The sequence below is a fragment of the Flavobacterium sp. UBA6135 genome, assembly GCF_002428305.1.
Classification (GTDB): domain Bacteria; phylum Bacteroidota; class Bacteroidia; order Flavobacteriales; family Flavobacteriaceae; genus Flavobacterium.
This window is the reverse complement of record NZ_DIVJ01000011.1, coordinates 1,027-44,557: the sequence shown is the minus strand read 5'-3', so window position 1 is coordinate 44,557 and position 43,531 is coordinate 1,027. Positions and strand designations below refer to the sequence as shown.

General features: G+C 34.2%; 37 protein-coding genes and 1 pseudogene. 20 read left to right on the top strand and 18 right to left on the bottom strand.

Annotation, left to right across the window (positions count from 1 at the left end; all coding sequences use genetic code 11):
• Nucleotides 1-822: murein hydrolase activator EnvC family protein (locus B3L86_RS03735; protein ID WP_291115167.1), on the top strand; the 822-nt coding region annotated here is incomplete at its 5' end.
• A gap of 74 nt (nt 823-896) precedes the next feature.
• Here B3L86_RS03735 and B3L86_RS03730 read toward each other — a convergent pair.
• Nucleotides 897-1,409, bottom strand: coding sequence for an acyl-CoA thioesterase (locus tag B3L86_RS03730; protein ID WP_291115165.1), 513 nt, complete (start codon nt 1,407-1,409; stop codon nt 897-899).
• Nucleotides 1,410-1,484: 75 nt separating this feature from the next.
• Nucleotides 1,485-2,423: an SPOR domain-containing protein gene (locus B3L86_RS03725; RefSeq protein ID WP_291115164.1), complete on the bottom strand. Its 939-nt coding sequence runs from the start codon at nt 2,421-2,423 to the stop codon at nt 1,485-1,487.
• Between the two features lie 183 nt (nt 2,424-2,606).
• Here B3L86_RS03725 and dprA point away from each other — a divergent pair, with 183 nt between their 5' ends.
• A complete protein-coding gene (gene dprA, locus B3L86_RS03720) occupies nt 2,607-3,710 on the top strand; it encodes a DNA-processing protein DprA (RefSeq protein WP_291115162.1) in 1,104 nt (367 codons plus the stop codon).
• On the opposite strand, the gene B3L86_RS03715 is transcribed toward dprA, so the two are convergent.
• Both B3L86_RS03715 and trpS read right to left on the bottom strand, forming a co-directional pair.
• On the bottom strand, nt 3,711-4,139 hold the full coding sequence (locus tag B3L86_RS03715; protein WP_291115160.1) for a hypothetical protein: 429 nt from the start codon (nt 4,137-4,139) through the stop codon (nt 3,711-3,713).
• Nucleotide 4,140: 1 nt separating this feature from the next.
• Nucleotides 4,141-5,112 carry a tryptophan--tRNA ligase gene (trpS, locus tag B3L86_RS03710; RefSeq protein WP_291115158.1) on the bottom strand — a complete coding sequence of 324 codons (972 nt, stop codon included), beginning with the start codon at nt 5,110-5,112 and terminating at the stop codon, nt 4,141-4,143.
• 89 nt (nt 5,113-5,201) lie between these two features.
• On the opposite strand from trpS, the gene B3L86_RS03705 reads away from it, so the two are divergent.
• Complete coding sequence (locus B3L86_RS03705) at nt 5,202-5,942, top strand: lysophospholipid acyltransferase family protein (RefSeq protein ID WP_291115156.1); 741 nt, start codon at nt 5,202-5,204, stop codon at nt 5,940-5,942.
• 116 nt (nt 5,943-6,058) lie between these two features.
• Here the strand turns inward: B3L86_RS03705 and B3L86_RS03700 are convergent, their stop codons facing one another.
• The 4 genes and pseudogenes from B3L86_RS03700 to recA all read right to left on the bottom strand — a co-directional run bounded on the left by B3L86_RS03700 (nt 6,059) and on the right by recA (nt 9,658).
• Nucleotides 6,059-7,573, bottom strand: a complete 1,515-nt coding sequence (locus B3L86_RS03700; RefSeq protein WP_291115154.1) for an outer membrane beta-barrel protein — start codon at nt 7,571-7,573, stop codon at nt 6,059-6,061.
• A gap of 2 nt (nt 7,574-7,575) precedes the next feature.
• A pseudogene (locus B3L86_RS03695) lies at nt 7,576-8,127 on the bottom strand (RNA polymerase sigma factor).
• A gap of 23 nt (nt 8,128-8,150) precedes the next feature.
• A complete protein-coding gene (locus B3L86_RS03690) occupies nt 8,151-8,564 on the bottom strand; it encodes a hypothetical protein (protein ID WP_291115152.1) in 414 nt (137 codons plus the stop codon).
• 89 nt (nt 8,565-8,653) lie between these two features.
• Nucleotides 8,654-9,658 (bottom strand): recombinase RecA, encoded by a 1,005-nt coding sequence (gene recA, locus B3L86_RS03685; protein WP_291115150.1) that lies wholly within the window; start codon nt 9,656-9,658, stop codon nt 8,654-8,656.
• A gap of 138 nt (nt 9,659-9,796) precedes the next feature.
• Here recA and B3L86_RS03680 point away from each other — a divergent pair, with 138 nt between their 5' ends.
• Genes B3L86_RS03680 through B3L86_RS03670 form a run of 3 tightly spaced genes read left to right on the top strand, consistent with a single transcriptional unit; the run spans nt 9,797 to nt 12,173 of the window.
• Nucleotides 9,797-10,531, top strand: coding sequence for a lysophospholipid acyltransferase family protein (locus B3L86_RS03680; RefSeq protein ID WP_291115148.1), 735 nt, complete (start codon nt 9,797-9,799; stop codon nt 10,529-10,531).
• A 4-nt stretch (nt 10,532-10,535) separates the two neighbouring features.
• On the top strand, nt 10,536-11,525 hold the full coding sequence (locus B3L86_RS03675) for an acyl-ACP desaturase (RefSeq protein WP_291115146.1): 990 nt from the start codon (nt 10,536-10,538) through the stop codon (nt 11,523-11,525).
• 3 nt (nt 11,526-11,528) lie between these two features.
• Nucleotides 11,529-12,173 carry an HD domain-containing protein gene (locus B3L86_RS03670; RefSeq protein WP_291115144.1) on the top strand — a complete coding sequence of 215 codons (645 nt, stop codon included), beginning with the start codon at nt 11,529-11,531 and terminating at the stop codon, nt 12,171-12,173.
• Here B3L86_RS03670 and B3L86_RS03665 read toward each other — a convergent pair whose 3' ends face one another.
• From B3L86_RS03665 to B3L86_RS03640, 6 genes are read right to left on the bottom strand one after another with little or no spacing between them, the layout of a single operon-like run.
• The gene (locus B3L86_RS03665) at nt 12,174-12,956 is read right to left on the bottom strand and encodes an enoyl-CoA hydratase/isomerase family protein (RefSeq protein WP_291115142.1); all 783 of its coding nucleotides are present in this window, start codon (nt 12,954-12,956) and stop codon (nt 12,174-12,176) included. It abuts the gene before it with no gap.
• A 13-nt stretch (nt 12,957-12,969) separates the two neighbouring features.
• On the bottom strand, nt 12,970-14,388 hold the full coding sequence (locus tag B3L86_RS03660; protein WP_291115169.1) for a sensor histidine kinase: 1,419 nt from the start codon (nt 14,386-14,388) through the stop codon (nt 12,970-12,972).
• A gap of 53 nt (nt 14,389-14,441) precedes the next feature.
• Complete coding sequence (locus B3L86_RS03655) at nt 14,442-14,984, bottom strand: CopD family protein (protein ID WP_291115140.1); 543 nt, start codon at nt 14,982-14,984, stop codon at nt 14,442-14,444.
• Nucleotides 14,971-16,326, bottom strand: a complete 1,356-nt coding sequence (locus B3L86_RS03650; RefSeq protein ID WP_291115138.1) for an MATE family efflux transporter — start codon at nt 16,324-16,326, stop codon at nt 14,971-14,973. The genes B3L86_RS03655 and B3L86_RS03650 overlap by 14 nt, the downstream gene beginning before the upstream one ends.
• The gene (hemH, locus tag B3L86_RS03645) at nt 16,326-17,363 is read right to left on the bottom strand and encodes a ferrochelatase (protein WP_291115136.1); all 1,038 of its coding nucleotides are present in this window, start codon (nt 17,361-17,363) and stop codon (nt 16,326-16,328) included. Before hemH ends, B3L86_RS03650 begins: the two co-directional genes overlap by 1 nt.
• Nucleotides 17,364-17,387: 24 nt before the next feature.
• A complete protein-coding gene (locus tag B3L86_RS03640) occupies nt 17,388-18,254 on the bottom strand; it encodes an AraC family transcriptional regulator (RefSeq protein WP_291115134.1) in 867 nt (288 codons plus the stop codon).
• 229 nt (nt 18,255-18,483) lie between these two features.
• Here B3L86_RS03640 and hemA point away from each other — a divergent pair, with 229 nt between their 5' ends.
• The 9 genes from hemA to B3L86_RS03595 all read left to right on the top strand — a co-directional run bounded on the left by hemA (nt 18,484) and on the right by B3L86_RS03595 (nt 27,356).
• Complete coding sequence (gene hemA / locus B3L86_RS03635; RefSeq protein WP_291115132.1) at nt 18,484-19,740, top strand: glutamyl-tRNA reductase; 1,257 nt, start codon at nt 18,484-18,486, stop codon at nt 19,738-19,740.
• Nucleotides 19,737-20,660: a hydroxymethylbilane synthase gene (gene hemC / locus B3L86_RS03630; protein ID WP_291115129.1), complete on the top strand. Its 924-nt coding sequence runs from the start codon at nt 19,737-19,739 to the stop codon at nt 20,658-20,660. The genes hemA and hemC overlap by 4 nt, the downstream gene beginning before the upstream one ends.
• Nucleotides 20,661-20,670: 10 nt before the next feature.
• On the top strand, nt 20,671-22,413 hold the full coding sequence (locus tag B3L86_RS03625) for a TrkH family potassium uptake protein (RefSeq protein ID WP_291115127.1): 1,743 nt from the start codon (nt 20,671-20,673) through the stop codon (nt 22,411-22,413).
• Between the two features lie 11 nt (nt 22,414-22,424).
• Nucleotides 22,425-23,108, top strand: coding sequence for a potassium channel family protein (locus tag B3L86_RS03620; RefSeq protein WP_291115125.1), 684 nt, complete (start codon nt 22,425-22,427; stop codon nt 23,106-23,108).
• Nucleotides 23,098-23,787: a uroporphyrinogen-III synthase gene (locus B3L86_RS03615; RefSeq protein WP_291115123.1), complete on the top strand. Its 690-nt coding sequence runs from the start codon at nt 23,098-23,100 to the stop codon at nt 23,785-23,787. Before B3L86_RS03620 ends, B3L86_RS03615 begins: the two co-directional genes overlap by 11 nt.
• Nucleotides 23,788-23,810: 23 nt before the next feature.
• Nucleotides 23,811-24,836, top strand: coding sequence for a uroporphyrinogen decarboxylase (hemE, locus tag B3L86_RS03610; RefSeq protein ID WP_291115121.1), 1,026 nt, complete (start codon nt 23,811-23,813; stop codon nt 24,834-24,836).
• Nucleotides 24,837-24,913: 77 nt separating this feature from the next.
• Nucleotides 24,914-25,828, top strand: coding sequence for an oxygen-dependent coproporphyrinogen oxidase (hemF, locus tag B3L86_RS03605; RefSeq protein WP_291115119.1), 915 nt, complete (start codon nt 24,914-24,916; stop codon nt 25,826-25,828).
• A 71-nt stretch (nt 25,829-25,899) separates the two neighbouring features.
• Complete coding sequence (gene hemB, locus B3L86_RS03600; protein WP_291115117.1) at nt 25,900-26,889, top strand: porphobilinogen synthase; 990 nt, start codon at nt 25,900-25,902, stop codon at nt 26,887-26,889.
• Nucleotides 26,890-26,954: 65 nt separating this feature from the next.
• Nucleotides 26,955-27,356, top strand: a complete 402-nt coding sequence (locus B3L86_RS03595) for a c-type cytochrome (protein ID WP_291115115.1) — start codon at nt 26,955-26,957, stop codon at nt 27,354-27,356.
• A 1-nt stretch (nt 27,357) separates the two neighbouring features.
• Here the strand turns inward: B3L86_RS03595 and B3L86_RS03590 are convergent, their stop codons facing one another.
• Nucleotides 27,358-28,041, bottom strand: coding sequence for a response regulator transcription factor (locus B3L86_RS03590; protein WP_291115113.1), 684 nt, complete (start codon nt 28,039-28,041; stop codon nt 27,358-27,360).
• Nucleotides 28,038-29,306 carry a sensor histidine kinase gene (locus tag B3L86_RS03585; protein ID WP_291115111.1) on the bottom strand — a complete coding sequence of 423 codons (1,269 nt, stop codon included), beginning with the start codon at nt 29,304-29,306 and terminating at the stop codon, nt 28,038-28,040. Before B3L86_RS03585 ends, B3L86_RS03590 begins: the two co-directional genes overlap by 4 nt.
• 173 nt (nt 29,307-29,479) lie before the next feature.
• Here B3L86_RS03585 and B3L86_RS03580 point away from each other — a divergent pair, with 173 nt between their 5' ends.
• Nucleotides 29,480-29,932: a DUF1573 domain-containing protein gene (locus B3L86_RS03580; RefSeq protein ID WP_291115109.1), complete on the top strand. Its 453-nt coding sequence runs from the start codon at nt 29,480-29,482 to the stop codon at nt 29,930-29,932.
• Between the two features lie 115 nt (nt 29,933-30,047).
• The gene (locus tag B3L86_RS03575; RefSeq protein ID WP_291115107.1) at nt 30,048-30,761 is read left to right on the top strand and encodes a 3'-5' exonuclease; all 714 of its coding nucleotides are present in this window, start codon (nt 30,048-30,050) and stop codon (nt 30,759-30,761) included.
• A gap of 67 nt (nt 30,762-30,828) precedes the next feature.
• Here B3L86_RS03575 and B3L86_RS03570 read toward each other — a convergent pair whose 3' ends face one another.
• Nucleotides 30,829-34,086, bottom strand: coding sequence for a S8 family serine peptidase (locus tag B3L86_RS03570; protein ID WP_291115105.1), 3,258 nt, complete (start codon nt 34,084-34,086; stop codon nt 30,829-30,831).
• 207 nt (nt 34,087-34,293) lie between these two features.
• Here B3L86_RS03570 and B3L86_RS03565 point away from each other — a divergent pair, with 207 nt between their 5' ends.
• Entirely contained in the window at nt 34,294-35,973 is a 1,680-nt protein-coding gene (locus B3L86_RS03565; RefSeq protein WP_291115103.1) for an ABC transporter ATP-binding protein, read from the top strand.
• A gap of 6 nt (nt 35,974-35,979) precedes the next feature.
• Here B3L86_RS03565 and hflX read toward each other — a convergent pair whose 3' ends face one another.
• Entirely contained in the window at nt 35,980-37,197 is a 1,218-nt protein-coding gene (hflX, locus tag B3L86_RS03560; RefSeq protein ID WP_291115101.1) for a GTPase HflX, read from the bottom strand.
• A gap of 170 nt (nt 37,198-37,367) precedes the next feature.
• Here hflX and B3L86_RS03555 point away from each other — a divergent pair, with 170 nt between their 5' ends.
• The gene (locus B3L86_RS03555) at nt 37,368-42,137 is read left to right on the top strand and encodes a gliding motility-associated C-terminal domain-containing protein (protein ID WP_291115099.1); all 4,770 of its coding nucleotides are present in this window, start codon (nt 37,368-37,370) and stop codon (nt 42,135-42,137) included.
• A 71-nt stretch (nt 42,138-42,208) separates the two neighbouring features.
• A complete protein-coding gene (locus tag B3L86_RS03550) occupies nt 42,209-43,129 on the top strand; it encodes a PorP/SprF family type IX secretion system membrane protein (protein ID WP_291115097.1) in 921 nt (306 codons plus the stop codon).
• The last annotated feature ends 402 nt before the right edge of the window (nt 43,130-43,531 follow it).

Genomic DNA, 43,531 nt, shown 5'->3' with positions numbered 1-43,531 from the left:
AAAAGAGCTCAATATATGAAGCAATATGCGGGCTACAGAAAATCGCAAGGCGATGAAATAAAAATAAAATCAGATGAATTAGCCATTCAAAATGAAAAACTTTCTACTCAAAAAACTGAAAAAGAAATTTTAATAAAAGAACAAGAAAAAGAAAAAATTGCTTTACAACAAGAGAAAAAGGAACAAGAAAAGTTGGTTAATTCTATAAAAAAGGACCAGAAGAAAATTGCAGCAGAGATAAAGAAAAAGCAACAGGAAACTGCTGAAATTGACAAAAAAATTCAACAAATTATTCGTGCAGCAATTGCTGAAGCAAATAAGAAAACGGCAAAATTAACCGGAGAAAAAACAGTTTCTACCGGAACGTCGAGCACTAAATTTGTATTAACACCGGAAGGTAAAATCATATCCAACAATTTTAAAGCCAATAAAGGAAACTTACCTTGGCCGGTTAGCAAAGGTTTTGTTTCGGTTAAATTTGGGTCGCAGCCACATCCGGTTGTAAAATCAACATTAATTCAAAGTAGCGGTGTTGAAATCACCACAGAAGAGGGTTCTGACGCAATGGCTGTTTTTGAAGGCGAAGTAGTTTCAATTCAAATAATAACACCAATAAAAAAAGCAGTTTACATCCAACATGGAGATTTCATAACAGTTTATCATAATTTAAGTTCTGTTTCTGTAAATAAAGGTGATAAAGTAAAAGTGAAACAATCTATCGGTAAAATCCACACGGATGCTTCAGGAAGAACCACAATAAGGTTTTCAGTACTTCAGAACGATACTTTTTTGAATCCGCAATTGTGGCTTTCTAATATGTAAAAAATAAAAATGCGAATTAAAGTTTCTTACAACTTTTAATTCGCATTTTTTATAATGTCTAAAAGATAACAAGCTTATTCTACAAACAAAGCTTTTAACTCCGTAGCTTCATGAGGTTTCATTTTACCTGCTAATACTAAACTCAGTTGTTTTCTTCTCAAAGCGGCTTCAAATCGTTGTTTTTCTAATTCTGTTTGTGGTTCAACCGGTGGAACAGCAACGGGCGTTCCGGTTTCATCAACAGCAACAAAAGTATAGATAGCTTCATTTGCTTTGCTTTTAATGCCGGTTTCACGATCTTCAATCCAAACATCAATAAAAATTTCCATAGATGTTTTAAAGGTTCGCGATACTTTTGCTTCAACGGTAACCACACTTCCCAAGGGAATTGCTCTGTTGAAAGCAACATGATTTACAGAAGCGGTTACACAAATTCTTCTGGAGTGTCTTCTCGCGGTGATACTTCCCGCTCGATCCATTCTGGCTAACAATTCGCCACCAAATAAATTATTCAAAGGATTGGTCTCACCCGGTAAAACAATGTCTGTTAATGTTGTTAAAGAGTCTGAAGGATATTTAGGCTGCATAGTTTTTTTTGCAAAGGTAAAAAACAACCCATAGAGTTACATCACATGTGCCAAAAAAAAGACCCAATCGGGTCTTTATTGTAATTCTTGCACTAATATCCAAGCATCTTTGGAATGATTTTGAGTGATGGCTTCACGAGCTTTTTGAGCTTCATCAGGCGTGGCATAACTGCCATATAAAACTTGATGTAATCCGAATTTATTTGGAGCAATTTTTCTGGCTTGAAAACCTTGCTCAACTAATTGTTTTAGCAATTTTTCTGCATTTCGTTCTTCTCTGAAAGCTCCGGCAACGATATGATAATTTTGTTTTTTATCAGCATAAGTCATTGTTACAGATGGTAACGGATTTTGAATAAAAAAAGTAGCTTCTTGAATTTTTTGTTCCACTTTTTGTTGAACCGATTTTTCAACAGCCAATCGGTCTTCTTCAATTTTTGATTCGTACCATTGGTTTCCAAAATAAGCCGCAAACGAAATTCCTAAAGCAAAAACAGCGGCATATTTTAACCAATTATTCTTATCTCGTGTTTCTGGTGTGATACTAATTGGAGCTTTAGTTTCCAAAGCAACAACTTGTTCTTTATAAACTTCACGTTTAACAGGGGGCGAAACAAAAGAAGCCAACCCAAAGGCATCGGTTAAATAATTTAACGCTTCATAAGGTTCAAAAACCATGTTCCCTTCAGAATTTAAGGCTATTTTACCAACGTTTTTAATCACAACTGTACTATTGTTTTGAAGTAAGCTTTTCCATAAAGTCACAAAATCTTCAATCAATTCTAATGCTTGATTATAAGATATTTTTTCAGACAAGGCAATATGCTGTGTTAATAAACCGTCGTTATTTTTTATATTGGAATTAAAAGCAATTACCTTTTTTGGCGGATAAAAAGTATTCGACGATTCATCCAAATGTGCAGACCGGATTTCGGTTAAAAAGGCACCAAATCCGGGAACAGTTACACACTGATATCGGTAAAGTAATTGCGATAAATAATTGTCGATTCTCATAGTAACAAAGAAAATAGAAATAGGGTATCAAACAAAATTTTATCAACAAATTTTATCAACAACAAGCACTTTTCCGACAAACAGCTCATTTCAAGAAAATTAATATTATTAGGATTACAAAAAAGACAATAAATTTTACAATTTCAAAAAAATTTAGTTCCTTTGACTATCTATTTATAAGCCATGAACACCACAGATTTATTTTATACCTTAGCATTATTGCGAGTTGAAGGCGTTGGCGACATTGTTGCCAAAAAACTCATTAACCACTGCGGATCTGCAGAAAATGTATTCCTAGAAAAAAAATCAAAACTTGAGACAATTGAAGGAATAGGGCAGATTTTAATTAAAAATCTAAAAAACAAAACTGTTTTTGAACTTGCAGAAAAAGAACTTCAATTTATCGAGCAGGAACAAATTTCGACTTGTTTTTACCAGGAAGACACCTATCCAAATCGATTGAAACATTGCATTGACGGCCCTGTTTTGTTGTTTTCAACAGGAACAATTAATTATGAAAATAAAAAAATTCTCAGCGTTGTAGGAACACGTCAAATTACAAGTTATGGAACTGATTTCTGCAAACAATTGATTGAAGATTTAGCCCCTTTGGATCCAATAATTGTTAGCGGATTTGCATATGGTGTTGATATTGTGGCTCATCAAGCTGCAATCGATAATAATTTGCAAACTATAGGAGTTTTGGCTCATGGAATGAATCAAATATATCCGCAATCGCATAAAAAGTATGTTTTAAAAATGGAGCAAAACGGAGGTTTTTTGACCGAATTTTGGAGTACATCAAATCCCGATAAAGAAAATTTTGTTAGACGAAATAGAATTGTTGCCGGAATGTCTGAAGCCACCATTGTGATTGAAAGTGCAAACCGAGGCGGGTCTTTAATTACGGCTACTTTGGCCTCAGATTACAATCGGGATGTGTTTGCTCTTCCTGGAAGAAATACAGATAAGTATAGTGTTGGATGCAATAATCTTATTAAAACGCAACGGGCACATTTGTTAACTTCTGCGGCAGATATTCTCTATATTTTAAATTGGAAGACTGACGAGGCAACCGCAAAACCCATTCAGAAGCAATTGTTTGTTGACTTGGATAATGATGAACAAAAAGTATTTAATTTTCTTCAAAAAAGCGGCAAACAACAAATGGATGACATTGCGTTGGAATGTGATTTTCCGGTTTTCAGAATTTCATCAATTCTTTTAAACTTAGAACTAAAAGGAGTTGTGAGACCTTTACCCGGAAAACTGTTTGAAGCGATTTAACTATAGTGTTTTTTCCCAAACCACTTCATATTTGGCATATTGGCCATTTTCATAAGGCTCAATAATATATATTTTAGGAAACAATTGGTTGATGTTTTTTTTGAATTCTGCTTCTTCTTCGCGAGAGAGCAACTCATCTAACGTAATCATTTTATAACTTGAGAGTAGAGAAGCATCAACCGTTTCAAATTTGTTATTTTGAAATTCAAACACAAAGATATTTCTACATAAGATGAAACGGGTCACATTTACTTTTCTATGTCTTTTTTGAGTATAACTGAATTTTATTTTTTTTAGAGGTTCTTTACTAACCGGATAGTGACATGTAGCGGTAGCATTTTGATTGAATAGGATATACACAGGTTCGCTCTCCTGACTAAATCCGAAAAGTGAAAACAATAAAATTATCAGTGTGTAATTTTTTTTCATTTTATAAAAAACCTAATTTATTTCGAACACGTTGCAAAACACCATTGGCAACTTCACTTGCTTTTGCAGCTCCTTCAGCCAAAGCTTTGTCAACCTCAGTAAGGTTGTTCATATAATAAGTATATTTTTCTCTTTCTGTTTTAAAACGTTCCAACAAAAGTTCAAACAAGGCTTGTTTGGCATGTCCGTAACCATAATTACCACCAAGATAATTGGAAGTCATCATTTGTATTTGTTCGGGAGTTGCCAATAATTTATAGATAGCAAAAACCTTGCAAGTTTCAGGATCTTTTGGTTCTTCTAAAGGTTTACTGTCTGTTTCAATAGACATAATTTGTTTTCGTAACGCTTTATCATCCAAAAATATATTGATAATATTTCCTCTGGATTTACTCATTTTATGACCATCTGTTCCGGGAATATACATGGTTTCTTCTTGAATTTTTGCATCCGGCAACACAAAGGTTTCACCCATTTGGTGATTGAATCTGGAGGCAACATCTCGGGTTATTTCAAGATGTTGTAACTGATCTTTTCCAACGGGAACCACTTCGGCGTCATATAATAAAATATCAGCAGCCATAAGCATAGGATAAGAAAATAATCCGGCGTTTACGTCATCTAATCTATCCGCTTTGTCTTTAAATGAATGAGCCAAAGTCAAACGTTGAAATGGGAAAAAACAACTCAAATACCATGACAATTCCGTGGTTTGTGGTACATCGCTTTGACGATAAAAAATCACTTTGTTGATGTCTAATCCACAGGCCAACCAAGTGGCAGCAACACTATAGGTGTTTTCTCTTAAAGTGGCACCTTCTTTTATTTGAGTAATGGAATGTAAATCTGCTATAAATAAAAAGGAGGTGTTTTCTGGTTTGTTTGCCATTTCAATGGCAGGTAAAATGGCTCCCAATAAGTTTCCTAAGTGTGGTGTTCCTGTCGCTTGAATTCCGGTTAAAATTTTTGCCATAGTTGTTTTTTCTAAATATAGATGGTTCCTTTTTTAGCAAAGGTAAATCTTTTATCAAAATTTACCAGCTTATGCTTACATTTGACTTCATGAAGTTATTTAAAATTATTTTTTGGGTGCTGTGGAGAATTTGGTTTTATATCCTTGTAACAGGAATAATTCTAATTCTATTCCCGCTATTAGTGATTTCAATTCTTAAAGAAGAATGGTATCCTTTTTTCTTTAAATTAGCTCGTTTTTGGGCCAGAAGCATTTTATTTGGAATGGGTTTTTATGTAAAACTCGAACAAGAACAAGCTTTAGAACCAGGAAAAAGTTATATGTTAGTGGCCAATCATACTTCAATGACAGACATTATGTTGATGCTTAGTGTGATTAAAAATCCGTTTGTTTTTGTGGGAAAAAAGGAGTTGGTAAAAATTCCTTTGTTTGGTTTTTTTTACAAAAGAACCTGCATTTTAGTGGACAGAAATAATTCAAAAAGCCGATCTGCTGTTTTTGAAAGAGCTCAAAAAAGATTAAACCAAGGATTGAGTATTTGCATCTTTCCTGAAGGTATGGTGCCCGATGATGAAAGTATCTTATTGGAAGAGTTTAAAGACGGTGCTTTCAGACTGGCAATTGATCATCAAATTCCAATTATTCCAATAACTTTTGCAGACAATAAAAAACGATTCTCATATACTTTTTTTAGTGGAAGCCCTGGTCTTATGAGAGCAAAGATTCATTCGTTTATTGATACAAAGGGGTGTACGAACGATGATAAAAAACAACTTAATGAAAAAGCAAGAAACGTGATTTTAAATCAGTTAATAGCGTATATAAAATAAGAAAAGAGCACTGTAGCAGCGTGCTCTTTTCTAAGGTTATTACTGATTTTGGGAGAAAAAGCAATAACGAACTTAACTAAAAACATATTTTAAACTATTAAGCTAAATTGTAAAATTTAAAATCTATAATTTATTCCTGTATATAAACCTATAAAGTAAGGTTTGAAATTACCAGGGTTATTGTTAAAGGTATTTAGTTGGTATTTAAACATTGGTTCAAAGTTGGCTTGAAAATTTTTCAAAAATTTGTATTCTAAACCAACACCAAAATTGGCACTAAAGTGTATAGTGTTGATATTATTTGCTTCGCCTAAATTTCCAGAAAAACCGTCGTTGCTAAAAACCGAAACTTCATTTTCTATAAGAAACAAGCTACTTGCACCGCCTATAAAATTGATTCCAAATTTTCTATCAATTATTTTATAGGATAGTTCTAGTGGCATTTCTATAAATCCCATTCGCTGATTCATATATCCTTGATTTTTTTCTTGAATGGTATTTTCAACAAAAGTTGGGGTGTTGCTGGCATGTACCATAATGGGATTTCCTATATTAGAATAGTTAATAGTTCTAAGCATGTTTGAATTTAATTCAGCAAAAAACACAACATCATTAGTGTTATAGCCCAGATTTACCTTACTTATTCCAGTTCTCAAAGATATTTTAGGGTTAACTGCATATTGCAACCCAATTCCAAAAGCCATATCATTTTGATACTCTTTAGCATTAGAAGCAAATTCAGCATCAATAGGTGAGCCGTTGGAGACAGAATTAAAATAAACAGGGGCAACTAGCGGACCTATTTGCCACCTGTTTACTTTTGGTTCTTTAGAGAAATTCTTTTCTTTTTCTTTTAGCAATTCTTCCAACGTATTAGGTTCTGTTTCTTGCAAAACAAGAGCAGAATCTATTTCTTTAACAAACTCTTTGAGTGAGGATGTTTTTTTTATTTTATTTTCCAACTCTGATTGATGAACTAAATCAGGCGTTGAATTTTCATTTTTCTTAAGGTTGGGTTCAATAAAAGACTTATCTTCCAAAGTGCCGTTCTTTTCTTTTAAATCTGAGGCAGAAACATAACCTTTATGTAACAATTCTTCATCGCTATGTTTTTCAGTTTTAGCAATCTTGTTTTTGTCAGTTTTTGTTTTTAAAATGCTATTGATAGTGCCATTGCCACGGTATTGAACTGTGTTTTGTTTTTGTTGTGCTTCAATTTGTTCTTTTGTCAAGGTGGAAATGGAATTTGAATTGGTGGCAGCGTTACCTTGATTGTCTTTTTGCTTTATATTATTATTTTGTTGTGCTTCAACTTCCATTTTATCTTGTTCAGAGGTAGATGAAGTTCCCAAAACGATTTCTGTATTTTTTGAGTTTTCATCATGTTTTAAAACATCTTGAGTATCCAAAACGATTGGTGTTTTCTCTTTTTCGGTTGAAAAGGGAATCAACAGCAATCCACCCAATAACAACGCGGCAACGCCACCTAATTTCCACCAAAGCGGAAATACTTTTCTTTTTTGAGTTGAATCTAATTTAGAAGCTATGTTGTTCCAGACATCGTTACTTGGAGCAGCCTCAAAGTCTTTGAGCTTTTCCTGAAACAAACGATCTATATTCTTTTTTTCCATGGTTAGGAATTATATTTTTTTTTATTATCAAACGAATCTGAAAATTCGTCAATTTTCCCTTTTAAAATCATGCGTGCTCTAGCCAAATTTGATTTCGATGTACCTTCATTAATATCCAGCATAGTTGCAATTTCTTTGTGTGTATAGCCATCCAATACATATAAATTAAAAACCAATCGATATCTGTCAGGCAGTTCTTGAATTATTTTCATTAAAAAATCCATTTACACAGACTCGTTTTCAATTTCAATTTCAACATCTTCTGCAATATTTTCATTTAAAATATCTAAAAAACTAATTTGTCTATATTGTTGAAGGCAGTGGTTTATCATAATTCGTTTTGTCCAACCTTCAAAAGAACCTTTAAAATTATATTGGTTTATTTTATTAAAAATTATAATAAAACCATCTTGTAAATTATCTTGTGCTTCAGCATAATTACGAGAATATTTCAAGCAAACAGTAAACAACTTGTTCACAAATAAGCGATACAAATGTTCCTGTGCTTTTCTATCATTTTTTTGACAATTACATATTATTTCATCTAATCCCACAAATTGATAAGTTCATTTACAGATTACTCAACTGGTATCTCAACTTCTTCAAAAATATTATTTCCTTCTTCGTCTTTTCCTTTATAAAATCTAAAAATATAAGTGTAAGGTGCAATTTCCATGGGCGAAAAATTAAAACTTACTTCAATTTCAGGAGAATTAGAACTTAGATCATTACAATTATTTCTTTCTTCTACTAAATTTTGAATTCCAATAGTTCTAATGTTTTCATGAATATCATAATAAAATCCTTCATAGAGGTGGCAAGATGAAAGAAGTTTATAAGTGACTGTTATGGGGTAAACAAGTCCGGTCTCTACAGTTTCTGGAACATTGTAACTTTCAACAGGTAAAATTACATAATGGAATTTGGGATAGTCGTCAACCGAACATGAAATTAACAATAATGTGATTAAAGTAAAAAGTATTTTTTTCATAATGCTATTAAATTCTATCAAGTAGATGTATTTGAAGACAAATGGTTGCGTCAAAATAAAAAAAACCACGTCTTAACGTGGTTTTTTTCTTAAAGTGCTTTTTCTTTTATTATTTCCTTGATTTTAGCTTCCAATTCGTCGGATAATTCAGGATTGTCTTTGATTAAAGATTTTACTGCATCTCGACCTTGACCCAATTTGGTTTCGCCATAACTAAACCAGGAACCTGATTTTTTTATCACTTCAAATTCAACAGCTAAATCTAGTATTTCTCCTGTTTTTGAAACTCCTTCACCATACATAATGTCAAATTCGGCAGTTTTAAATGGTGGTGCTACTTTGTTTTTTACCACTTTCACTTTTGTTCTGTTTCCAATCACATTATCACCATCTTTAATTTGAGTGGCTCTTCTGATATCTAAACGAACGGACGCATAAAATTTCAACGCATTTCCACCGGTTGTAGTTTCCGGATTTCCAAACATCACGCCAATTTTCTCACGCAATTGGTTGATAAAAAATACAGTACAATGTGTTTTGCTGATAGTTGCTGTAAGTTTTCTCAAAGCTTGCGACATTAAACGAGCGTGTAATCCCATTTTCGAATCACCCATTTCGCCTTCAATTTCACTTTTTGGTGTTAAAGCAGCTACAGAGTCAATTACAACAATATCAATAGCTCCTGAACGGATTAGATTTTCAGCAATCTCTAAAGCTTGCTCTCCATTATCAGGTTGAGATATGATTAAGTTTTCAATATCAACACCCAATTTTTCAGCATAATTACGATCAAAAGCATGTTCTGCATCAATAAAAGCAGCAATACCACCGGCTTTTTGAGCTTCTGCAATAGCATGCAAAGTCAAGGTGGTTTTACCTGAAGATTCCGGCCCATAAATTTCTATAACTCTTCCTCTAGGATATCCATTAACTCCTAAAGCAATATCAAGACCTAACGAACCCGAAGAAATTACTTCAACTTCTTCAACGGCCTTGTCTCCCATTTTCATCACAGTGCCTTTTCCATAGGTTTTGTCTAGTTTGTCTAAGGTTAACTGAAGGGCTTTTAATTTGGCTTCTTTCTCTGAACTCATAATATAGTGGCTTTAAATTTTAAATTTTTTACAACTGTAAAAATACTTTTTTTTTTAATGTAGAAATAAAATATTTATCACAAAAAGAGAATGTTTTACTAAAATCGATTTCTTATTTTTGTATTCATTTTAAAAAGCATGCAAAAACTAATTTCCTATCCAATTTCAATACTGTATTATTTATTGTTTGGAATACTTTTATGTATTTTCCATCCCATTCAATGGATATGTTTGAACGTGTTTGGATATGAAGCACACAAAAAAAGTGTAGGGCTGTTAAATTTCTTTTTGGTTCGCAATACACACATTTTGGGTACAACGTATGATTTTCAAAATAGGGAATTTGTTCCAAAAGACGTACCTTTGATTATTGTTGCAAATCATCAAAGTTTGTATGATATTCCGGCAATCATTTGGTTCATGCGTAAATGGCATCCGAAATTTATAAGTAAAAAAGAATTAGGAAAGGGAATTCCAAGTGTATCATACAATTTAAGACACGGTGGATCCGTTTTAATTGATAGAAAAGACCCAAAACAAGCTTTGGCAGCCATTAAAGTGATGGCAGAATATATTGAAGAACACAAAAGGTCTACTGTAATCTTTCCGGAAGGAACACGAAGCAAAACCGGTATTCCGAAAAAATTCTCTGAAAACGGATTAAAAATTTTACACAAATATGCACCTTCGGCATATATCGTGCCGATATCCATAAATAATTCTTGGAAAATGAGTCGCTTTGGACAATTTCCAATGGGATTGGGAAACCGAATTACATTTACAATTCAAGAACCTTTTCCAATCAAAGGAGTTCCTTTTGAAGAAGTAATGCAAAGAACAGAAAATGCCGTGATTAGCGGAATAAAAAATTAAAATTATGTCTATAAAAAACATTCGTTTAGAAGTAATGCAGTTGTTGGAAAAAAAGGTGGATACTTTCATGAACGATTACTTGATTCCTGTTGAAAAAATTTGGCAACCCACCGATTTGTTGCCCGATTCAGAAAAAGAAACTTTTTTTGAAGAAGTAAAAGAATTACGAGAAATTGCCAAAGATTTACCCTATGATTTTTGGGTAGTTTTGGTAGGTGATACCATCACCGAAGAAGCTTTGCCAACCTATGAATCTTGGTTGATGGAAGTGGAAGGGGTTGATAATGAAGAAAGAAATGGCTGGTCAAGATGGATTAGAAGTTGGACCGGAGAAGAGAATCGTCATGGTGATGTGTTGAACAAATACTTGTATTTATCAGGTAGAGTAAACATGCGTGAAATTGAAATGACGACACAACATCTTATTAATGATGGTTTTGATATTGGAACCGGAAAAGATCCCTATAAAAACTTTGTTTATACCAGTTTTCAGGAATTAGCGACGTATGTTTCACACAACCGTGTGGCTCAAATAGCAAAGAAATATGGCGACAACAAATTGTCTAAAATGTGCAAATTGATTGCCGGAGACGAAATGCGTCATCATCACGCATACAGTGAATTTGTCAATCAAATATTTAAAGTAGATCCTAGCGAAATGATGTTGGCTTTTCAATATATGATGAAACAAAAAATTGTGATGCCTGCTCACTTTTTGCGTGAATCAGGACAAAAAATTAGTTCTGCTTTTGAACAATTTTCTGATTCTGCTCAACGAATTGGGGTTTATACTGCCGCTGATTATGTTGACATTATGCAAAAGCTTATTGATAAATGGAAAATTGATCAAATCAACGGTTTGACCGATGAAGCCGAAAAAGCTCGTGATTATTTGATGAAACTTCCTGCGAGAATGGCAAGAATTTCAGATCGATTAGTTATTCCGGAAACCGGACATGTGTTTAAATGGGTGCAACCTGCTTTGGTGAAATAATTAATGACAATCATAGACAAAACCATTCTTTTTGTAAAACAACAACTTCAGGATGCCGAAGGTGGTCATGATTGGTTTCATATCGAACGCGTATTTAAAAATGCGGTTTTGATTGCTCAAGAAGAAGATTGTGACGTAACTGTTGTAAAACTAGGGGCATTATTGCACGACATAGCCGATTCCAAATTTCATGATGGCGACGAAGAAATTGGCCCAAAAACAGCAAGTGAATTTTTAAAAAGCGAAAATGTTTCCGAAGAAATAATTGAGCACGTCATTCAAATCATCAAAAATATTTCGTTCAAAGGCGGAAATTTTGAAAAAACCTTTTCATCCAAAGAATTAGAAGTTGTGCAAGATGCCGATCGACTGGATGCGTTGGGAGCCATCGGAATTGCGAGAGCTTTTAATTATGGTGGATTTAAAAACAGAGCATTATACAATCCGAATAGTGCTCCAAAATTGAATATGACTAAAGAAGAATATAAAAAAAGTGATTCGCCTACTTTGAATCATTTTTATGAAAAATTACTTCTTTTGAAAGACAAAATGAATACCGAAACCGGAAAAAAATTAGCTCAAGAACGTCACCGTTTTATGGAAACATTTTTGAGCCAATTTTATGCGGAATGGGAAGGGGAGAAGTAATTATTCTCCTTTAAAATCCGCTTTTCTTTTCTCTAAAAAAGCCGTTGTTCCTTCTTTGAAATCTGCGGTTCCAAATGATTTTCCGAAGTTTTTGATTTCTATTTCATAACCATTTACACCGTCTTTAAAATTGGCATTAACGGCCTGAATTGCATTTGAAATGGCAACAGGAGAATTTTTAGCAATTTTTGAAGCAATCCCTTTGGTAAATTCCAACAATTCTACTTGTGGAACGACATGATTAACCAAACCATAATTTTTTGCAGTTTCGGAATCAATCATCGAAGCAGACATAATCATTTCCATGGCTCGTCCTTTCCCAACTAATTGTGGTAAACGTTGCGTTCCGCCATAACCGGGAATTACGCCCAAAGTTACTTCCGGCAAACCCATTTTGGCATTGTCTGAAGCAATTCTGAAATGTGCAGACATAGCTAATTCCAAACCGCCACCAAGAGCAAATCCGTTAACAGCTGCAATGACTGGTGTGGATAAATTTTCCACAAAATCAAATAATAATTTTTGTCCTTGTGCGGCTAATTTTCCTCCTTCTTCCACAGAAAAATGGGCAAATTCTGAAATATCAGCTCCGGCAACAAAAGCTTTTTCACCGCTTCCTGTGATGATGATTACTCGGGTTGATTTGTCTTTATCTTCGGCATCAAAAGCATGATGAAGTTCTTCAATTGTAGCTTTGTTTAAAGCATTTAATTTGGTTGGTCGGTTGATTGTGATAATCGAAATTCCGTTATCTTTTTCTATTAAAATGTTTTCGTAATTCATGAGCTTTAAATTTTTATTCAATTGTTTTAACCGGAAGTGAAACTGTAAAAGTTGTTCCAACATTGGGTTGTGATTCAAAAGTAATTGTTCCGTTATAATTTTCAATTATTTTTTTTATGATTCCTAATCCAAGTCCCATTCCGCTTGATTTTGTAGTAAATTTAGGTTCAAATATTTGATTTTTTAAATCATTGGAAATACCAATACCATTATCTTGAACTGATATCTTAATTGTAGTATCTATTTGAAAAACGGAAACATTAATTGCTGGATTTTCTCTAGATTCAGGAATGGCTTGAATGGCATTTTTCACCAAATTGGTTATCACTCTAATGAGTTGGGTTCTGTCCATATTGGTAATAATTTTTTCTTCATTACTCTTAAAATGGATGTAAGGTTCATTAAATATTTCAAGTGCCAATTGAACACTTTTTACCACGTTTATGGTTTCGTTTTGTTGAGCCGGCATTGAGGCAAAATTAGAAAAAGCATTTGCTACAGAACTCATAGTGTCAATTTGCTGTAAAAGTGTTTTGGTGTAATCGTCAAGTTTTTTGGTAATTTCAGGATCGTTTGGGTCAAATTTTCGCTGAAAACTTTGAACGGTCAAACGCATAGGTGTCAGCGGATTCTTTATCTCATGAGCCACTTGTTTGGCCATTTCTCTCCAGGCTTCTTCGCGTTCGCTTTGTGCTAATTTCACAGCACTTTCTTCTAATTCATCAATCATGCTGTTATAAGCATCTACCAACAATTGAATTTCAGAACTAGAAGCCAATTGATCTATTTTTTCGTTTTTTCGGTTTAATCTGGTGATAGTAATTTTATCAGAAATATTTTTGATTGATTTTGTGATATAACTTGAAATAAAATAGGCCAAAACAAAGGCAATTAAAAACATTAGAGAGTAAACTTGAGCCAAATTGACTAAAAAGCGTTCGGCTTCTCGTTCATAATATTCATCATCTTCAATATAGGGCAAATTTAAAATTGCAATTGGTTTGAAACGCTCATCGTTGATTTGACTATAGGAAGCTCTATATTTTACATTTTGTAAATTCTTCATTTCAACATATCGCTTGTCAATGCTAGATTCAACCAGTTTTAAAACAGTATTAGAAATAGGTTGTGAGACACTATCAGTAGCAAATGAGGAACGAGAAGATTTTAATAAGTTGCCTTTTAAATCGTATAAATTGATTTCTAGAGTATGAATATCCGCAAGTTCATATATTCGATCTTTAAAAATCAACGGAATATTTTCTGTATTTACCGGATAGGTTGTGTTTTCAATTACATAATAAATATGATCTCTAATAGCACTTTCTTTTCGTTCTAAACGTTGTTTGTGGTATTCTTTTGCTTCTTGTTTGAATTGATAAATAGAAATGGAAGCCATCAATATTGAAGCTAAAAGCGTCAACGAAATCATAGCAATAAATATGCGAATTCGTAACGAAAGCTTTTTTATTTTGATGAATGAAATCACTTGTTTTTTGTTCTTATTTTTTTGTAAAATTGAAAGCCAAGCATGATTATAATTGAAAATAAAAAGATGCCAACCACGCCATAAATCCAATTTAAGGCATTTCTTAGTATTACCAAAAAAACTACTGCAAATAAAATTAGTGTTGCTCCTTCGTTCCAAATTCTAAAAAAATTCGAACTATTTTTGACTTTATTTTGTTGTAATTCTTTAAAAATGAGATGACATTTGATATGATATGCATACAAAAGAACTACAAATCCTAGTTTGACTATCATCCAATCTTGTTCTAACCAAGCAGGAATTAAATGTAATAACCAAAAAGCAAAAATGCTGGCTAAAATCGCACTTGGCCAAGTGATGATATACCATAACCTATATTGCATTAACTGGTATTGTTTGATTAAAATACTTTGTTCCGGTTCCGGTTTTTCTTTCGCTTCAGCATGATAAACAAATAAACGCACAATGTAAAACAGCCCGGCAAACCAAGTGATCACAAAGATGAGGTGTAAGGCTTTGATGTAGTTATAAAATTCCATCCGGTTTTTCAATCAGTTTAGTAGTCATTTCTCTTCTCAAAAAGTAGGCCGTGATTATAGTTGATAAAACATCTGCAATCGGAAAAGCAACCCATACTCCAAAAATACCAAAATAATTTGGCAAAATCAGCACAAGCGGAATCAGAAAAAATCCTTGTTTTGATAAAGTTAATAATAATGCAGGAATCGCTTTTCCCGCTGCTTGAAAATAAGCCGCCCCAATGAGTTGCAATGCAATAATTGGAGTAGCAGCAAAAACCCAACGCATTGCTTGTGGTGTTTCGGCAATTACATCGGCATCGTTAGTGAAAACTGAAACAATTGGCCGAGCGAAGACTAATATTAAAATAAAAATAAACGTAGCCAAAACAGCCGCATATTTTATCGAAATAGAAATAGTTTCCTTTACTCGATTGTAATTTTCGGCACCATAATTATATCCGGCAATCGGTAAAAAGCCGTGCGTAATTCCCAAAATGGGAAACAACGCAAACATCAACATTCGACTAATGATTCCGTAAACCACGACAGAATGTTCGCCCCCATACGTAAACAAAGTATGATTGATGATGATGGCTAGAATACTCACAACTCCTTGACGGGAAAACGTTACTAATCCTAGCGAAGAAATTTCTTTTACAAGCGATAAATTAAATTTATAATGATGAAGCGATGGTTTTAGTTCACTTTTTTTGATGAAAAACCAAAGAATAAAAACAAAACACATAAAATAGGAAATCGTTGTGGCTAAAGCCGCTCCGAACATTCCCATATCAAGAAATTTGATAAAAACAATGTCGAGAAAAATGTTTCCAAATGCAGGAATTATCATTGCCATCATTGCAAATTTGGCCTTCCCTTCAGCACGAATCACATTATTTCCCATCATACAAAGAGCCAAAAAGGGAACTCCCATTAAAACGGGTATAAAAAATTCTTTGGCCGGTTTCATGATTTCGCCATTCGCTCCAAAAAGCAGTAAAATTTCATCGGAAAATAAAAAACCAATGATTACAAAAAAGAAGGCTAAAACTAAGGTCATCATAATTTGATTTCCAAAAGTTCTATAGGCTTTTTCTTTGTCTCTTGCTCCTAAAGCTCTTGAAATAATGGAGCTTCCGCCAATTCCAATGGCCATTCCCAACGAAGAAATTAAAAAGGTAATAGGTAAAACTACAGTAACAGCAGCTATGGCCAAGGATCCAATCCATTGTCCCACAAAAATGGTGTCAACTAAAATATTAATCGACATAAATAGAATTCCAATAGAGGCCGGAACAGCTTGCTTAATCAACAATTGTTTGATATCATCTGTGCCTAAAGCTCCGGATGATTTAGCCATTATTTTGCAGTTTCTGTTTCAGCAAAAGCCCATTGGTCAATCCATCGGCTTAAAGTTTTGCACCAATCATCATCGTCGTTTAAACAAGGGATTGCTAAAAATTCTTCGCCGCCATTTTCTTTGAATTCATGATTGGCTTCCATCGCAATTTCTTCCAACGTTTCCAAACAATCAGACACAAATGCAGGGGTTACAACCGCTAATTTTTTTATTCCTTTTTCAGGCATTTTGTTGATTTCTGTATCGGTATATGGTGTGAGCCACTTATCTCCGGCCAAACGTGATTGAAACGTTTGACTGTATTTTCCTTCGGGAATTCCTAAAAATTCAACCACTTGTTTGGTGGTTTCATAACATTGATGACGGTAGCAAAATTCGTGTGCCGGTGATGGTGTATTGCAACACGAACCATCAATCTTGCAGTGACTTTTGGTGACATCGGTTTTGCGAATATGACGTTCCGGAATGCCGTGATACGAAAACAATAAGTGATCGTATTCAAAACCTTCCAAATGTTTTTTGATGGAATTTGATAAATCTCGGATGTAATCTTTTTGGTTGTAAAAAGCAGGTAGAATCGTGAAATTCATATTTGGGAATTTCTTTTTACGAATTTCTTCTGCCAAAACTAAAATGGTTACCGTTGAAGCCATCGCGTGTTGCGGATATAAAGGAAAAAGCATCACTTCCGTCACACCTTGATCGTGTAATTCTTGTAAGCCGGATTCAATGCTTGGTTTTCCGTAACGCATGGCTAAACTCACAGGAATGCTTGTGTTGGCTTGCACTTTTTTGTGCATTCTTTTGGAAAGGACAATCAATGGCGAACCTTCATCCCACCAAATTTTGGCATAAGCTTCGGCTGATTTTTTTGGTCGGGTTTGTAAAATGATTCCGCGAACTATCAAAGCTCGTAATAAAAACGGAACGTCAATCACATATTTATCCATTAAAAATTCGTCTAAATACGGCTTAACATCTTTTGGGGTTGGACTTTCGGGCGAACCTAAGTTGACTAATAATACTCCTTTTTTCATTTTTTATGTAGCAATTTATTTTTTCTAATTTGACAATGACATTAAATATTTCTTCGGAGTTGTTCCGAATTTCTTTTTGAACGCAGCAATAAAATGCGATGCCGTGCTGTAACCAATTTGTACACCCACTTCATTTACATTGTATGTTCCGCTGTCTAGCAATTTTCGGGCGTATTCCATCTTGTAATCAAACAAAAAGCTATACACGCTATCGCCGTAGATTTGTTTGAAACCCATTTTTAGTTTCTTCAAATTCAAACCTACTTGATCGGCTAATTCTTGTAAACCCGGTGGTTCAGCCATATTGGCAATGACAATTTCTTTGGCTTTTTTAATTTTCAAGACATTTTCTTCGTCAATCAAAAAAGGACAATGGTCTGCATTCGGATCTTCGTTGCGGTTAAAGTACAAACTTAGCAGCTCATAGCCTTTACCTTTGTAATAGAGATTTTTTATAGAAGCATTGAGGTTATAATGGAAAATCTGATTGAGCACAATGGCCATTGACGGACTAATGTTTTCCTCAGCATAATATTTTTTCTCCCGATTATCATCACTCAAAAAGGGAATATATTCTGCTTCGTTTGAAAACAAAGTGTGAAATTTCTTAATCGAAACTAATACAGAAATTATCCAAGATTGTGGTGCAATTTCTAAATGAACCGGCAATTCTTTTTGTGGATTATAAAGCAAAAGTGATTTTTCTTCTTTCATTTCTAAAGCATAATTACCTTGATTGAAGATAAATTTTGCCTTTCCTTTTAATCCAAAATGAAACTGAATTAAACCCGTAGACACTTGTCTTTCAAAGCGAACCACCTCATCGGAGTCGTTTTGAAAACGGATTAAAATAAAGTCATCTTCAATTTTTATTTCTTCTTGAGAACCCATAGCGACATTTTTTCGTATATATCTCGGAAGGCTTGAATTTTGTTTATTTAGAATTATTCTAAACAAATACATTCAAAAGCGTTGAGAACACTACAAATATAAAAGAAATTACGATGAAAAGCATAATTTGGATTCGGATATCTTCAAGCGATACAAAAAGTACTTTGAGCGATACTTTTATAAAATAGATAATGATAATTTTGTTCAACTTTTTAGGAAAAGTGTATATATGGAAAATTTAAACTTGTCGAAACATCAAACCTTTTATGCGGTTGGATTGAGTTACAAAAAAGCAGATGCGGAGACACGAGGAAAGTTCAGTTTAGATGCGAAAGCAAAAACGAATATTTTGCTTCAAGCGAAACTAGAAGGAATTGACAGTTTGATTGTTACATCTACCTGTAACAGAACAGAAATATATGGTTTTGCACAACATCCGTTTCAATTGATTAAATTGATGTGTGAAAACAGTATTGGCACTGTTGAAGAGTTTCAACGTGTGGCTTATGTCTATAAAAATCAGGAAGCTATTTCGCACATGTTTCGTGTGGGAACCGGTTTAGACAGTCAGATTTTAGGTGATTTTGAAATCATTTCTCAAATAAAAAATAGTTTTGTAGAAAGCAAATCATTAGGATTGACCAATTCCTTTATGGAGCGTTTGGTTAATGCTGTGATTCAAGCGAGCAAACGCATCAAAAACGAGACAGAAATTAGTTCAGGAGCGACTTCGGTTGCTTTTGCTTCGGTTCAATATATTATCAATAATGTAGAAGGAATTTCTCAAAAAAACATTCTCCTCTTCGGGACTGGAAAAATAGGTAGAAATACGTGTGAAAATCTCGTAAAACACACTAAAAATGACCATATCGTTCTCATCAACCGAACCAAAGATAAAGCCGAAAAAATTGCCGGAAAATTCAATTTAATTGTAAAAGATTACACCGAATTACAACTAGAAATTCAGAAAGCCGATGTGTTAATTGTTGCCACCGGAGCTCAAAATCCTACCATTGACAAAGACATTTTAAATCTAAAAAAACCACTTTTGATTTTAGATTTATCTATTCCTAAAAATGTTGACGAAAATGTGAAATCACTCGAAAATGTTTCATTAGTTCATATGGATTATTTATCGCAATTGACAGATGATACCTTAGAAAAAAGAAAACTACATATTCCGGCTGCTGAAACGATTATAGATGAGGTGAAATCGGAATTTATTTCGTGGATGAAAGCCAGAAAATTTGCTCCAACGATTCATGCTTTAAAAGAAAAATTGAATTCAATCAAAGATGGCGAATTGGATTTTCAACGAAAAAAAATAACCAATTTTGATCAGGAACAAGCTGAGATTATCAGTAACCGAATCATTCAAAAAATCACAACCCATTTTGCCAATCATTTAAAAGATGACAACACGATGGTGGATGAAAGCATTGAATGGATTGAGAAAATTTTTCAAATTGAAACGGCTGTAAAATGAGTAAAACCATCAAAATTGGAACTCGTGACAGCGAACTCGCACTTTGGCAAGCTCATACCGTAGAAAGAAAATTAAATGATTTGGGTTATCAAACCGAAATTGTTTCTGTAAAATCGACAGGCGACATTATTCTTGACAAACCACTTTATGAACTCGGAATTACCGGAATTTTTACGAAAACTCTTGATATTGCTATGCTGAAAGGCGAAGTTGATATTGCCGTTCATTCGATGAAAGATGTGCCAACGGCTTTGCCAAAAGGAATTGTGCAAGCTGCGGTTTTAGAAAGAGCTTCAACGTTAGATATTTTAGTTCACAAAGGCGATTTAACTTTTTTAGAAAATTCGGGTACAATTGCTTCCGGAAGTTTGCGACGAAAAGCCCAGTGGTTAAATAAATATCCATCTCACCAAGTAGAAGATTTACGCGGAAACGTAAACACCAGAATGCAAAAATTGAAAGATAATAACTGGAACGGAGCTGTTTTTGCTGCTGCCGGTTTAGAACGAATCAATTTAAAACCTGAAACATTTATTAATTTAGATTGGATGATTCCTGCTCCTGCACAAGGTGCAATGGTGGTGGTTGCGATGGAAAATGATGCTTTTTCTCAGGAAGCTTTGGCTCATTTAAACCATAAAGAAACAGAAATTTGCACGTATGTTGAGCGACAATTTCTCAAAACGCTTGAAGGCGGTTGCACAGCACCAATCGGAGCATTAGCAGAAATAAATGAAGATGTAATTACACTAAAAGGGGTTCTTTTTTCATTAGACGGAAAAGTGAAATTAGAAATAGAAAAAACAATAAATACAACTTTATATCAAAATTTTGGCGAACTTTGTGCTACTGACATTTTACAAAACGGTGGTTCTGAATTAATGCTAAGTATAAAAACAACATTAAACCAAAAGCACTAACTATTGCTTTATGGAAAAAGATTCTATATTCAAGATAATCTATCGCTTTTTTGACCTCATTGTATTGACATACATCGTTTTCGATTTTGGATATAGCATACATGAAGAATACCACACCCCAAAATTCATAGGCTTAGTGCTAATTACCATTGCATTATTTGCCTTCAATATTTTTAAATACTTTTATTATAAATCTAAAGGAAGAAAAAAGGTTGCCTTTGTCAATTCAATTATAATTGGGGCTTTGCTTTTAATTTCATTAGTGATTTCAATTATCAATATTGATTCGCATTATCTGGATGTTTTGCGAAAAATAAGGCCCATTCTAGAAGCCGGTTTGATATTTTATTTCATCATTCGGTTAATGATTTTGGTTCGTTATGTTTATGAAGTGTATTATAATCCTGCCATTGTATTTGTTGGAAGTTTTTTTGCCATCATCATATTGGGGTCGTTTTTATTGATGCTTCCCAATGCAACAACAAATGGGATTTCATTTACTGATGCTCTATTTACCTCAACAAGTGCGGTTTGTGTTACAGGACTAATTGTGTTGGATACTGCTGTTGATTTTACAACTGTTGGACAAACAATTATTATTAGTTTGATTCAAATTGGCGGATTGGGAATTTTGACGTTTACTTCCTTTTTTGCTTTTTTCTTTAGAGGGAGTTCATCGTTTAAAGAAGGATTAAATGTTAGAGATTTTATTGCACAAGACACATTGAAAGACGTTTTAAAAACCGCCTTGAACGTGGTTGTATTTACTCTAAGCGTAGAAATAATCGGAGCTATATTTATTTATACATCTATTTATGAAAATCCTGAAATTGAAGATAAATTGTTCTTTTCCGTTTTTCATTCCATTTCTGCCTTTTGTAATGCCGGTTTTTCAACAATGTCAAATGGTTTGAGTGAATTTCATCTTCAATTTAATTATTACATGCAGTGGGTTTTAATAATTATGATTGTTTTTGGAGGATTGGGATATAACATTGTCTTTAATTTTTATCAATTAATTAAAACTAATGTATTGGAGTTTTTTGATCGATCAAGAATTCACAAACAAGTGAGTATTATGACATTAAATTCAAAAATTGTTATTTATACCACAGGATTGCTTTTGGTTGGTGGTTTTTGTTTTTTATCATTTTCAGAAATGAATAATTCCTTGCTTTTACACGATACGGTTTTTGGCAAAATAACCACTACAGCTTTTAATACCGTGACACCCAGAACTGCCGGATTTAATACAATGGATTTTTCAACCTTCACGGTTCCAACCTTATTGTTCATTATATTCTTGATGTGGATTGGAGCTTCACCGGCCTCAACAGGAGGTGGAATAAAAACGAGCACTTTTGCATTAGCAACGTTAAATATTTTTTCAATAGCAAGAGGCAAAAGTAGAATTCAACTTTTTGGAAGACGGATTTCTAGTGAATCAACCTCACGAGCGTTTGCCATTTTGTGTATTTCATTGATTGTGATTGGTTTTGCCATAATTGGTTTGCTTATTTTTGAGCCCAAAGGAACTGATTTATTGACAGTGGTTTTTGAGTGTTTTTCAGCTTATAGTACTGTCGGATTAAGTCTAGGATTAACACCTAACCTTACAGAACCAAGCAAATATATTATCATAGGAACCATGTTTATTGGAAGAATAGGAATGCTCAACTTGATGATTGGAATGCTTCGTCAAATCAATCATCAATTTTATGAATATCCAAAAGAAAATATTTTGATTAATTAAAATCGATACGAATGAAAGTTATCATATTTGGTTTAGGAAACTTCGGAATGTCATTGGCTTTAAGCCTAACTGAAACCGGGAATGAAGTGATTGGTGTTGACAAGCAAATGGACAAAGTAAACCTTATTAAAGATAAGATTTCGCATGCCATTTGTATGGATTCTACCAATGAATTGGCTTATGAATCATTACCTTTAAAAGACGCAGATAAAGTGGTTGTGGCAATTGGCGAAAATGAAGGGGCGGCTATAATTACAACCGCTATTGTAAAAAAATTATCAGAAGCAAAAATCATCAGTAGGGCTTTGTCGCCAATTCACGACACAGTTTTAGAAGCGATGGGAATTTACAGCATTATTCATCCGGAACAAGAAAGTGCGGATCGGCTAACAAAGCAAATCAACTTTAAAACAACTTTAGAAAATTATCAATTAGATAATAATTATACGATATCTGAGGTAAGAGCGAAACCTGAATTTTACGGGAAAACGATAGGTGAATTAAACGCCATTGATAAATATCATTTAAATGTGGTAACTATTATCAGAAAAAAAGAAAAAACAAATTTGATAGGAAAAAAATCAATTATTAAAGAGACTATCGGGATGCCAAATTCAGAGACCGTGATTCTTGAAGATGATATTTTAGTTGTTTTTGGCGAAAATAAAAACATTTCAATTTATTGTGACGAATAAAACAATCAGGATAGTATCAACAAAAAAACTTCAATCCAACCAAAAACAGTTTTTACTTAATGCTGATTTTCGATTGGTTGAAGCTGATTTTATTGAAATTGAGCTTACCAATTTTGAATTGAATTCCACATTTGATTTTTTGATTTTTACCAGTCAAAATGCTGTTTTAAGTGTTTTAAAAAATGAAAATCATTTAATTTTAAAAGATAAAATTTGTTTTTGTGTGGGAATAAAAACAAAACAACTTTTAGAGCAAAACGGATTTAAAGTTGAAAATTCATTCCATTATGCAGATGAGTTGGTTGCTTATTTATTAGAAAATCATACTGATAAAAAGTTCACTTTTTTCTCCGGAAATTTGAGAAGAGATACAATTCCAATAGCTTTTCAAAAAAAGGAGATTATTTTTGAAGAAATTGAAGTCTATAAAACTATTTTAACGCCACACAAAATAAATAGTCCTGTTGATGGGATTTTATTTTTTAGTCCGTCAGCTGTTCAAAGTTATTTAAAAGAAAATTCCATTTCAAACGAAGTTTGTTTCTGCATTGGAACAACAACAGCAAATGAAGTTGAAAAAACAACGAATAAAATTGTGATTGCCAACCAACCAACGGTTGAAAACGTAATCATACAAACTATAAACTATTTTAATAAATCAAATCCTGAAAAAGAATAATCAGGACAATAATTATAAAAATTATGCTTAAAAACGATCTTTTCTTAAGAGCTTTAAATAATGAAACTGTTGAACGTCCACCCGTTTGGATGATGCGTCAAGCCGGAAGGTATTTGCCGGAGTTCAGAGCCTTACGCGACAAATATGATTTTTTTACTCGTTGTGAAACACCGGAATTAGCTGCCGAAATTACAGTGCAACCTATTAGAATCGTAAAACCTGACGCTGCTATTCTGTTTTCAGACATTTTGGTTGTTCCAAGAGCAATGGGAATTCATGTGGAATTAAAAGACAATTTAGGGCCCATTATTCCCAACCCAATTCGCTCGATGGATGATGTGAATAAAACATTTGTTCCCGATGTTCATGAAACGTTAGGCTATGTTTTTGACGCCATCAAGTTAACTAAAGAAATGTTGAATGATGAGGTGCCATTGATTGGTTTTGCCGGTTCGCCATGGACAATTTTTTGCTATGCCGTGGAAGGAAAAGGTTCAAAAAGTTTTGATACTGCCAAAGGATTTTGTTTTTCAAATCCGGTAGCGGCTCATACGTTATTGCAAAAAATTACAGATACAACTATCTTGTATTTAAAAGAGAAAGTAAAAGCGGGCTGTAACGCTATCCAGATTTTTGATTCTTGGGGAGGAATGCTTTCTCCCGTTGATTATCAAGAATTTTCATGGCAATACATTAATCAAATTGTGGAAGCATTGGCTCCTCATACCAAAGTAATTGTTTTTGGAAAAGGATGCTGGTTTGCTTTGAATGATATGGCTAAATCAAAAGCTTCGGCTTTAGGAGTAGATTGGACGTGTTCAGCAAGAAATGCGAGATATTTATCCGGTGGGAAAATCACCTTACAAGGAAATTTTGATCCGTCACGATTGTTATCGCCTATTCCAACCATCAAGAAAATGGTGCATCAAATGATTGATGAATTTGGAAAAGACAGTTATATCGTTAACCTTGGACATGGCATTTTACCTAATATTCCCGTAGATCATGCCAAGGCGTTTGTGGAAGCGGTGAAGGAGTATAACAAGTAAACAGTCTCAGTCACAGTTTACAGCTGAACTGCGACTGAAAACCGCTCCCGAACCTTCGGGATGAAAACTGAAATTAAATGAAAAATAAATTCTACCAATACATCCAAAACCTCCAAAATCAAATTACTTCAAAACTAGAAGAAGTTGATGGTGTTGCCAAATTCCGAGAAGATATTTGGGAGCGACCGGAAGGTGGTGGAGGACGAACCCGCGTTATAGAAAATGGAAACGTTTTTGAAAAAGGTGGTGTCAACATTTCAGCTGTTCACGGGAAGTTGCCAGATTCGATGCAAAAATTATTTAATGTAGGCGAAGCCGATTTTTTTGCGTGCGGATTGAGCTTGGTTCTTCATCCAAAAAATCCGATGGTGCCAACGGTTCATGCCAACTGGCGTTATTTTGAAATGTATGATGAAAACGGAGCTATTATTAATCAATGGTTTGGTGGCGGACAAGATTTGACACCGTATTATTTATTTGAAGAAGATGCCACTCATTTTCACCAAACTTGTAAAACCGCTTGCGACAAACACAATCCGGAGTTCTATCCAAAATTTAAAAAGCAATGTGATGATTATTTTTGGAATGCTCATCGTTTTGAAGCACGTGGTATTGGCGGCTTATTTTTTGATTATTGTAAAGCATCCGATATGATGACAATGGAAAATTGGTTCAACTTTGTAACTGAAGTGGGCAATAGTTTTCTTGAGGCTTACGTTCCAATTGTTGAAAAAAGAAAAGAGTTACCTTTTACAGAAGCACAAAGAACTTGGCAGGAAATTCGCCGTGGTCGTTATGTTGAATTTAATTTGGTTCACGATAAAGGAACGCTCTTCGGATTAAAAACCAACGGCAGAATCGAAAGTATTTTGATGAGTTTGCCACCGCATGTGCAATGGGTGTATGACCATCATCCTGAAAAAGGAAGTGAAGAAGAAAAATTATTAAAAATATTGAAAGAACCGGTAGATTGGGTTGAATTTCATAGTTAATCAACTTGAAACTTGAAACCTGACACGAGCCCAAAGGGCGACTGGCGAAGCAAACCAAAAAACTAAAAGCTATGTTTCCACTCAGAAGAAATAGACGACTCAGAACCAACGAAACCATTCGTTCACTTGTACGCGAAACCATACTTTCTCCAAGCGATTTTATTGTTCCGCTTTTTGTGGTGGAAGGGAAAAACATAAAAGAAGAAATTCCTTCGATGCCTAATTATTTCCGAATGAGTCTCGATTTATTGGAAAAAGAAGTGAAAGAATTAGCTAAATTAAATCTGAAAACGGTTTTGGTGTTTGTAAAAGTTCCCGACAATTTAAAAGATAACAAAGGAACCGAAGCTTTAAATCCGAATGGTTTAATGCAACGGGCGGTGAAAGTAATCAAAAACGCCGTTCCGGATATGATTGTAATGACCGATGTGGCTTTAGATCCGTATTCGTCTTTTGGACATGATGGGGTGATTGAAAATGGCGTTATCGTAAACGATCTAACTTCTGCTATTTTAGCTGAAATGAGTTGTTCTCATGCCGAAGCAGGTGCCGACATCGTTGCTCCAAGTGACATGATGGATGGTAGAATTCTGGAAATTCGAGAAGCTTTGGAAGATGAAGGTTATATAAACACAGGTATTTTAGCGTATAGTGCGAAATATGCATCGGCTCATTACGGACCGTTTCGTGATGCATTAGATAGTGCTCCGGTTGATGTTCAAAATATTCCGAAAGACAAAAAAACCTATCAAATGGATTATCATAACCGCATCGAAGCGATTCGTGAAACAAGAATGGATATTGATGAAGGAGCGGATATTGTGATGGTAAAACCAGGCATTGCTTATTTGGATATTGTTCGAGAAATTAAAAATGCCTTTGATGTTCCGGTTGCGGTGTATCAAGTTTCAGGGGAATATGCCATGATTAAGGCCGCAGCAGAGAAAGGTTGGCTTGACCATGATGCAGTGATGATGGAACAAGTGACTGCTATTAAAAGAGCCGGTGCCGATATGATTGCAAGTTATTTTGCAAAAGAGGTGGTGAAAATAATTTCATAACTGATGAATATCATGTCATTTGATTAGGTATTAAAGTATCTTTGAGAGAATTAAAATCATAGCTTATGAGAAATCTGTTTTTTTTACTATTTGTAGTGGTTTTTATTTCCTGCGGGGACAAAAAACCGGAACCTTTTGGAAAAGCATCAGATGAAGTTTTAAAAGAGGCTACGCCAATTGTGGTTGATGAAAAATTAAAATTAGGAGAAGAACTTTTTAATGGTGTTGGTATGTGTAAATCATGTCATTTACCGGATAAGAAAGTTATTGGGCCAAGCATCGTTGAAATTGCCAGAATTTATAAAGATAAAGAGGCAAGCATGGTTGAGTTTTTAAAAGAAAATGCTGAACCAATTGTTGATCCTTCGCAATATGAAGTGATGAAAACTAATTTTGCAATTACAAAAACCATGACTGATGAAGAGCTCAAGGCACTTGAAGCCTATATGTACAGCTTTTTGAAATAGTTTATTCTACAACTAATTTGAACCCAACTCTCGGAATATTTTCAATTCGAATGTTGGGTTCTTCTTTGAAGATTTTTCGCAAACGAGAAATAAAAACATCAAGGCTTCTTCCCATAAAATAATCATCAGTCCCCCACAATTCCAATAAAATTTTTTCTCTTTTTAAAACAGTGTTTTTATTGTCTAAAAACAATTTTAGTAAAGCAGCTTCTCTATCAGTTAAGTTAGTAGTGTGCGAATCTTTTGTGAGACAATAATTGTTGGGGTCAAACTCAAAAGCACCTATTTTGTATACTACTGCATTTGAAGTAAAAGTTTTTATGCTTCGGTTAAGAAAAATTTCAATTTTAAGTAAAAGTTCTTCCATGCTATAAGGTTTCACCAAATAATCATCAGCACCTAACTTCAAACCTTTAATTCGGTCTTCTTTCAAGGTTTTTGCCGAAAGAAATAAAATGGGAATTTCTTGGTTGCGTTTTCGTATTTCTGTTGCAATTTCAAACCCGTCCATATCGGGTAACATCACGTCTAAAATACATAGATCATAGGTGTTTTTGCAAAAGGCTTCAAAAGCAGTTTTTCCATTTGTAAAACGAGCAACTTCATATTGGTTTTCTAAACTGTCAGCAGTTAAAAAGCCCAGAGTTTCATCGTCTTCAACATAAAATATTTTTCGTTTACTCATAAAGAATCTTTTTTCGGAACAGAAATAAAAACGTTTAAACCACCTTTTGGATTGTTTTCGAGTTTTATTTTCCAGCGGTGTAAATCTATAATTTTTTTCACATAAGAAAGTCCGATTCCAAAACCTTCAATGTCTTTTTTGTCTTCCCTTGGCACGCGATAAAATTTATCAAAAACATTTTCAATATGAATTTTTTCAATCCCGGGACCATTGTCTGCAATTGAAATCTCTAAACCTTTTGCGGTTTCTATAGTTTGTATTAAAATTTCCGGAGAGTCACCACTATATTTTATGGCATTTTCAATAAGATTAAAAAGCGTATTGTAAAAATGAAATTCATCAGCCACCACTTTTTGATGAGGAGGAATTTCAATTGATATAGTACTTTGTTTGTTTGTTTTTAACAACACATTTTCTTTTATTAACTCAATCATTTCTTTCAATGCGATTGGTTTTTTATCTAATTCAATCCATTTCCCATCACCTTTTGCAACAGTAAGAATTCTTTCAATATGTTGGTTAAGTTTTTGACTTTGTGCTATGATGATATCAGTATACTTTGATAATTTTGGATTGTTTTTAATTTCAGGTTGGTTTTGAGTATATTTGGATGCAATTAATATAGAAGCTAATGGTGTTTTGAATTCATGCGTCATGTTGTTGATGAAATCAGTTTGCAATTCCGCATATTTTTTTTGTCGTAGCAGTTGAAAAACAGAATAGACATAAATCACCAAAACTAACAGAAGGATTCCAGTGAATACCCAATATTGACCCAAGGAACCAATTAATGAATACTTCAATTGAGGAAAACGAACGGCAAAATAATAAATTAAACCTTCTTTCTTTTCAAAACAATTTTCGCATTTTTCAGACTTTTCGTCATTGGAAGAAATGTAACTGCCGTACATCATTTCATCCGAGGCACAATCATAAATGGCATATTCAAAATCAACATCCAATTTTACTTTTTGAAATTCTGTTTTTAAATAATATTCCAACACTTCGGCCTCAAAAACATCATCAACGTTGACAATATAATAATCCTCTGTAACTTTTTTGATTTGATTATTAATAGGTAAATTGGTCTTATTGTCACGATAAATTTTTTGAACTACATCCTGAAGAGCAAAATGTATTTTATCGCCTACTTCTTTTTTTTCAAATGCATACGCTTGGTTTAGCAAAAGAAGCTGCATGATTAATACACCAACAATTGCCAAAAAGCCAATAAAAATAATACTATTTAGTTTTGTAAATTTCAAAGTAACACAAAAATAGGTAAAACAAAACTAGTAAACACTATGTTGCAAAAAACACCCAAAATAGCGGATTAACAAGTTGTTAACAAAACTTAGTAGGTGCTTAACACCAGAATTTTAGGTATAGTTATATATTTGTATCATTAATTTAAAATACTAACACAAAAATACTATTTATGAAAACAGTTAAAACAACTTTCTTTGCAGTAATTGCAATGTTTGCTTTCTCAGCTACTTCAAATGCTCAAGTACAAGACAAAAACCCTATGGCAAAACCTGCTATTACAACAACTCCTGCAGCAGCAAAACCATCGGCACCGGTTGCTTGGAAAGCTGAAGTTTATGATTTTGGGGATATTAAAAAAGGAACACCGGTAAGCCATGACTTTACTTTTACAAACACCACAAAACAAACTGTTTTAATTACAAATGTAAAAGCATCTTGTGGTTGTACTGCTACAGATTATACAAAAACCCCAATTAAACCAGGAGAAACTGCTTATGTAAAAGCTACATATAATGCTGCAGCTCCAGGGGCATTTTCTAAAACAGTTACAGTAACTTTAAATGAAAATGAAACTCCAAAAGTTTTAACAATTAAAGGTAAAGTGGTTGAACCTCAATCATAATACAATTTTACTACATATAAATTAGCCACGCAATTAGCGTGGTTTTTTTGTATCTATTGATGAAACGTAAAAGATATTTTCCTACTTTTATATTTAAACTCAAAATCTTTTTCAAATGTTAGAGAAAATTAAATTGGACACCATATTGTTTTTAGATATTGAAACCGTACCTGAAGAAGAAAATTTTCAGAATTTGGATGCAGAAAGGCAGTATTTATATGAACAAAAAACGCAATACCAAAGAAAAGAGGATTTTAGTGCAGAAGAGTTTTATGATCGAGCCGGAATTTGGGCTGAGTTTGGAAAAATTATTTGTATATCTGTTGGTTATTTTGTTTGTAAGGGAGACATTAGGAACTTTCGAGTGACCTCTTTTTATGGTGATGAAATTAAAATTTTGAAAGACTTTAGCAATTTGATAAACAATCATTTTAACCAGCCACAACATTTAATGTGTGGCCACAACGCAAAAGAGTTTGACTTTCCTTTTATAGCCAGAAGAATGATAATTAATGGCGTTTCAATTCCTTCAAAACTTAATTTTATCGGTAAAAAACCTTGGGAAGTACCACATTTAGATACCTTAGAAATGTGGAAGTTTGGTGATTATAAACATTATACTTCCTTGCGATTATTAACTAAGGTTCTTAATATTCCTTCTCCTAAAGATGATATTGATGGTAGCGAAGTGGGTCATGTATATTATGTTGAAAAAGACATTGATCGTATTGTAACCTATTGTGAAAAAGATGTAATAGCTGTGGCTCAGATATTTCTAAAACTTCGAAATGAAGATTTGTTAGTGAATGAAGAAATACTTCATGTATAAAATAAAAAACACCTCCAAAACAGAAATGAAAGTTTCTGTTTTGGAGGTGTTTTATCTTAAAACAACTCTAATTTGTTAGAATTAGTTTGGCAGTAAACTTCAAATCGTTTTCAGAAATCGTTAAGATATAAACGCCATTATTTAAATGATTAACATTAATTTGCTCTTCACTTGATGTCATTGTTTTTGAAAAAACGACTCTTCCTTGCATATCAATTAAATTCAATTCAGAATTATTTCCCGTTAAATTTGGGTTTTTAACTGTAAATACACCTTTTGATGGATTAGGGTAAATCAAAATTTCTGACAATAAGTTATCTGATATGTTTAAAGTTTCTTGAATTAAAATAGTTACAACTTCATTTGAATACCATCCCCAGGTAGCATTAATCACGTTCACAACAAAAGAATCAGAGGTTTGTGAGTTTTGACTATTGGTGTAACTGATTTTATTTTGAATTATATCCTCTTGGGTAAAAGTGTCACCAATGTTTAGGTTAGTATTATCTTTTTTTAGACTTCCTAAAGAAGTATTTTCTATTACTGTATATACATGAGCGGTAGTTGACTGATTATTAGTTTGAGCATTTAATTCAGACGGAACAATAACTTTCGTATTATTTGTGTTTGTTATTACATTATTTTTAGTAAATATCATATTGTTAATGATGTTTGCAACACTACAAAAAGTTAGTGAAAAAGCATTTATTACACCACCATCTTGGTTGTAATTATCAATTACTTTTAATTTCCAAGTGCCTGCCGAGCTTAAATTATTAAACGCACTCATTGATTGAAATGGAATTACATTTCCTGAAATAGCCGGATTTATGCTACATACCAAAGGCAGGCCATCATCATTTAGTGTAGCAATAATATCATCTTCGCCACCACAAGGCTCTTCTAATAGAATTACGGTGTTATTCGGGCCTTCAAGATAAATAGTCATGTCTTGCACCCAAGTATGATTGATATCAATAGAAGCGGTAACATTATCTATAATAAAATTATTAGCGACAATTAAAGGGACAGTAGCAACAGAATTGGCGACAGATTCAATTATTGCATCTGTAAAGTCTGTTGCAATATAAGTCAAGTCACAAGTTATACGACCTGTTTGAAAACTATAAAAATTAACTTGAGAAGATGTTCCACAGTTATTACTTGGTATGATTCGCCAATAATAAACCATTCTACTTTGTAAACCAGAAATTATTGCAATGTTTTCTGTAACAGTTTGATTTTGGAAAATGGTTGTAAAAGAAGGATTAGTTGATATTTGAACTAAATAGCTTGTTGCATTTAAATCAGGATTCCATGTTAAAGAAATTGTAGTAGCAATTCCACTTTGACCATTACTAGGATAAATTTGGGTAATTGGATTAAACGCTGCACTGTATACAATTAATTTAACATGTCTTGTTTCAGTTTCAGAACCATTAGTTCCAACTACCCCAATGTTATATTCTCCAGGAATAACATTTTGAAGATTAGAAACAGTCATGGTAAAAGAATTATTTGAACTCAAAGAATTTGAACTAAAAGTCACTACAGATCCAAGCGGTTGGTTACTAGCTGAAAAAGTTACAGGATTTCCTGACTGAATCCTAAAATTGAAATCAAAAACTGCCGATTCAGTTGCGCAAACTTGTTTGTCATTTCCTTGAGGGATAATCGCAAAGCTAGAACTGATTCCGGTCACGATTAATGAATAATGTTGCTTGCCTGAAACTAAATTTCCTTTGTGAGAAACTGTAATGGTATAAACGCCACCATCGGCTTGATCAATTTTAATAATTTCAACATTATCAACATTGTTATCTCCAGCTCTCAAAGCTACATCATTGGCATTTTGTTGTAATTTCCATGGAAAAAAAGTACTCCCATCTTGAGTTATTCTTATGTCCAGATCATTTACCAATGCTGGCGTGGGGTCGTTTAAAACGCCATTGTTTGCAACTCCAGGGACATCTGTCCAAGTTATTGAAGCGACTAGAGGCATACCAACAACAGATTGAACTGTCATAGTGTATGTTTGCCCTTGAGATAAGATGTCTTCTGCTATCCAAGAATTTAATCCGTTGTTGTTTAACGTTACTGCTGCAGCTTTAGCATTCAGTAATCCCCATCCAAATTTTGCATCAGGACCTGGGTTGCCGGCATCATCTGCTGTATGACAAGCTAAACCTTTTAAAGTGGCAGCTCGCATATATTTCCCATTAAGTTGTTTGTAATATTGTTGTAATAAAGCTAAAGTTCCCATTACATTAGGTCCTGACATAGATGTTCCTGATAATGAGGTATAACTAGTATCATCACTACTATGGGTAGAAAATAATCCGGTTCCATTTCCTGTAATATCAGGTTTTATTCTTAAATCATCTGAAGGACCTTGGCTACTTCCTGAGTTTATAAAAACGCTGATTAAATTTCCGTCATTATCAACAGTTGCATCTTGTGCATTTGCTACCACTAAATTGTTTTTAGCATTTTTATTACCATTAAGTTTGTCGTATCCCAGGGTTGATGGACTTGAATTGGTATTATTTCCATCATTTCCAGCCGAAGCAACCATTAAATAATAGGGTGCTGCATACGCAACTTGGTCCCAAGCTCTGGCGGGTTGAGAATAAGCTCCCGTATACCAAGGGTCATTTATGCTACTGAGTGGAGTTCCGTAGGAATGGTTTGAAAGCAGAAGTCCATTTTGAATTTCTTGAGTAACTTCAGTCAAATCATTACTCCAATCATAAGTTTTAACAGATATCGAGGGAGCCATTCCCTTTGCACTAGGGTTAATTCCGGATGCAGCAATGGTTCCTGTTACATGTGTTGCGTGAAAACTATTTCCATTAAGTGATGTTACTCCATCGCCTGATGTTACTCGAAAATCAAATTCTTGATGGCTTAGACGTGTAGCACCACCATCCCAAACACCAACTGTCAAACTTTCACCATTTAAATTTAAGTTAAGTGAACCACCTGAATTTAAATGATTGGCCCGAGTTGAACGAGATGCATTTAGGTTTTCAATAGCATAATACAAAGGATTGCCATCAACAAGAACCCCAACCAACTCATCAAACGATCCATCGGAATTAACTTTTATTAAATCCCAACCTTTTTCTTTTGCAAGCTTTTGAATTCTTATTTGATTGTTTCTGTAGTTTTGAATAAATTCATTCTCTAGTTTTTTTAACTCTTGAAGGTTTGATGCTCCCAGAATGTATCTTTTGTCAACATTGTTTTGAGAAAATAAAAAAGAAGAATAAAATAAAAATAGTACTAGAGTACTGTTTAAAACAAATAGGTAGATTTTATTCATTGTTTATAGATAGTATTTTAAAAGACAAATATATTAATTTAATTTTATGTAGTTTTATTTCCAATTCTTTAAAGAATTGACTATTCAAATCTACTAAAATCATGAACACTATAATTTTTTTTGAATAACATTAACTATTGTTTATTACGTATTTTTTGAAAGTTTGGTTTGCAAAATAGCAGTATATTTATTCCAATTTGAAACGAAATGGTATTACAAGTAAAAAATCTTTGTATTTCTTTTAAAAAAGGAAATGGTTATCATAATGTGATAAGTAATCTTTGTTATGAATTAAATTCTAACGAAATACTTGGCATTGTTGGTGAATCGGGTTCAGGCAAATCGGTTTCTTCACTAGCAATTATGGGATTGCTTCCAAAAAAACTTGCAAAAATTGATGAAGGAGAAATTCTATTTGATGGCCATAATCTTTTGCAAGTTGATGGAAAAAAATTTCAAAAAATCAGAGGCTCAGAAATTGCAATGGTTTTTCAAGAACCAATGAGTTCATTGAATCCCTCATTAAAATGTGGTTTTCAAGTTGGAGAAATCCTAAAAGTTCATACTAAAAAGTCAACCGCTGCAATAAAACTTGAAGTTTTACAATTGTTTGAAAAAGTAAAACTACCCAATCCTGACAAAATATATTCTAGTTATCCACATGAAATTTCAGGCGGACAAAAACAGCGTGTGATGATTGCTATGGCTATTGCTTGTAAGCCCAAACTATTAATAGCTGATGAACCAACAACAGCACTTGATGTTACGGTTCAAAAAGAAATTATTTTACTTTTAAAAGAGTTACAGCAAGAAACAAAAATGAGTATTATTTTTGTTTCACATGATTTAGCTTTGGTGTCTGAGATTGCTCACAATGTTTTGGTGATGTATAAAGGAGAGATTGTTGAACAAGGAAATACTAAACAATTATTTAATGACCCGCAACATGATTATACCAAAGCACTTTTGGCATCAAGACCTTCTTTAGAATATCGATTAAAACGATTGCCAACAATAAATGATTTTATTGAGAAAACAACCAATGCAACAATCATAACGAATGAAATTAGAAACAGCAATCATCTAGAAATATACAATAAACAACCATTGTTGGAAGTGGTTGATTTAACAAAAGAATATGTTTCAACCATAGGTTTCTTTTCAAAAAAACAAAGTTTTACTGCGGTTGATTCAGTGAGTTTCAAAATATATGAAGGAGAAACTTTGGGTTTAGTAGGTGAATCCGGATGCGGGAAATCCACTTTAGGTAACACTATCATGTTATTAGACAAAGCGACAAGTGGCCAAATTTTTTACAGAGGAAAACTGATTTCCAACCTTTCAAAAAAAGAACAACGCGATTTGAGAAAAGAAATTCAAATTATTTTCCAAGACCCTTATTCTTCATTAAATCCCAGAATTCCGGTTGGTAAAGCAATTATGGAACCGATGAAAGTTCATGGTTTATATAAAAATGATGCGGAGCGAAAAGAAAAAACTATAGAAATATTAAAACAAGTGGGATTAGGTGAGGAACATTTCAACCGGTATCCACACGAATTTTCCGGAGGACAAAGACAACGTATTGGAATTGCTAGAACCATTGCGGTTCAACCAAAGTTAATTGTTTGCGATGAATCTGTTTCGGCATTAGATATTTCCGTTCAGGCACAAGTATTGAATTTATTGAACGAACTAAAAGAAAATTTCGGATTCACCTATCTTTTTATCTCTCATGACTTAGCTGTTGTAAAATATATGTCAGATAAAGTTATGGTTATGAATAAAGGAAAAATTGAAGAAATGGAAGAAGCAGACCAATTGTATAACAATCCGAAATCGGAATACACTCAAAAACTAATAAATGCTATTCCAAAAGGAAATTAATCAGTACTATTCTTCAATAGCATCATTATAATCAGGATATAAGAATTTGTTGTATGGAAAACGAGAGATGTGAATTTCTCTAACGGCTTCGTATACATTTTCTCTAAACTCTTCAAAATTATCTTTATTAACAGCCGAAATAAACAGAGCATTTCGTTTGCCAACATTTGACATCCAAGTGTTTTTCCACTCTTCTAATGTTTGATGCCTTGCTGTTTTTTCAGTTAGATTATCTTCATTAGGGAGCAATGGTTTGTAGGCATCAATTTTATTGAAAACCATAATTGTTGGTTTGCCATCACTTTTAATATCTTTTAAAATTTGATTAACCGAATCAATATGATCTTCAAATTCAGGATGAGAAATATCTACAACATGCAACAATAAGTCGGCTTCTCTAACTTCATCCAAAGTGCTTTTGAATGATTCAACCAATTGAGTTGGTAATTTTCGTATAAATCCAACAGTATCTGAAAGTAAAAAGGGAAGGTTTTTTATCACAACTTTTCTAACGGTGGTGTCTAGCGTTGCAAAAAGTTTGTTTTCCACAAAAACTTCGCTCTTACTAATAACATTCATTAAAGTAGATTTTCCTACATTAGTGTATCCAACTAAAGCAACACGAACTAAAGCACCGCGATTGCTTCTTTGAACAGACATTTGCTTATCAATCACTTTTATTTTTTCCTTCAGCAAAGCAATTCGATCTCTTACTATTCGACGGTCAGTTTCAATTTCAGTTTCACCCGGACCACGCATTCCAATTCCTCCACGTTGTCTTTCTAAGTGTGTCCACATTCCGGAAAGTCTTGGAAGTAAGTATTGACATTGAGCTAATTCAACTTGAGTTCTTGCATAAGAGGTTTCTGCTCGCTGAGCAAAAATATCAAGAATTAGATTTGTTCGATCTAAGACTTTACAATCTAATATCTTGGTAATATTTTTTTGTTGAGCTGGAGTAAGTTCGTCATCAAAAATAACAGTCTTTACATCATTTTCTTTAATATATAGATGGATTTCTTCAATTTTACCGGTACCTACAAAAGTTTTTGGATTAGGTTTATCCATTTTTTGAGAAAATCTTTTAATAACTTCACCACCGGCTGTAAAAGTTAAAAACTCCAATTCATCTAAATATTCGTTTAATTTCTCATCACTTTGAAGCTGTGTAATAATTCCAACCACAACTGTTTTCTCAAAATTTATTTCTACTTTTTCTAACATAATATAGCTTTATCAATGCAAAGCTAATCAATTGAAAAATCTTAAACTGTAATTAATTAAAATCTTTAAAAGTTAAAAACGAATTTTTTGTCAATCAATCTTTAAAATTTGTTAAATTTGACTTCCCTAAACAAAATTTGTTACATTTTTTTAACTTTAACGTTCATTTTATGAAAAAAATTACGCTTTTATTAGTAGCGGCTTTTTGCACACTAACGGGATATTCTCAATATTTCGAAGGGTTTGAAGGAGCTACTTTTCCACCAACAGGATGGTTAGTAACCGATAACGGTGTAGGTACCGTTAACTCCTGGGAACGAACCAACAACGTTTCTACTCCTCCAACTGTCTATCAAGGCACCTATTCTGCTTTCATGACTCGTGAAAATATTGGGGTTGGTAATACTTCGCAAGATTGGTTGATTACGAATCAATTAGCTGTTCCAGCAAATGGACAGTTAAAGTTTTTTACACGATCAACACTTGCAGGAAACCAAGGAACTTTGTATCAAATCAGAGTTTCAACAAGTGCTAATCAAGCTGATTTAGGTGCTTACACCTTAGTACAACAATTTACTGAAAACGAATTGTCGGCTGTATATAATGTTTATGAAGAAAAAATTATAAGCTTAAATGCATTTCCGGCAGGTCAGCAGGTTTACATTGCCTTTGTAATGGTGTTTACACAACCCACTACTGCTTTAGGCGGTGACCGTTGGTTAGTAGACAATGTATCAGTAGTAGAACAATGTATTGACCCCGTAAACCCAACAGCTTCTAACTTTTCTTTAACCGGAGCAACACTTTCTTGGGGAAATCCGGGTGGTGCAACTCAGTTTGAAGTAGAGGTTGTTCAGGTCCCAAATGCACCAACCGGAGTAGGTATTTTAACAGCCAGCAATCCTGTAACTACACAAGCTTTAGGGTTAACGCTTCAACAAGCTACTCAATATGAATATTATGTTAGAGCAATTTGTAATCCTTCAACTAATACCAGTTTATGGGTAGGACCATTTGCTTTTTCAACGTCAACTCCAGGTCAAACTTGTGAGGCTCCGGCCATTATTCCTTCAATACCTTATGTTACAACAGACAACACGAGTAATTATGGTGATGAATATGGAGGTTCGGCAGGAACTGGTTGTGGCTCAGGAAATCCTTATTTAAATGGTAACGATGTATTCTATAGTTTCACAGCAACCAGTAACGTACCTGTTACTATAACTATGAGTCCAACCAATACATGGTCTGGGTTGTTTGTATATAACAGTTGTGCAAATGTTGGTGTAAGTTGTATTGCAGGAGTAGCAAACTCAAATACAAACCCAAGAGTAATTATATTGCCTGTTACGGCTGGTCAAACCTATATTATTGCCATCTCAACATGGGCAACGGGTGCTCCAACACAAAGCACAGGTTATACTTTAACTATTGTTGAAAATACATGTACTAACTTTACTGCAACATATAGTGTTTTGCCAGATTGTGCAAATGGGAATCAGTTTTTTGCTGTGGCAAACGTTACTAATATGGGAACTGCCACATCAATTGTTGGTACATCAAGTGAAGGTGGAGCAACACAATCGGTATCTGCTCCGGGAACCATGCAATTTGGACCTTATCCAAATGGAACAAACGTAACATTGAACCTTCAAAACGCAAACGACATAAACTGTTTTTCAAACAGCTCAAATCTTACTCAAGCTTTTTGTCCTGCTACAAATAATTTATGTTCAGGAGCTATTCCAATTGAATGTGGTGATTCGCAATCTCAAACTACCGTTGGTGCGACCACAGCAGGAGCCCCTACATTTACTTGTGGAACCGGACCCGGATCCGGAGGTTTATGGTATTCTTATGTAGGAACAGGTGATATAGTTACATTTTCACTTTGTGGCTCTGCGTTTGATACAAAAATTCAAGTGTTTACGGGTGCTTGTGGCACATTTACTTGTGTTGCCGGAAACGATGATTTTTGTGGCAACCAATCTGAAGTTCAAGTTGTAACTACGCCAGGAGTAACTTATTATGTATATGTATTTGGTTTTGGAACGGCACAAGGTGTTTTCACCTTAACTACTAATTGTATTCCGGCACCTCCAGCACCAGCTAATGATAATTGTAATACAGCAACTGTGGTACCGGTGAATACGGATGCTACTTGTGCTTTAACCGTACCAGGTACAATTGAAGGAGCTACTCAATCACCTCAAGCCAATACTTGTGTTGGAACAGCAAATGATGATGTTTGGTATCAGTTTGTAGCAACTCAGGCTATACATACTATTTCATTATTGAACGTTGCAGGTTCTACTACCAATTTGAATCACGCGTTGTTTTCAACAACAAATCCAAGTGATCCGTGTTCAGCCTTGACGTTGGTTTATTGTAGTGATCCAAATTTGAGTTATGCCCCGGGATTAGTTCCTGGACAAACTTATTATATTAGAGTTTATAGTTCTGGAACCGCAATTCTTCAAAATACAACGTTTAATGTTTGTGTTAGTGTTCCACCGCCACCACCTGTAAATGATAGTTGTAGTACGCCTTTAATTGCACCTGTTAATATCTCTCTCATATGTGCACAAACAATATCAGGAACAATTACAAGTGCAACGGCATCTCCAGAGCCAAATGCTTGTACAGGAACCGCTGATGATGATGTATGGTTTCAGTTTACTGCTTTAGCTAGTATACATAATATTAGTTTTAATAACGTTCAAGGGACAACTACAGATTTAGCATTTGCTACCTACTCTGGGTCATCTTGTAGTGCCTTAACACAAATTAATTGTCAGGTGAACAATAGCGGAGTCGTAGGAGGTTTAACTCCTGGAGAGGTGTATTATATACGCGTTTATTCACAGCCGGCAACACCTAACTTAATCGCTACTTTTGATCTTTGTATTACCACTCCAACACAATGTGATAGTGCTCAATTAACTTGTGGCGATGGTTCAGTCATTAATAATCAAATAGGAGTTCCTAGTTATGGATCTATTGGTTGTTTATCTACTACACCTAATCCATTTTGGTTTACTATTGAGATTGAAACATCGGGTTCCATTACATTTACCTTAAGTCAAAATTCAGCAGGAAATTCTGATGTAGATTTCATATTGTGGGGTCCTTTTACAAGTGCTCAAATTAACAGTACGGCATGTAACAATTTATATGATTATCCTGATGGAAATTTATCCATTCCAAACAATATAGTAGATTGTAGTTATTCTGCCGCTGCAATAGAATTTATAGATATTCCAAATGCTGTTCAAGGGCAACATTATTTATTATTGGTTACTAATTATGGAAACGCTTTAGGAACATTTAACATTAATCAAACCGGTGGTACCGGTGCTGCTGCATGTTGTAACGTAGATTTAGGGCCAGACTTAGTATTTTGTAATCAAGAATCACACATAATAAATGCAACTTTTACAGGAGATCCAGGTACAGTAATATGGTATAAGGACAATGAAATAATTCCAAATCAAACAACAGCTTCCTTAACGGTAACTGAAACAGGAATTTATAAGTGTGATATTGCTTGTGGTCAAACTACAAAATCAGATGAAGTTTCAATTATATTTAACAACATAGCTGCGGATGAAAAAGAAGATGTAATAGTGTGTGATGGTTATGTTTTACCAGATGATTTAAGTGCTAATAATAATTATTATACCGCAACCGGAGGCCCAACAGGTACGGGTGTAATGTTAAATGCTGGGCATGTTATTAGTTCTTCACAAACTATTTACATTTTTGCTGAAACCGGTACAACTCCAAACTGTACTGATGAATCAAGTTTTGAAGTTTTCATTGTTCCAACACCAACATTAGATCCAGCAATTAATATAACCGCTTGTGATTCATACGAATTACCCAACCTATTACTTGGTAATTATTTCTCAGAACCGGGAGGCACAGGATTATTATTAAACGCAGGAGATTTGATAACCTCCACACAAACCATTTATGTATATACTACAAATGGTCCGTGTGCTACAGAGGTAAGTTTTGTGGTAACTATTAATAGTATTCAAGCCAGTACTTTACCGGATGTTACCGTTTGTGACAGTTATTTACTTCCTTCCATTGAAGTGGGTAATTTCTTCACAGCACCAAACGGCGGTGGAACACAGCTTGCTGTTTCAACGCCTATTACTAGCTCACAAACCATTTACATCTTTGCCCAAACAGGTACAGAGCCAAATTGTGTGAGTGAGACCAGCTTTGAAGTAACGGTAAATACTACACCACCTGTTGATAGTCTCTCTGATGTAACCGCTTGTGATTCTTATGAATTACCAACATTAACTGCAGGAAATTATTATTCGGGTCCAAATGGAAGTGGTCAAGCTTATGCTGCAGGAGATGAGATTACCAGCACACAAACCATTTACATCTTTTCACAGAGTAACACTTCACCTAATTGTACTGCAGAAAACAGTTTTGTAGTAACTATAGACTCGGTAAGTGTGGATCAATTGGAGGATGTGGAACAATGTGGAAGCTTCATTTTACCAACATTATCTTCAAATAATGTTTATTTTACAGGTCCAAACGGTTCAGGCACACAACTAGCGGCTGGAAGTTTAGTCACTTCAACACAAACGGTTTATATCTATGCTACATCAGGAACATGTTCTGCAGGTACTAGCTTTGAAGTGGTGATAAACAACTGTGTGATTCCAAAAGGTATTTCTCCAAACGGAGATGGTAAGAATGATGAATTAGACCTTTCTACCTTTGGTGTTGCCAAGTTAAGTATTTTTAACCGCTACGGACGTAGTGTCTACAGCCGTACTAATTATACCAATCAATGGTATGGTCAGTCTGACAAAGGCGATGAATTACCGGACGGAACGTACTATTTTGTAATAGAGTTTGAAACAGAACCTACTAAAACCGGATGGATTTATATCAACAGAGAGCGTTAATCAAATACAATAAAGCAGGGTTGCTCTTCCTTTAGAGCAACTCCCTGCTTAACCACAAACCTTATACTAAAATGAAGAAATTATATTTCACACTACTGGTAGTTGTAATTGGTCTTACAGACATTACCGCTCAACAAGATCCACATTATACACAATACATGTATAATATGAACGTGATTAACCCAGCCTATGCAGGTAGTAAAGAGAACCTTTCCTTTGGGTTGTTGTACCGCAAGCAATGGGTAGAAATTGAAGATGCTCCAACCACAGCTACTTTTTCCGGACACATGCCTGTTGGTAGAAATGTAGGGATGGGACTTTCCCTTATCTCCGACGAGATAGGACCTGTAACGGAACAAAATGTATATGCTGATTTCTCCTATACCTTAAACTTAGGCGGAGAACACAAATTAGCCTTTGGTTTAAAAGCAGGAGCTACCTTTCATAAGGTAGGCTTGTTTGATGATGTGTACAGCACGCTTCCTGATCCTAATGACCCTGCTTTTTCTGAAAACACAAACAATGTGTATATGAATATTGGAACCGGTATTTTCTACTACACCAATAAATATTATGTAGCCTTGTCGGTTCCTAATATGCTAAAATCAAAGCACCTTGATTTCAACGGAAGAGAATTTGGAACAGAAACACAACATTATTTCTTAACAGGAGGTTATGTTTTTGATTTAACAGACAATGTAAAATTCAAACCTTTTGCCATGGTTAAGTCGGCTTTTAATGCTCCAACTTCACTGGATGTATCGACCAACTTCTTGTTTAACGAGAAGTTTGAGATAGGTGCAACCTACCGATTGGAAGACAGTTTTGGAGCTATGGTAAATTATGCCATTAGTCCTAATCTACGCATCGGATATGCTTATGACCATATCGTTTCTGATTTGAAGGTAACCACTCCTTCTTCTCACGAGGTGATTTTGTTGTTCGATTTGAACTTCCCGAAAAAAGTTTCACGTTCACCACGATATTTCTAACCTAAAAGCGACCTAAACAATGAAAAAAGTATATATATCCCTGTTANNACTCTTCAATAGATTGGAGTATGTTGCAGCCGCTGAAGAATACCTCAAACTTGCCGAAAAGAGCAAAGGGGATAGCTATGTGTATAAACAACTCGCTGAGAGTTATTTCAACACCTTTAATCCCGCTGAAGCCAGCAAGTGGTATGCCAGAGCGGTGGAAACCGATCAAGATGCTGAAACCTATTACCGCTATGCACAAATGCTAAAAGCTCAAGGAAAGTATGAAGAGGCCAACAAACAAATGCAAAAGTTTGCTGCCAAGGCTCCAAACGACCAAAGAGCCAAAGACTTTAAGGCCAATCCAAACTATTTACCAAAACTTTTAGACAAACAAAAACAGTTTGATTTAAAACC

Excerpts from the sequence above, each read along its gene's own strand:
- dprA (WP_291115162.1), top strand. The coding sequence starts at position 2,607 with ATGAACACCACAGATTTATTTTATACCTTAGCATTATTGCGAGTTGAA.
- B3L86_RS03715 (WP_291115160.1), bottom strand. The coding sequence starts at position 4,139 with ATGAAAAAAAATTACACACTGATAATTTTATTGTTTTCACTTTTCGGA.
- B3L86_RS03705 (WP_291115156.1), top strand. The coding sequence starts at position 5,202 with ATGAAGTTATTTAAAATTATTTTTTGGGTGCTGTGGAGAATTTGGTTT.
- B3L86_RS03640 (WP_291115134.1), bottom strand. The coding sequence starts at position 18,254 with ATGGGTTCTCAAGAAGAAATAAAAATTGAAGATGACTTTATTTTAATC.
- B3L86_RS03565 (WP_291115103.1), top strand. The coding sequence starts at position 34,294 with ATGGTATTACAAGTAAAAAATCTTTGTATTTCTTTTAAAAAAGGAAAT.
- B3L86_RS03575 (WP_291115107.1), top strand. The coding sequence starts at position 30,048 with ATGTTAGAGAAAATTAAATTGGACACCATATTGTTTTTAGATATTGAA.
- trpS (WP_291115158.1), bottom strand. The coding sequence starts at position 5,112 with ATGGCAAAAATTTTAACCGGAATTCAAGCGACAGGAACACCACACTTA.
- B3L86_RS03670 (WP_291115144.1), top strand. The coding sequence starts at position 11,529 with ATGACAATCATAGACAAAACCATTCTTTTTGTAAAACAACAACTTCAG.
- B3L86_RS03700 (WP_291115154.1), bottom strand. The coding sequence starts at position 7,573 with ATGGAAAAAAAGAATATAGATCGTTTGTTTCAGGAAAAGCTCAAAGAC.
- B3L86_RS03555 (WP_291115099.1), top strand. The coding sequence starts at position 37,368 with ATGAAAAAAATTACGCTTTTATTAGTAGCGGCTTTTTGCACACTAACG.
- hemC (WP_291115129.1), top strand. The coding sequence starts at position 19,737 with ATGAGTAAAACCATCAAAATTGGAACTCGTGACAGCGAACTCGCACTT.
- hemH (WP_291115136.1), bottom strand. The coding sequence starts at position 17,363 with ATGAAAAAAGGAGTATTATTAGTCAACTTAGGTTCGCCCGAAAGTCCA.
- recA (WP_291115150.1), bottom strand. The coding sequence starts at position 9,658 with ATGAGTTCAGAGAAAGAAGCCAAATTAAAAGCCCTTCAGTTAACCTTA.
- B3L86_RS03665 (WP_291115142.1), bottom strand. The coding sequence starts at position 12,956 with ATGAATTACGAAAACATTTTAATAGAAAAAGATAACGGAATTTCGATT.
- B3L86_RS03660 (WP_291115169.1), bottom strand. The coding sequence starts at position 14,388 with ATGATTTCGTTGACGCTTTTAGCTTCAATATTGATGGCTTCCATTTCT.
- B3L86_RS03550 (WP_291115097.1), top strand. The coding sequence starts at position 42,209 with ATGAAGAAATTATATTTCACACTACTGGTAGTTGTAATTGGTCTTACA.
- B3L86_RS03580 (WP_291115109.1), top strand. The coding sequence starts at position 29,480 with ATGAAAACAGTTAAAACAACTTTCTTTGCAGTAATTGCAATGTTTGCT.
- B3L86_RS03655 (WP_291115140.1), bottom strand. The coding sequence starts at position 14,984 with ATGGAATTTTATAACTACATCAAAGCCTTACACCTCATCTTTGTGATC.
- B3L86_RS03690 (WP_291115152.1), bottom strand. The coding sequence starts at position 8,564 with ATGAAAAAAATACTTTTTACTTTAATCACATTATTGTTAATTTCATGT.
- B3L86_RS03590 (WP_291115113.1), bottom strand. The coding sequence starts at position 28,041 with ATGAGTAAACGAAAAATATTTTATGTTGAAGACGATGAAACTCTGGGC.
- hemA (WP_291115132.1), top strand. The coding sequence starts at position 18,484 with ATGGAAAATTTAAACTTGTCGAAACATCAAACCTTTTATGCGGTTGGA.
- B3L86_RS03570 (WP_291115105.1), bottom strand. The coding sequence starts at position 34,086 with ATGAATAAAATCTACCTATTTGTTTTAAACAGTACTCTAGTACTATTT.
- hemE (WP_291115121.1), top strand. The coding sequence starts at position 23,811 with ATGCTTAAAAACGATCTTTTCTTAAGAGCTTTAAATAATGAAACTGTT.
- B3L86_RS03680 (WP_291115148.1), top strand. The coding sequence starts at position 9,797 with ATGCAAAAACTAATTTCCTATCCAATTTCAATACTGTATTATTTATTG.
- B3L86_RS03730 (WP_291115165.1), bottom strand. The coding sequence starts at position 1,409 with ATGCAGCCTAAATATCCTTCAGACTCTTTAACAACATTAACAGACATT.
- B3L86_RS03725 (WP_291115164.1), bottom strand. The coding sequence starts at position 2,423 with ATGAGAATCGACAATTATTTATCGCAATTACTTTACCGATATCAGTGT.
- hflX (WP_291115101.1), bottom strand. The coding sequence starts at position 37,197 with ATGTTAGAAAAAGTAGAAATAAATTTTGAGAAAACAGTTGTGGTTGGA.
- B3L86_RS03650 (WP_291115138.1), bottom strand. The coding sequence starts at position 16,326 with ATGGCTAAATCATCCGGAGCTTTAGGCACAGATGATATCAAACAATTG.
- hemF (WP_291115119.1), top strand. The coding sequence starts at position 24,914 with ATGAAAAATAAATTCTACCAATACATCCAAAACCTCCAAAATCAAATT.
- B3L86_RS03675 (WP_291115146.1), top strand. The coding sequence starts at position 10,536 with ATGTCTATAAAAAACATTCGTTTAGAAGTAATGCAGTTGTTGGAAAAA.
- B3L86_RS03625 (WP_291115127.1), top strand. The coding sequence starts at position 20,671 with ATGGAAAAAGATTCTATATTCAAGATAATCTATCGCTTTTTTGACCTC.
- B3L86_RS03595 (WP_291115115.1), top strand. The coding sequence starts at position 26,955 with ATGAGAAATCTGTTTTTTTTACTATTTGTAGTGGTTTTTATTTCCTGC.
- B3L86_RS03620 (WP_291115125.1), top strand. The coding sequence starts at position 22,425 with ATGAAAGTTATCATATTTGGTTTAGGAAACTTCGGAATGTCATTGGCT.
- hemB (WP_291115117.1), top strand. The coding sequence starts at position 25,900 with ATGTTTCCACTCAGAAGAAATAGACGACTCAGAACCAACGAAACCATT.